Genomic DNA, 50,328 nt, shown 5'->3' with positions numbered 1-50,328 from the left:
ATTCACTTTATCAACAACTGTGATTTTTCACAACTCATTTAGGATTGCTATATATATGAACAATAATTTATGAGTAACGTTATTATAGGACAATAAACAAACTAATTTTATTTCGTTTGATAGAGTTAATTAAAATATAAAAGAGCAAAATAGAATATATAGAGATAGCTAAAAAGGAAATTATCAAGTGTTAGTTTTACCCAAAAAACTATGGTAATGTTTTAAGTATTAAAGCTAGTAAAATAAAACAATTTAAACGGCTTATTGAGCAAAAGCAATCAGCACATAGATTCATTTCGCCAGAGTTTGTCTAAGCCTTAACTGCAATTAGTAAATAAATTTATCACCCTATTTGTTGTTATAAGCTAATCGGTGTGGGTAAATTATCCGAATTGCTGTGGTCACACCAAGCCAAACTCCAATTACACTAGTTATATCAACAACAGCATCCACAAGGAGATGCAGTTTCAAAGGAGGGCTAAATGAATTCAAAATATAACTTTCAATACTTTCAAGGGAGTTCTCTTTCTGATCTGTTTGCTCAAGATATCACAGATGCATCTTATGGGTTTATCCTAAATTATCCTGCAACTGCCAGTTGGGCTGTTTATCCCAACCATAAAAAATATTTTATTCAAGATGGCAGTAGTGAAGCCACTAAAACATCCTTTGACAAGATTTGCCAAAAGGAACCTTGGAAAATTCTGGCTGTGTTAGGCGATCGCATTCCACCAATTGTGATTATTCCGCCGCCAAAGTCCCTGCTTGAATACTGGCAAGAGCATTTCGGCTTCAGCTACTCCAATATTGACATGATGGATCGCTTGACTTATCTGGATGACCTCAGTCACAGCGAACGCTTTGACAAACTCATCACTCTATTTCCCTTTGATCACCTCAAAAGAGAAAAACACGCTATTGATTCAGATACCCATTACCGTTTACTCAGCAAAGTAACATTAGCCGAATTGGGGGTGCAATGTCCAAAATATGAGAGCTACAATCTGCACACCTGTAATTTGGAAGATATTCAGTTACCACAATTTCCCTATTTAATTAAAACGTCCCATGGACTCTCAGGAGAAGGCACTTATATCATCAAAAGCCTCAGCGATTTGAACTACTGCCTTGAAGAAATCAGGAAATATCTCAATATTAAGTTGCTCGATAAAATTATTGTCTCGGAGTTCGTCAAGAATGAGGTGCAGAATTACTGCGTACAGTTCTATGTCAACAAGGCGGGAGAGATAACCCTGATCGGCACTACCAGGCAACTCGTCACTCCAGAAGGCAATTATTTAGGGGGACTGATTGACTACTGCAACACTGACATGAGCAAGTTCTTTGAGATGATTGCCGCCATTGGTCAGTATGCTCACAAACAAGGTTATTTCGGCGTGATTGGCTTCGATGTGTTAGAAGATCAAGACGGACAATTTTATGCGATCGATGCCAATTTCCGAGTCAATGGATCAACTCCGTTGTGCTTGCAGCGCCATACCTTACTGGGGCTAGGAAAGGAAGTAGCTAAATATTCTAGTGACTACCGCATGGAAGGAACGTTGGATTCAATTTTAGTGACCTTAAAACCAGAACTAGATCGCAAAGACTTGATTATTCTGTCGGCTTTAGAGAAGGTCAAATACGGAAAAATCTACACCGAAATTTATGCGATAATTACTGGAGAAACTATCGAAGAAATGCAGTATATCGAATATAAATTACACAATAAAGGATTACAATGGCTCAATTAATTGGACGTTTTAGAGGATATTGACGATTGGAAAAAACTTATTTTTTAAGCTTATAGGTATTTCACAGAAATAGATTATTTTTGTTTGACACAACTAATATAAATTTTAAATTTAAATTTATTATAATTTGGTTTTTAGAAGATACCCTAAAGCATTTACCACCTAGACTTCACGCCTGTAATTAAGTTTATAAAACCTCAAGAAATGATAGTTTAAATAGATACAGCAGATTTCAAGGAAGGTGAAGTACACAACGATTCGTCTCAAAGATAGGTATAAAGCCTGTTTTACTTCTGTAGGACTTACGCATTGACAAGAAATGCCAAATATGGAGAAGTTTAAAAACCACATCTTTCGTAAGGGCAGAGCATTGTTGTGCCCCTATAGCACGGTCTATTTGCGATCGCAGTATTAAGTAATCAAAATTTTTTATGGCACAGACGGAAATCAACGATATATCGGTAGATAGCTCTTTAGTTGATCCAGAAAAAGACCTGCTAGGACATGCGAACTTTGCCAAGTATCTAGCAGACAGCATTTGCAAAATGCCTTTTCCTGAAGGTTTCGTTATTGCAGTTTATGGTTCTTGGAACTCTGGCAAATCCACATTATTAAACTTTGTAGTTCACTATCTTCAGCAAAAACCAGACGAGGAGCAACCAATAATCGTTCCTTTTAATCCTTGGTTATTGTCTGGACACGAAAATATCACAAGACGCTTTTTCGAGCAATTGCAAAACGTTTTAAGCCAAGAGTCATCTGTGTCGAAAGGTTTGAAAGAGAGACTAGCTGATTTTGCTGCCATTATTTCAGACATTCCTCTACCTTATGCTCAAACTGGCAAAGCATTAGCAGCATTATTGGACGAGAAGGACAAGGAAGCTGCCCAATTAAAAGAAGAAGTAGAAGACACGCTAGTACAGCAGCAGCGGCGAATAGTCGTAACAATTGACGATATTGATCGGTTGGCTGCTGAAGATATCAAGCAGTTATTTCGTATTTTCAAAGCAATGCGGAATTTTACTAATGTTGTCTATTTGATAGTTTTTGACAAAGAAGAAATTGTCAGGAAAACAATTGCCGATATCAAAGAAATATCAGGTGAAACATACTTAGAAAAGTTTATTCAAGTTAGTTTTGAGTTACCTATTCCTGATAAAACCTCACTTCGCAGGCTGCTTTTTGCAAAGCTTGATAATATATTTGCTGAAACTCCAAAACCAAAAATTAACCAAACTCGCTGGGGTGATATTTACTTTCAAGGAATAGATCACTTTATTACTAGCATCCGCAATATTGTTCGTTTTATTAACACTTTAACAGTAACGTATCCAGCAGTAAAAGATGAAGTAAACCCAGTAGATTACATTGCTATTGAGTCTTTGCGAGTCTTTAGTCCAAAGATATATAATATAATCCATCAAAATCCTCATATTTTTGTAGGAGAGGCAAACCCTTCAATAGACGAACTCAACAGTCTTCTGAATACCTGGATTGCTCAACTGCCAGATGAGGACAAGCAGCCCATTAAAAATCTGCTCATGTACCTTTTTCCGAAGTTAAAATTCATTTTGGGTAATACCTATTTAGATGAAAAATATGAGTTGGAATGGCGCGAACAACTACGTGTGTGTAGTTTAGAAATATTTCCTATTTACTTTCGTTTGTCGTTATCAGCAGGGGAATTATCTAATATCCAGAGAAAAATTATCCTTGGTTTGGTTGGAGATAAAGACAAATTTAGAAATCATTTGATAGAACTTGCTAAACAAAAACTTCCAGGCGGTACAACACAAGCTAGAGTATTTATAGAACAGCTAGAAAATTCCACTGAACAGGAAATTCCTGTAAATTATATTCCCTCAGTTGTGGAAGCTTTGTTTGATGTAAGCGAGCAACTCTCATTATGTCAAGATGATGAATCTAATGGCATTCTGGATTTTGGAGATGAAGTTATCATCAGTCGTTTTATATTACGGCTGTTGCGTCAGGTTGACGAAACCTCACGGTTTGAGTTGCTAAAAAAAGCAATTACTCAAGGTAAAGCATTAGCAATAGTTAATCATCATATTGCAACATTAAAAGAGCAACAAAGTCAATATGGTGGAGATAAATCTAATTGTGAAGAAGAATGGCTTGTGAACGCACAACACCTCAAAGAACTGGAAGAATTGACTACCAGACTCCAAGTCAAAAGTGATACCAGCTATAAATAATATAAAATCTGCAATTATTTATATTGATATGACCTTAGAACGAATGCTTTGCTTCCGTCCCTTGCCGGAATTAGCTAACTACAGAACACCAATTGATAACTTGTATCTTACTGGTGCTGGAACTCATCCGGGTGGTTCAATTTCCGGTTTGCCGGGACGCAACTGTGCGCGTGTGTTTTTGCATAGTGAGCAACCCATCGCCCAGAAAATCAAGGAAGCGGGAGGTTCAATTAAATCTGCTTTCGCATCTGTCTTGAGGAGTGAATCAGGCTAAGGGGCTGTTTGTAAAAAAAGTAAATAGCATCAGGAGATTGCGTCATTTGAAAGTTGAGTCTGAAGTAGGTAAACGGCTACAGATGAGATTTTCTAAACTTTGTCGGGTAAGTTCCTGATGCTTCTTAGTCGAAAATATCAAAAGTCTAGATAAATACTTACAGATACTTCCTGTGACGCTTTCAGATTCCCCAATAGACAGAGAACTGCAACCTTAATAATAATTAACATATATATGTATAGTAGAGTTATTAAGAAATATTTTTAATAGCAACTGATACTAAGATAGCGACTGAATTACCTAGTGAAGCTAAAGTCTTTAACGCTGTCGAAGCCAATTCCCAATCCCTAATTTATTTTAAGAAGTAACACTTATGCAATTAAAGCCAATCAATCAGCAAGTTGTTTCCGTCGTTGGAGCCTCCAGTGGGATCGGACGTGTCACAGCTCTTGAGTTTGCTAGACGGGGGGCAAAAGTAGTAGTCTCCGCTCGCGGTGAGTCGAAGCTAAAGTCTTTAGTGGAAGAGATTCGCAGCTTTGGCGGCGAGGCAACTTATTGCGTAGCTGATGTGGAAGTATTTGAGCAAGTTAAGGCGATCGCAGATAAAACTGTGGAAGTATACGGGCGACTCGATACATGGGTACATGTCGCCGCGATCGGCATCTTTGCCACTGTTGACAACACAACACCGGAAGAGTTTAAGCATGTGATTGATGTCGATCTCATGGGACAGGTGTATGGTGCAATGGCGGCCCTACCCCATCTGAAGCGTGAGGGACGGGGGGCACTGATCCACGTCTCTTCAATGGAAGGTAGGCGAGCGCTCCCCTACCAAAGTGCTTACTCGACAGCCAAGCACGGGGTTGAGGGCTTTATCGAAGCTATGCGCGTTGAGTTGCAATATGAAAAATGGCCGATCAGCGTCACGAGTGTGAAGCCAGCGGTGATCAACACCCCCTTCTGGAACAATGGTTTGACGAAATTAGGCGTAAAACCTACCGGGATACCACCTTACTACGACCCTAAACTTGTAGCTGATGCTATCCTCTATGTAGCCGAACATCCAACTCGTGACTACTTGGTTGGGGATGTAGCGAAAATATTAGATGTGGTACAGCGCCTCTCACCATCATTAGTAGATTCACTCTTAGTGCTCGTCGGCTTAAATTTACAGCGTACTTCTGAACCGAAGTCTGAAGATGCACCAAATAATTTTTACCAACCTGTTGCCGAAGACGACAGAGTTAACGGGGATTATGGTAACTTAGTTGTACCTAGCGTTTCCGACTGGCTAGAAAAAAATCCGCTTCTCCAGTGGGGTGCGATCGCTGGTACATTAGCATTAGCGTTTCTAGCAGTTCAAGTATTCAAAAAGGAAGCATAAATAGACCTGCCCGAAAATTTGTAATCCAGTTTTTACAAGGATTTGTCTCAAATCCTTGTATACTTTTTGGCAACGTAGTGATCAGGTTTTGAGATGGTTCCTAATAGTTTAGGGCAGAAAAATAGATAACTATTGATTCAGGCGATGCCAACTCTTGGAGACGCTACGCGTAGCTTGCTTCCCCGTAGGGGGTACGGCGGGCTTCTCTACGAGACGCTACGCGAACGCCTACGCTATTTTTTCTCAAATTGAATCAAGCAATACTCTGGGCAGTTTTTAATTTAGTCAATCGACAGATCAAGATACAAAAATGTGTTTGGATAATTTTCTCATCCTCTCTAATACTAGGGGGATTCTTAAGACTACTTCTGTATTTAGATGCGTTTACCTTGTCAGTTTGATATAGCAGTCCTAAATCATTTGTAAAAATAAATTAACCGCAGAGGCGCAGAGGAGAGGAGTTGCATGGGCGGGTTTCCCGACTTGAGCAAACTGCCCGTAGCGCAGAGAGAGGAATTGGAGATTTTCAAAACTCATTTAGGATTGCTATAGGTTAATTTTTACATCAACTAATAACGAATTAATATAGCTAAATTCGTAGTGAACACCAATAAAATAATTTAGGTTGTATCAGTGCATCACTACAGGGAGATGAGTATAAAGTTATTTTTGAGGATGATTAATTGAGTAAATCTCAGCAGTCAAATTGTCTGATCCAGGAGTATTCCAGCCAATGAGAGACTATCAACGCACCCTACCGCCTGTATGGATTGGGGAGGCGATCGCCTTCTATGCCTTTATTGCCATTGGTATCGCTGAAGCCGGATTAGGAGTTCTTCTGCCCTCGATTCTGTCTACCTATAACCTGACTCCAGCAACCGTCACCCTGCTGTTTGTCAGTCAAATTAGCGGCTACATTCTGGCAGCATTCACCAGCAGTCTTGTGAGTAGTCGGCTGGGATTAGCCCGAATGCTGTTGATTGCTGCGGGTGCGCTGACGATGGCACTGATGATCTATGCCATCTCACCCTTCTGGTTTCTCATGGTTGCCGCTGGATCGGGGTTGGGATTGGGCATTGGGTTGATTGATGCAGGTATTAACACTTACATTGTGCAAGATTCCCGCAGTGCCAGTTTGATTGGTTTGCTCCATGCTTTCTATGGTATTGGCGCACTCTTAGGTCCGGCGATCGCTACTACTTTGTTAGCAATTGGCATGAACTGGCGACAGGTTTATGGGGTATTAGCCGGGATTGTCAGCCTATTAATTGTGAGCGTGCTGGGCGTAATCATCTTCAACTACACACCAATGACACTACGGGTATTGCCATCGAATACAACTGCGTTAGAAAATCTGGGCAAAGCGCTCCAAACTCCGATAGTACTACTAACTGGGCTACTTTTGCTGGTTTATGTTGGCACTGAAGCCTGCATCGGCAACTGGGCATACACTGTGCAGTCCGTCGCTCGTCACACTCCCACGCTGATTGCTGGTTATAGCGTTAGTGCCTACTGGCTGGGATTAACATTGGGACGTTTCATCTTAGGTTATTTCTTGCAGTGGCTTGGGGCAGTCCGCACAATCAGTATGTCGCTCAGTCTGGTGATCATTGGATTGCTTGCTTGGTGGCAACTGCCAGATCAATGGATTAGCTTACCGTTAATTGGCTTTGGGTTGGCAGCCATCTTTCCTGCGACCATTTGGTTAATCCCTCAACGATTGCCAGACGCCCATGTTCCTGCGGCTGTTAGCATCGCCACTAGTGCCGCCAGTTTGGGGGCAGCGATTATACCCACTGGAGCAGGCTGGATTGCAAGTTGGGCAAATTTAGAAATCATCCCAATGTTGATGCTGCCATTGGCGCTCTTAATGGTGGGCTTACATTGCTGGCTGGTGCAACATTCGGTAAGAGGCTAGTACCGCAAGGCGGAAGTCACGCATTCAAAAGTCAAAAGTATTACGGAATGGGCTTTTTAAGGTTTTTAAATGGTTGCTCTATTTCCGCCGTGACGTAGTAGGGTGTTTTCGCACTGAATGGCACTAATAAAAGCTGAAACACTTGTGGTTAAACAGTTTACAATTGCTTGCTCCTATTGATGCCGAGGTTTTTTCATTAAGAGGTAAGCTTTTAGGCGGCGTTTTTGGACTCGTGCTTCACTTCTGCCAGGGCGATCGGTAGGGCGGCAGATCAAGCATTCAAAAAAGAAGGATAAATAGACCTGTCCGAAAATTTGCAATCAAGTTTTTACAAGGGTTTAAGAGAAATCCTTGTAGATTTTTTGGCAATATTTTTACAAGAGGTTCATCTAGCCAGTGCTTCACACAAATTTTGTCCATCTGGGGCTAATTACGCTCTTTTGAAAAAGTAAGATAACAATAGTATTTTAAAATACTTTATTTCTCATAATCTCAGTAGATTTCTATTAAATGTCATAGCAAAAATCTTGTAGAGCAGTAACTGATTGTGGTAGTCCCTGCCTTAAAAGCGATTCCAAGTACTCTTCAGATGTCTTAGGGGGATTCTTAAGACTACTTCTGTGCCTCTTTACCACTTTGCAAATTTCTGTTGGGTTAAGGTCAATCAGATGCAGAATGAAATCATCTGGATGCTGGGACTCAATACCATATAGTGAAAGAGCTTGAGCCGGAAAATCTTTAAGGTTAAAAGTGACTATAATACTTGCATTACAACGAATCGCTGCTGCGAGGACATGGCGATCATCTGGATCTAGAAGTTGTAAACCTGCGATCAGTGCTTCATAACCTGTAACGAGACAATCTCGGACATGGCTATTCATCAGATTTTTAGTTCTGGTAAGCTTCTCAAGCGTAAGATCAGGACGATTTTTTAAAACGTTTCTAATCCATTCTGAGTCCATACGAAAATATGGATTGCAATTATCATTCACCTCATAATAGCTCTTATTCAAAATGAACGCAATGTACGAAATGAGCGAAACAAACCTTGACAGCAAGTATCCTACCAAAAGTCCTTCAACTGGGGTTGAAGGACTTTTGGTGAAAGAAAAATCAATTTTTATCTTCAAATCCAGCAATAGACCAGTAAAAAGTCATTTTTTGCTGGCTGGAGGTAGTAGAAAAAGGCTTGGCATCGGTGCAGGTACTGTAATGTAGTGATGTGCGCTCAGGCGATCACTACGTTTAAAACCGTGACGATTTTATGCAAAGTTGTACTTAGTGACACAATTGTGCTTTCACATGGTCTGCCAATCGAATTGCCAAAGCAACAATGGTGAGCGTCGGATTAGCATAGCCTCCTGTAGGGAAAACAGAGCTACCTGCGATGAATAAATTAGAGATGCCGTGAACTTGACAATTTGCATCTACTACTCCCTGTTTTGGGTCATGATGCATACGCGTTGTTCCCATATTGTGATGGGTACTCAGCGAAGCAACTGGACGATCTCCATCTAATTCAATCTGTAACTCACCCAGACCTGCACTAGCAAACTCTTGTGCAAATATTAGCTGCGATCGCTTTACACTGCAAATATCTATTTCGCCCCAATGATTAATTAATTTTGCTTGAGGACAACCAAGCTTATCTACTTGAGTACTAAGTGTCACCCGATTATCTGGATTTGGGGTTTGTTCAGTTTGGCTGAGAACTTCAAACTTTGTATATTTCTGTTCATTACTTTCATGGTCAGACCATCCACCATGACTCAAATCAGGGAACAAATATTCTTTTTTGACATTATACTTATACCAATCAGCGACAAGCTCATCAAGGTTTGTAATCACATTTTGCAAATGTTGAAGAACATTCTTAGGTAACTGCTTGTGCCGAACTGAAGAGAACAAAATTCTCGCAGAAGCCTTTGCTGCTGATCTAAATTTTTCATCTCTAGGATATAACAACGCGGTCATATTTAGTAATTTTTCGCGGTGCATAATTTCTTGCGTCAGGGCAAATTTTCCCATCACTGTGACATTATTCACCCGGCGTAAGTCATACAAAGCCATCGAATTGAAGATTTTGCGATTTTGCGGAACAAGCATACCACAATGGATAAAAGGATGATCCATAAAGAACCTACCCACTAAATCGTTTTGATTCCCCAATCCATTCTTGTGAATCCGGTTCGATAGCAAAAGTAAACGTGCATTTTCAATACCACCTGTGGCTAAAATAAAGATTTTTGCAGTAACCCAAAATTTCTTACCTGATAAACAAGCTACTTGTACGCGTTTCACTGTTTGGGCTGTTTCATCTGCCTCAATTTCTACCACGTTGGCGTTCAGGAATGTGCTGATATTAAGAGATTGATTGATTTGGTGGCGATATTCATTGGTGAAAATATCACGGGGACCAAACTGAAACATACTGGTAGTAACTCGGTCACTTGTGAAATGTGTCCGAGGAGATTGAGCATTTTCCCAAGCCTCAGCTTCATAAGCAAAAGAACCGAGTTTACAGACTGCTTGAGCACGCTCATAAAATGGATTCAGGTGAGATTTACTAAAAGGCCAGCCACTGTATGGAACCCAATCTCGTTTTTCAAAATCTATTTCGTCTAATGGTACATGTCTCAGACCAAGTTGATTTTTATTGATTTCAATATTCCAGACATTAGCTAGTCCACCAAATTGACGATGACGCATATCTTGCAGTGGTGGAAAAGGATCTCCAACAGTTTCACCCTGACCAAGAGATGCAGTCTCTTGATTAAATTCCAGATCACCGCTTTCTAGTAAGCAAACGCGAAAGTCTTGCCCAATTAGTTCTCGTGCCAGTGTAATTCCGGCTGGGCCAGCGCCAACTATACAAACTTCGGTATTTATAACTTCATTTATTGGCAATTTTTGGCTATCAATCAACATTAATTTAATTCCTTTTAATCTGATTTATTATTTTTAACCACAGATGCACATATATGATGTAAATCTGTGGTTTCATTTTCATAAAATTGACTTTTGCAATAAGTTTACTGTTTCATTCAGCCTATGAAACACTCGGTATCGCAGAACGAATTGCACTAATAAAGTTTTGGGCATAATTCTGCGTTGAGAAATCGAGGGCGCGTTGCCTGGCAGCTATTCCCGCACTCTGGGCAAATTCTTGCTCGTCAAGATAGCGGAGAATTGCGATCGCTAATTTCTCCGCATCGCCATAAGGTGTTAATAGTCCATTCATCCCATCGGTAATAATCTCTGTCGGGCCGCCTGCATTGCCAGCAATCACAGGTTTACCCAGCGCCATCGCCTCAATAATCACAATTCCAAACGGCTCTTTATCTGATGCATGAACAAATACATCCATCGCCTGCACCCACTCCGGGATATTACGCTGTAGCCCAGCCATAATTACTTGCTCTTTCAAGTCCAAGGCGGCAATTTCTGCTTTTAAAAAGTCCTCATAATCTGGTTCTAAATCGTGCTTACCGCCAATTACTACACAATGGGCATCAGGATACTTCTGTAAAATTTTGGGCATTGCTTGCACCAATACGTGCATTCCTTTCCATCGTTGCAATCGGCCAACAATTCCAATCAACGGCCCGTTTAAAGGTAAGCCTAGCTTCCGCCGTGCTTCTTCAGGAGAAGGCAAAGCATCAGGCTCAAATCGGTCTAATGCGACACCAGGATAAACCAAGGGTGTTGGTCTGTGGGGCCAAATTTCTGCCTGTGCTTGCTTGCCATCTTGGGAGAGGGTGATAATTGCCTGGGCTGGGATTAAAGTAGCGATTCGCACCAACCAAGTCTTGTCACTAGGCACTTCTAGTTGATACCACACAGCAGGCAACCCCGCCAGTATTGCTGCCAAACCTCCAGATATATGCGTAATCCACATCCAATTGACAATTATATCTGCACGTTCGCGGCGGGCGATCGCAGCTATCCGCAAAACAGCGCCAATAAAACGGTGGATTTGGCGTAAACGTCCACTTTCTACAACTCGCGCATCAATACCGAGGGACTTTACTTCTTCTACCATCGGGCCGTCTTCTAAAAATATTACTAGCCACTCGACACCAGCATTACGTCCTTGTTGCACTAAATCCCAAAGCATCATTTCACCACCGCCTCGTTGCTCGGCTAGTGGCATTACAATAATTGCTTTCATAATTTATATCAGTCTGATTTAAGTTGTAAGATTTTGTTTTTTAACAAACTTGAAAAGCTCAGAACCCCGACTTATTAGAGAAGTTGGGGTTCTTGGGATTGCTATAGTATTTATGTCCTGCCATAGCCATAGCTAAAAATCCCCAAAGAATCATCCCTGCCACGCTTAACATACCGCTACCGATAACTAACTGGGTAGCAGAACTGATACCAATGGCGCGGGCAGCACTGATAAAACTATCAAAACGACCTTCACCATAGCTACTGACACTAATAATTAACAAGATTAATCCACCCATATAAAAGATGGCTCCAAACCAACCAAGGGTGAAAAACATATCTAAAATGCCACTATCAATCACCACCACTTCAATTTGACCAGTTTTTTCGTTGACCTTCCAGATATTTCCTAATCCGTTACCTAGACCATTAGAAAGAGCTAGACCAAGGTTTTTGTCATAAGTTCCCGATCTATCTTTAAAGCTGCCATCTTCTTGAAGATTAGAAAAAGTTTCCAAACGCGCTGCTAAAACCCCAGAAATTGGCTCGATAGTTGTCAATGGCACAACACAAATTGCCATCACTACAATTATGGTAACTAAGCGCATTTGAATCCGCGCCTTGACTGAACCCATAATCATAATTACTCCAAATAACCAGCCTCCCCAATTAGTACGCGCTTGTGTCAATAAAAAGGATAAATAACCAACAGCTGAAGCCGGAAAAATTAAATTCCCCGAACTTGTAAATAACAACAGTAAACCAGCTTGCATGACTGAACCAAAGGGGCCAACTGAGTGCAACGTACTCCAGACCCGCATCCCAAAAGGTACAGGATTTCCAGCACTCATGAATAGTTTTGATTGGATGAGCCAATACCTGTCCCACTCAGGAGCTACCACAAATTGATATACGCCATAAGTTCCTAAAATCAACACACACCAGAGAAATGTTCGCTGAATGTTCTGGCGATAGCTGGGATAATCTCGCCAGTTAATAAATAAGTGAAAAGCGAAGATGATCGGACTGAGCCAATCCATCAATCCGCGTGCAACAGGGATAGGTGGATTGTAAATCAGACCGACTAGAAAGCCATAGAACACTCCGATAAAAGCCAAAACAAACGGCAAGCCCCCTTGACCAGAGGCGCGGGGAAAGTGGCGGAAGAATGTTGCTATAGTTACAAAAACCACTAAGTAGGGTGCTATGAGCATTTGCCGAGTAGAGTCCCAGCCCACCCGATAGTCAACTAAGCGGGTAGCTAAAGGCGTGAGAAACCAGATCCACCATGTAAAGCTGATGTAGAGAATGGGATGCCGCAAGTATAAAAACACAGCTACTACTAAAGCTGTCACCGGATAAATTAGGCGCAATGCGGCAGTAGCACCAGCAAAATAGCAAACTACAGTCAGTAATACAAAACCTGCGATCGCCATCCAACCCTGTAGCGATCGCTCTTCGGGAGAATAGTTTTCTTGTAAAAAACTATTGAAAAGTATCTGCTTAGAATTCATTCAATTTTACATGTAAACATAAATAAATTTGGCAGATCAACTCGTTCCCTGGCTCCAGCCAGGGAATGCATTTATTGAGGCTCTGACTCAATGTCTGACTGGAGGCAGAGCCTCTAATCAGCCATTCCCATGCGGAGCATGGGAACGAGAGATACTTTACAAACATCCTCTTAATTGCCAAGTCAAAGCTGGCAACTAGAGCTAAGAAGAAATAGAATTCATTTTGAATTACGAATTATGAATTACAAATTGTTTATATCCTTGCCAACGCCCACGCCAGGATGCAAGCAATTTTTTACCCGCCAACTGCCCTTGGCTAGGTAAAAATCTCAGCCATTGGACGAAACCCAAACTATCGCATGTACCCACGAATACTGCCCAAAACAAAAATACAATCCGGCGGATAAATGGCAGATGCTCTAATAAAACTAAGGTTTCATTATGGACTAAATTAATAAAGGCAATTTCATTAAAGTTATTTCGCTGATCTTCATCAAAACGTTGTGCCGGATAGTGATCTACAGCAACGTTAGGATCATAAATTATCTTCCAACCAGCCCGCTTTAATGCCAGAGTGAATGCCATTTCAAAGTGTACTTGCGCTCCTGTACCGCGCATCCGCTCGTCAAAGCGCAATTGTCCGATTGCCTCTTGACGAAAACTCATGTTTACGCCCTTGAGAACATCGACTTCACGGGGTTCTCCCACTCCCAGATGATGGTTGCCAATCACTCGCCCAAACCACTGCAACTGTCCTACTACTAAGCGGGATTCGTTTTCGAGTTTGCTGCCGTGGTGTATCCAATCACGCCCTCCCAGACCGCCGAGGCGACTATCACAGGTAAAGTAAGCGGCGATGCGCTCTAACCAATCTGGATGGGGTGCAGCATCATCATCAGTAATGGAAACAATATCGCCCTCGACTGCTGCTAGTCCGGCGTTGAGGGCTGCTACTACCCCCGATTGTGTCACTTTCACAGTATGCAGTGGCAAGTTGTCCGCTTTGAATTGGGTGAAAAATTGCCAAGTTTCTGCATCCGTATCGCGCACAACTACTATCACCTGATCAACTGGTTTAGTTTGCTCCTGTAGCGCCAAAAGGCAGCGTGAGAGGTCTTGTGGACGGCGATAAGTCGGTATGAGAACGGTGTTCCGCATTCTTGCTTAACTCCTCAAATAGATCCACATAAGTTTGTGCCATAGTAGTCCAGCTATGTTGTTCTGCCACAGAACGAGCAGCTTTGCCCATCTGTTGTATAAGGGCGCGATTGCTCACCAAGGACATCAGCGCCACAGCCAAAGCATCAATATCATCTGAGTCGGATAAGACGATGCCACATTCTGGTGTCACCAACTCTCCGCCCCCGGTGGCTGTGGCAGTAATTACTGGCAGTCCTGAAGAAAGTGCTTCTAACAATACGAGGCTGCAAGCTTCGTATCGGGAAGGAAAAACAAATAAATCTACTGCTCGCATAATTTCGGGGATATCACGGCGATATCCCACAAAATGCACGCGTTCATTTAACCCCAAAGAGGCTGCTAACTGCGGGAAGGGGCTACCTTCTAAATGACCCACCACCGCCAGATGTAAATCGGGAACTTTTACCAAGGCGTGCAGTATTGTATCTAAGTTCTTTCTGGGTGTGCGAATATCTCCAGCGAACAGTGCTAGGGTGACATTCTCCGGTAAACCTAACTTTTGGCGATTGCTTTGGCCAGGGGCAAATTCTTCTAAGTCAACGCCATTGACAATTACACGAATCCGAGAACGGGGCACACCAATATTCACTAATTCCTGGGCTACCTTTTCTGATACCGCTACAACAACCTGCGCTTTTTGGAAAGCCTGTTTTTCCCAACGAGCATTAAAAGCCGTAAACAGCCATTGGTAAAAACCATATAAATCTCGGCGATTACGGGAAATATGAACAGGCGATCGCAACCATGAACTGTGGACAAAATGTACAGCATTTACATCAGCCGCAGCCATATTAATTGCTCCGTTGACTTTAACTAAATCAATGCTAGAGCGATGTTGACGTAACCAATCTGCACTTTTTTGGGCAAATATGAAATTACGTACAAATTCGGTGGGATAACCTTTGACTGGAATTCTAATCCAATTAACTTGGTTATTGTCTTCTAGTTCAGGTGCGACTTCACTAGCTAATAATGTCAGTTGATGACCACGACGAATTGCTTCATTAGCAACCTCATAGTTTACCCGCCCCTGACCATCACCTTTTTTTATTTTATGAGTAACAATACAAAGTTTCATAAACTATCTTCCTGAGTAAGATAAACTCACGCAAAATTTTAAAAAAAGAGTTGAAAATAATCTTATTTTTATTCTCTCTGTGTCCTCTGCATCTCTGTGGTTCGTTAAAAAATAAACTCAAAAATTTAGATACGATTGCTCTAGTATTTCGATATTTTAATTAACTTGCTTGCTAAAAATTGGGGAGTAAAACTAAGAGTAAGTGCTGCGATAGTTCGAGCATTAAATTTTTGTTTATTCAATACCTGCCAAAAATAAGGACGTGCTGCTGCTATCTGTTCACTTCGTAGCAAACCAATTCCCAAAGTTGTATTAGCTTCTAACCATTTCTGTTGAAAGTACGTCTTAAATTGCTGTAAACGAGTATCTTCCATAAAGACTTGATAACAAAATATTTCGCTTTTAGCTTTGCGAATTTTTGCCTGCATATCTCGACTACCACTGAGCATGGTATCAGTTTGCTCATGGGCACGATATCGCGTCAGCCTTTCTGGATAGTAGTAAGCCCCACAACCAGATACACAACAGAGGTAAGTTAAATATAAATCCCACATGCCGCTAACTTCTGGGGGAATACTATCCCAATCCACAAAATTATTGCGAATCACACAAGCTGCCGCAGTGGGTATACTTTTATCTATTAACCCAATTTTATAGAAAGGTTGATGAATCCCTTGTGTTAATTTATCTCGCTTGTAACCACGTGTGTTTTCTTCAGTTCCAACATGATTAATTATGCCATTAGCATCTATAATATATTGGTCGCAAAAAGCGATAATTAACTCGGAATTTGCTTCTAGTATTGGTACAAGCTTTGCTAAAAAATCTTCATTCCAGATGTCATCGTCATGGAGACTAGCAACATATTTACCTCGTGCCATCTTGAAACCATGCTGCTGATTAGCTAGCATACCGACATTTTGCTGATGTCGCCAAAATCTGATGCGTGAATCACCAAAAGATGCGGCAATAGCTTGAGGATTTTCTGAACTAAAATTATCAGAAACAATGATTTCAATATTTTGATAAGTCTGGTTAATAGCACTAGCGATCGCTTGCTTCAGATATTCTGGTCGATTATAGGTAGGGATAATAATGCTGACTAAAGGTTGTTGGTCTTCTTGATGCAATAACATATTTTTTACCTTCATATTTATATTTCATAAATTAAAGATGTACCCTTGAATTCTTTGACTAATCTAAGGTTATTTTGCTTGAGATATACTATATATTTTTTCACCTTTTGAATCGAATTCAGCTATTGTTTTCGCATAAATTTTTCGCAGATTTTTTAGATGAGCATCTATTGTAAATTCCTTCATCAAGAAAGCATGGCCTTGTTCGCCCATGTGTCGGCTTTTTTGATAATCTGTATACAACTCATGAATGGCATCAGCTAGCTTTTGGATATTATTACCTGCAACAAGAATACCCGTTTTTCCATCTCGTAAATGCTCTGGAATACCTCCGACTGCACTACCAATTACAGGTCGATAATTAGCATAGGCTTCCAGAGTTACAAGACCGGCAGGTTCAGGCCAAACACTAGGGAAGATGACTGCAAAAGACTGTTGATAAAGTTTATTTATTTTGTCAGGATCGCACCAGCCATGCCAAGTAATTCGGTTACTTAATCTGAGTGTGTTTGCTAACTTTTCTAACTGTGGTCGTTCCCATCCTTCACCTGCAATATCAAGTTTAATTTGTGGATCTGTATGTATTAAAGTTTTGAGCAACCATTCCAGACCTTTATCAGAAACAATCCGTCCCACAAACAAAATTCTATGATTTTGGTGGACTTCTAAACTTAGAGGTGCAGTTGCTGTTTTTGGTACGGATATACCACAGTGTAGCGTTACAGTCTGTTCCGGGGGTACACCGTTTTGAATCAACTCTTGTCGCACATATTCGCTATTAGCAATAAAAGTAATTTTTACCTTTTTTAATACATCTAAAAAATTCTGAGTTTTTTGAAGTTCTCTAACAGTTCTTAAAGGTCTACGGCTACCACATTTATCTATTAGTTTACCCCAGGTACATCCCAAGTAAGAGAAGTTGCGATCGCAGACCGTGCGCTGCCCTGCTAAATACTTTGTGCCACTAGGACAGTAGAATGAGTGATTATGAACGCTGAAGATGGTAGGACATTCGCCTGTAAGCTGCAAGAGTAAATCTGGGCTGTGGATATGCAGCAGTTTAAACTGGCTTTGATCAACATTGTTCAGCGATTTTATCACGCGATCGCTAATATCAGGTGGTCGATGTTCAAACAGAGAAGCTAAATAAGTTTCGACACCTCCGCCCCCACCTACTTCAAAATTGGAGCATTGATAAATCAGGTCTTTGTCAAATATTTTTTGGTACATATTTTCTGTTATTGTTCAGTATATAGCACTATTTTTAATAGTTTTTAACAAATTATTTTTATAGATAACGAGTATGATAATACTATTTTTTTGCAATGTAATCTCACCAAATTACTGATATAGATACATAGTACACTACGGCGTAAATAGAGCAACTATTTAAAATCCCTAAAGAGCTTATTCAATAATACTTTTGACTTTTGACTTTTGACTTTTGACTTCCGCCTTGCGGTAATAGGTAGGGGCTTGCGGCTGTAGGGATATACAGCCGATTTATATGTTGCAAGTATTTTGGTAATTGGATATTCTTTCTAATCTGATTGCCTTACTTCATACTGCATTTGATGATATTTCCAAAGCTTGCCTTTGAGTTCCAGCAGTTCTTGATACTTCCCTTGCTCTACTATCCGTCCCTGTTCTAAAACTACAACTTTATCTGCTTTAGAAATAGTAGAAAGACGGTGAGCGATCGCAATTACTGTTTTCCCAACAGATAGCTTTTCTAATGAATCTTGAATTAAGCGCTCAGATACAGAATCTAAGGCGCTAGTTGCTTCATCCAAAATCAAAATTTCTGGGTTCCGCAGTAAAGCACGCGCAATAGCAATTCGCTGCCTTTGTCCTCCAGATAACCTAACACCTCTATCTCCAAGCTGGGTATTAAAACCTTCGGGCATTTCCAAAATAAATTCTAGTGCATTCGCTTGTCTAGCAGCTTCTTGAATTTCATCATTAGTGGCTTCTGGAGTTCCGTAAGAAATATTCTGCCAAACATTAGTATTGAAGATAAAAGTATCCTGACTGACGACAGCTATTTTCCGACGTAGGGAGTGAATTTCAAACTGCCGGACATCAATTTCATCAATGTAAAGATATCCATCTGTAGCATTATAAAATCGGGGAATTAAATCAGCAAGGGTTGTTTTACCAGCACCAGATGCTCCGACTAATGCTGTCATTTTTCCCTTTTCAAGAGTAAGGGTAATATTATGTAGCACTAGATTATCATCATCGTAGCCAAAATCTACAGATACTAAATCTATTGACCTTTTTAACCCTTTGAACTCAATTCTGCCATTTTTAAAGTAATATTTATCATTACTTTTCAACATATTTTTAATGTTGTCTGCCGAGCCATGTAAAGTGCTGAGATATGCTCTCGTACCATTAATATCTTGAACAAACGGGATAAAGCGAAATAGCACAAAGAAAAAGGTTAGCAAAGAAGCAACTTGTAGGGTTCCATTGGTAACAAGGCTAGTGAACGCCAAAATAATCATTCCGATCAATACGGTAGTCGCTACACCTTCGGCAATTGGCTTAACAAGTGTCCAGGTGAATACAACTTTAGTTGTACTACTTATTACCTTGTCGCTAGCTTTGTAGTAACGCTGACGTTCAAATTCTTGAGTACCACAGGAGTGAACAGTGCGAATGCCATTAATAAATTCTATGGCTGTTGATGTAAAATTAGCATTAGCAGTTGTCATGCCAAAACTTGATTCTCTGACTCTAGCGTTCAGATTGGACAACCCTACACCTAAAAGTGTAAATAGTAATGCTGAAATCAGGGTCAGTTGCCATGATATCAAAAACATTGATATTAAGTAGACAAAGGTTGTTAGTCCTCTAGTTACTAAAAAGGCTACGCCACTGAAACCCTGTCTGATTTTTTCAATTTCTGTGGTAATTGTGTTAATTAGTTCACCAGAACGAGTTTTGGCAAAGTAACTTAGTGACAAGGATTGTAACTCTTCAAAAATTTGCTTACGTAAGCGATCGGCAAGATGTAGTTGAGATAATTCAGTGTAGACTTGGGAAAAGTAATTAAAGATTGCACGTAACCAAGTACTCAATAAAATTAACAGAGATACGCGGTACAAACGATTAATTGCCGATGTCTTGGCTCCCAAAATCCAAATGTCAAACCAGTGTATTCCTGTCTGGACAGGTTGAGCATTGGGACTAGTTAAGCTTTGCAAAAAGGAAAGTAAAAACCCAATACTCACACCTTCAAAAGTTGCTGCCAAAATCGAGAATATCAGAGCTAGAGTTGCAATTTTGCGAAAGTGTTTAAATTCTTGCAATATCAAATAGTTGTCCTGCCAAAAGCTGCTAGCTTTGAGCAGACTACGAAGTTGTTGAGGAAGTTGGAAATGCATGGATTTTTCTAACAATAATTTGGTATGTAATACCGATTATCTGTGAGGTCGCATAGAACAAAAGGATTTTGCCCCAAGTCTTACTAAGCCTGATTTTGTACAGTTTCACAAAGAATTCAGGAGTTAGGAGTCAGAATTGTGACTTCTGAATTCTCAAAGTGTTTGGTTATCCAGATGTAACAAGTGGGGCTGTGCTTCTACTTCCCATGAAGCCGTAACTTCTGGTAGTTTATTTAGCTGTACTGCATCTTCTAAAGTCCAACAACGAGATCCGAGCAAACTCATGTCACCCCGTAGCACGTTAAATAACTGGGGCAGATTGTCCAGACTGGATTTACCCATCCAACGCCCTAGCGGTGTGATGTTGTGTGTGCAAAACCTGATTGCTTGAAAGAGTTTACCGCGTTCTCCAACACGCCACTCACGGCAAAAAAGTGATCCTGGCGAGTAAACCTGCATTAACACAATCAATCCCAACATGACTGGACTTACTAATAGCAACAACACCAAAGCAGCAATCCAATCAATTAGTCGCTGCAATTGTCTCAAGGGTTGGTTAGGCACTTTATTGCCAGCGGGTATGCTTAGGAATATTGGTTTTTTAGCTTCTTCACATGCATCTGCCCAAAACCTGAGCAAAGTCTCACCCAGCTTTGGATCTATGCTTACCAAACTTACAGGAGAATGTTGTAAGCATTCTACTAACGATCGCTTACTATCTAATGAAGGCAGATATGGTTGTTTAACTCGTCCAGGCGGCTTCACCAACAGCTTACCCCGCCGCCACTGGAGTGTGCAGTACCCACGATTCTCTTGGTGTTCCTGGGTTACATCATATAAATTTTCTAGAGTTGGAATTATTGAAGTTGTCATATGTCTTTGGGTTTATACAGGAGTGAATTGCTGAGGCGTTATCAAAGGCTATCAATGCCTTTGACCCAAATCCGAATCTTGTTGTAAGTCCAAAAAGTTGGAGATAATTGAGGGCAAAATATGTTATTACTATTTGCCACTCAGCCAAGCACATATCGTCCAGAATTCTGCTGGTGTAGAGATATACAAATTAAACAGATACTAATTACATAGGTAGCAATCACCGCTACTATTAATATTCATGGGCAAATCATGATTTTCCGGTAACTACTGAAAGTAGAGAAATGTAGAGGGAAATTACCCATGAATCTATATCTACGTTTAATTGCACTGAGGTGTTGATTGGATCGAGATATTTAACAAAACCAGTCCACTCTTGTCTTCTAGCCTTTATGAAGGTGCTTTAATCTCTAGAATATAAGACTATATAGAAATAGCGATCGCTCAAATAAATTCTTTATTTACTCTTTAAAGAGCCAGTGATTTCTCTGAAAACTCATAAAGATAGTATAAATATACTGGAATTTTCCTGATCGCATCAAAATTAAATTTTGTTCATCAAAAAGTAGGGTAACAGCTGTGCCACCCTACCGTGTGTTGCATTTAAACTAATTAGATCCCCGACTTCTCTAAGAAGTCGGGGATCTGGGGATCTATCGTAGCCGTACTAGTACAGCGCGGCGGAAATAAACAACCCATTTCAAATCAACGAAACGTTTACGCTGTATTTCTTTTGACTTTTGACTTTTGACTTTTGAACGCCAGTTGCGTCTCCCCTTGGGAGAAGCAACTGGCGTTCAAGTCGGCAGAGCCGGACGCCAGTCGCTCATGGGGGAAACCCCCAAGACCGCGCTGGCTCCCCAACGCACTGGCTCCTTTTGACTTCCGCCTTGCGGTACTAGCTACTTTTCTACAGCTTGACGCAGAGCTAATTGTTGTTGTTTGATATAGGGTACGTAATTACTGCTAGAGTTTGATACCCCGTTAGCTACAACCCCAATCAGATTTAACTTACTTAACATGGCTGTCGCTTGAGTAAGCTGACTTCGCGTCACAATCCCAATGCTTGCCACCATGACCACGCTACGACAAGATGATGCGGTGAGCATAGCATCCACTAAACCGAGAACTGGGGGAGCATCTATGAGTACCAAATCATAGTTTTCCTCAAATGCTGCCATTAATTGCATCATCCGAGGGGAACTTAACAGATTAGCTGGGTCAGCAGGTTTGGGGCCAGCGGTCAAAATATCGATGTAGGCGGAACCTGAGTATTGAAAACTAATCTGGTTGGGTAAAGTTGCATCACTAGCCAATAGAGTTGAAAGCCCCTGTTCATTGGGAAGATTCAGTTGTTGGTGCAGGCTGGGATCACGTAAGTTGGCATCAATCAGTAACACCCTTTTGTGTAAACGGGCAGCACTCATCGCCAGACCCAAGGCCAAAGCTGATTTACCCTCATCGGCTAAAGCCGAGGTAATCATCAAAGATTTCAAGTTAGCAACAGTATTTAAAAGTTCAATATTCTTGTAAATCAGATCCAGCGATTCCCAACGCGGTGGAGATTGTAATACCTGAATTGTCCAGGGGGCGAGAACTTCTGGCTTACCAAAAGGTAACTTGATCATTGATTCTCTGGGTTTGGCTGGCGGTAACTTGGGAGTTGTTCCCAACAACGGCATAGCCATTTGCTTTTCTAACTCAGCAGTGGTGTGAACTGCATCATCAGCCGATTCCCGAATAAAGGCAGCAATCCCTCCTAACATAAACCCAACGACAGCACCTAACAGCAAATTCTGTTGGAGATTGGGGCCTAATTGTGCGCCTTTTTGAGGATCTTCTACCACTTCCCAATTAAATCCACCCTTGGAAAGTTCTTGCCGCAATTGCTGTTCTGCTCTTAAAAGCTGCTCTAACCTTTCACGACTAAATTGCAATTGGGGTAGCATCCGATTGTAATAAGCCAACAGAGGCGGGAAGCGTTTAATTTCCATACGCAACTCGTTTTCTTTCTGGGCCAAAGTTTGATCGCGAGCAGTTAAAGCAACTATATTGGTCTGTGTTTCCACTAGCTGACCAGCAAGGCTGAGATCAATTTCACCGAGCTGTCCTTTTTCGAGGAGAGAGTCTCCAGAACTGAATGCACCAGCAGATTGTGGGCCTAAAGTCCTTCCTACTTCTTGTTGCAATAATTCCTTCTGGCTTTGAAGCTGTTCTTTGAACTTTTGCACACTCGGAGTCTGATCTGTAAAGCGTAAGCGTTCTTGTGCTAGTGCCAGTTCTGTTTTTTGGATTTCGTTCAGTAAGCCTTGATAGCGAGTAGACTGACTCAGGCGGGAAGCAACTAGAGCATTTTGGGGAGAACGGTTAAGTTGTTCTTCCAAAGATTTTTGGCGTGCCAAAGCTTCCCCATACTGAGAACGAGTTGTCTGTCGCTCTTGGGCAATATTGTTCAAAGCTGTCTCAATAGCTTTGGCCTGTGACTCTGGATCAATTAAGTTCTGATTTCTCCGAAACCTTTGTAAATTTGTCTCGGCCGCGTTTACTTCTTCACTGGCTTTACTTAACTGTTCCCTGATAATTTGCAGACCTTTTTGTAAACGCGAATTCTGTTGTTCTTTGTTATATTCCACATAAACTTGTCGAATTGCACCTAGAACTTTTTGTGTTTTTTCTGGATCTCCAGCAGTGTATTCAACTTGAAAGATTTTAGTAGCGACATTATCTTCTTTGCTCCTTATTTGAGTTAAGACCAAAGAAGTTTTAATTTCTGCTGAAGTTATATCAGGATAATTAGACTGAAGTTTATCAACTGCTTTTTGGATGAGTCCTGAACTCTGCATCAAGTTAAGCTGAGTTGCAGTATCTATCACAACATTAGAGTCGGTAAACTGGTTGTCTAACCCTGCTCCTTCTGTCTTACCTTGATAGTTAGGTTCTACTAGCAGTTGCATCGAACTTTTATAAGTTGGTTTTGTCTTAAAAGTTACTATACCTGCAAGTGCAATACAACTAATTAATACTGCTAAGAACCAAGGAAATCTTCGCACAAATACGGCAAACATTTGTCCGTAACTTGGTTCAGTTTCAGAAGCTGGAGTTATATGAGGATTTAGACTACTTTGAACCACTTTTATTATCCTTGTCTTTTCTACGAAAGGCTACACCAACAAGACTTACGCTAAGAGATACTCCGAAGAATACCTATTTTTTAACAAACCGCCAAAGACGAGAGAGAAAATAAATAGGTAATTTTATAGTAATCAGAGATTCAGAAATCAAATGAATAATTGGTGCCCACCACAAGCTTGGTTAATAATTTGCTCAACTTTACTAAAGAAAGCATTCTCTGAAAAGTTTGCTACTGCATGATTACGGATGCGATCGTAATCCCAAGAAATGCTATTGGCTTCTAGTAATGCAATTTGTAGAGATTCGGGTGTTTGTCTTTTGAAAAAGACTCCTGTTTCACCTGGTATTTGAGTATCTAATACTCCACCTGCTCCGTAGGCGATGACTGGTGTGCCACTAGCATTAGCCTCTACTGGAACTAATCCGTAGTCTTCTAGGGCTGCGACAATAATAGACTTGGCTTTGGAAAACAAGTCTTTGCGGGTTCTATCACTTACGTGTCCCAAGAACACAATATTTTGTAATGCTTTGGATTTTAACCGTGCTTGTTCTGGGCCGTCACCTGATATTAATAACCGCCACCCCAGCCAATTAAAAGCTTCGACTATTATATCAAGACGCTTATAGCTGATCATCCGGGCTGAGGCCAGATAATATTCATCTTTTATATCTGAAAAAAGAAATTTACTAGTATCAATTGGATAGTTAACGATTATTGCCTGTTTGCCATAAACATTTTTTATCCGGCGGGCAACAACACTAGAATTAGCAATGTAAAGGTCAGGTTCCTGTGCATATTTCAGGTCTACCTTTCTCATTACTTGAAATACTTGTTCGATTAAAGGAGCAAAATATCTATAGTCTCCGTACTCTCTTAAATAAGTTGCTGTATCCCATAAGAAACGGGTGACGTTATGGCAAAAGCAAATGTGGCGGGCATTGGGATTTTTTTGGACTGCTTTAGCGAAGCTAGTGCTACTGCTAATAATTAGATCGTAGTCTTGCAGATTCAAAGCACGAAAGGCAGGAAAATATAGAGGAGCCATTGACCTGAAATATTTTGCTGCATAGGGAATCTTTTGTAAGAAGGTTGTGTTGACTATGCGATCGCCTAGATCAATAGTTTTTTGTGGATCGTATAGAGATGTGAAAATATCTGCTTCAGGATAGCGTTTACAAAGCAGTTCAAACACACGCTCTGCCCCACCTCGCTGGGTTAAATAATCATGGACTAGAGCAATTTTCATGAATTTGACCTAAAGTTTCGATCAGGTTTGTTTCAACGCTCCCCAGCAAGTTACTATCAACAACTTTAGTGTTCAGCAGTATAACTTCCTATCCTCTTCACGAAATTCTTCCTACAAATATGTAGTTAAATCGGCGGTTAGAAACCGCGTCTACACGAGGCTTTACCCACCTGCGTGGGTTAAGAACCCTTAATTTTGTATTAGTCCACGCAGGTGGACTTTGTTTGTGTAGCCGCGAATTCTATTCGCCAGGGCTGTACGCCCCTACAGCCAATTAATTTGTTGTGAATATTTTTGGAACCGATATTACCCAACTGCTACTAAGATTTTTTCTGCGGCGAAATAAGTGTTTTGCTCAGTTCTTAATTGGTCGCAGAGTCTGCCTTCAGGCAATTCTACATCCTCGTATGTGAGGACTTGATCCTTAGTAATATCTCGTTTCAGGCGACATCCTTCGGCTAAACCAATTGGTAAGAGATTTTGCTGTTGGACGATGGGGGAATTTTCACATTGTCCATAGGTCATGTAGTAACCGATGCCATCTAGAGTTTGTCCTGCTTTCAGGTCAATTTTGGCAGTGGTAACAACATCTACTAGCGGGCCTGCGAGTGGAGACATAACGGCATCACCGAATAGGACAGCACGCGCTACGGACAGGGGAACTTCAAAATGACAGAGGTGATAAGGAGTATAGAAGCTGTAAAGAGGGCCTTCGCCTAATTTGTATAAGTTGAGATAGTGGCGTTGCTTGGGGTCATCGTGAGTGGCAAATACATATACGCCTGGGCCAGGTTTTGCTCCAACTACATAATCGACAATACCGCCCAGTTCCTTGAGTTGTTCAACATCATATATCTGGGCCATTTCATCGACATAACCATTGAAGTCATATCCCAACATTCCCCGTTTGGCAACTTTCATGCCTGTGGCATTGGCAACGATCGCTTGCTCAAAGGAAATTTTGGTTCCGTCGGCGAAGCTAGCCACCATGTGAGGCTTTTGACCCCAACGTTTTGCAAATCCTTCCTGGGTGGTGGGATTGCGATAGGGGTCTTGAAGTCCTTTTATGTTACCGCACAATAAGGGAGTTAAACCAATGCTTTTCACAAAGCGGTAAAGGTTCATTTGTACCCCTGGCTGATCGCCATCACAAGCGCTGAGGATGACGCCTGCTTTGTCGGCATACACTTTCAGGATGGGGCCAATAGTGCCGTCGAGTTCGGCATTCATCATAATCACATGTTTGCAATGGGCGATCGCTTCCATGACGATGTGAGCGCCAAATTCCACTGCACCTGTGACTTCGATTATGGTCTCGATGCCCTCAGCCCGACACAGTAACTTAGCATCTTCTGTGACTGCATACTTACCGTTAGCGATCGCATCTTCTAACTCGCTGACAGTTGCAACAACTTGAATATCCTCAATTCCTGCTTCCGAATAAGCTTGTTTAGCTGCATCAATCTGACGATTGGAGATAGCAACTAACTCCATTCCTGGCACTGAATTGACAATTTGGTTGGCAATTCCTCGACCCATAAAACCAGCACCAATCATTCCCACTTTGATAGGATTTCCTGCTGCTGCACGAGCTTGTAAGGCGCGATCGATAATAATCATGAACTAAACTCCTTTTTGGAACTGTTGGTTGTGATACAAATTCTCTATAAACTTGCACTTAATAATTGGTCACAACTAAATATTAAGTACATTTTCATGGGAATTAGGATTAGCTGGCACTAAGCGACTATAAGTCACGGCTATACAGGCAAAACCCGCCTGCGCGAGTTTTAACAAGGGGATTTTGCCCCTTGTTAATTTTCATCAGTCCGCAGCGACAGACTTAGTTTGTATGGTTTTGCGATTTCTAATCACCTGAGCTAAGTACTAACTAGTACAGCACGGTGGAAATAAGCAGACCATTAAAAAGCCCTAAAAAGCTTATTCCATAATACTTTTGACTTTTGACTTTTGACTTTTGACTTCCGCCTTGCGGTACTAGCTGTTTGCTAGATGCTATGGAATCAGTCTGTTTTTTCTGGTTGTGATTTTCAATAATTTGCTCCACAGCATTTTTGTAAGCTTGAGCAAACTTTTCTTTGGTATGATTTGTTCTTGCATATTCCCATGCCTGATGAGACATCAGCTTTAGGTCTTCTATAGGCAAATTGGAAATACTTCTAATTTTCGCCTTAATTTCTTCAAGGGAAAGGTTATCAAAAATCACACCAAAATCGTGAACATCCACACCAGACTCGTAGCTTAAAATCGGAATTAACCCAGCTTGTAAGCTGGTTATGACTGCTCCTGCCTGTCCCTCAGAAACGGAAGGATAAACAAGTCCCAAACAATTATTTGTAACCTTTAAAAAGTCAGGACTGCTAACATCAATCCAACCATAAGTATGAATGTTAGGTGTTTCATACAGTTCTTTATAGAAAGCTTGCTCAAATTCTTTGTCGTTACTTACCGGTCCACAAACTGTTAAATGGTATTCCGGCATTTGGGCAAAGGCATCTAAAACTAAGTCTAATCCTTTGAGAACTAAAGCATTACCACCAAACCACAGAAAACGTTTTCTTATCGCTTCAAAGTTTTTCTCATCAGGAGAGGGATAAACGAGTGACGAAGAAATCGGAATACGGTACATTGCTTTGTTAGCATATTTGAATGTATCAACTGTGAAATTGTTGCCCAATATGGTAGCGTAATCGGCATATTCAATTCCCAAGTTGGGTGTTTCAAATCGCTGTGGCCGTAAGGTAATTCCTCGGCGCTGTTGGAGTTCTAGAAGTCTATTGCATTCAGCTGCATTGCGAAACACCATATTAGCAATGTCAACGTGGAAAATCTTGATACAATCTTTATTCAGTTTTGGTGCAAGTGCTTCCAGACGATGACGGATATCAATGAAAAATGCGTAGTGTTTTTGAGGAACGAATTTATCATTATGGAACTGGATAACATCAACGTTATAGCCCATGTCTAAAAAAGTTTGTGCGATTAGTAGACATTCCCAGTTCCAACTCTGGTCATTGGGGATAGGCTGACCTGGTTTTATCAGGAATGGCTCAATCCGATAAGAAAGAAGTACATTTCCTTTGGAAGGCTGTTTGGGCTTCAGGGAAACAACTTGTAAGGTTTTGGCATAATTGATCCGAGCTTGGACTTTTTTGGATACAAAAGAGATAGTATCACCGACACGAGATAGAATACTATTTGGCATTTTTTTCTACCTAATTTGATTAAGTTAATATCTCAGATGTTAATTAGCACTTGACAGTTGTATATACATCAATCCTAATTCACTCGTGAAATAGTTTTTTTTGAAATTACACTATTTGCGTACTTTTAATTTGCTTAAAAAAGTAATTTCACGAATTATTTAATATTGCTATATTTATCTGGAAGTTGTACCGCCAACAGCCATCATTCTCAACAAAGTCCAATTTAAATCTTTCTCAGATATTTCAGTCACATCTAGAGGCCAATCAATGTTAAAAAATGGGTCATCATAGCGTAAACCTCTCTCATACCCTGGCGTGTAAAATTCACTTACTTGATATACGACTTCAGTCTCATCTGTGAGTGCTTGATAGCCGTGAGCAAACATTTCTGGAACATACAAAGCACGGCGGTTTTCTGGAGTTAATTCTACACCGATGTGTGATAAAAAGCTAGGAGATTCAGGACGCATATCAATAATTACGTCATAGATAGCGCCTTTAGTACAGCGAATTAGTTTCGTTTCTGCTGCTGGTAGAACTTGATAGTGCATTCCCCGAATAGTGCCTTTTTTGTAGTTAAAAGACAGGTTACATTGGGCAACTGTTGGCTTTAAGCCATGTGCTTCAAATTCTTGAGCGCAGAAAGAGCGAGCAAAAAAACCACGGTGGTCTGGTTTTTCTTCTAAATCAATAATGAGTGCATCTTTGAGTGCGGTTTCAGTGAAAATCATATGATTCCTTAATGTTGAGTACAGAAAATACTTGCTAACTGCTTAGTATTTGCACTAAAAGATAACAGTAATGAATATGGATTTAATCACCTACAACTTCGTAGGCGTCGTTAGGAACGTAACGCACCTTAGAGGATGTTTGCAAAATATCAAGATCCCCCTAAATCCGCCTTAAAAAGGCTACAGTGTACACACAAGTACTAAGATACAAGCCGTATATTGGCAAGGTTTTGAGTTGAGCAAACTGATTGTCAATAGCGTCAAATTATTGATAAAAACTTCACAGAAAATCAAAAGATTTAAAAATAATTTTCCGTTCTTTTTCGTCCATTTGATTACCAATTCGACTTGTGTGTACACGGTAGCCAGGGGGATCTAAAAGTACATCACTAACAACTTTTAAAACATCCTTTTATGAAAGGGTACTAAGTCGAAATTTTAACTACATCTGATGAAGAATGTAACTCTACTCTGGGATAAGTATCATCCCAATATTGGGTGCAGAGGTCTGGTCGTTCGGGAGGGTTGGTGGTGTAACATAAGAATAATGTTGTTCGGTCTTCTGTGCGGACTGTGCCGTGATGCAAAGTATTCTTCGTATCTACAAGAATAACTGTACCTGCTGGCCCTGGGCAAGATTTCCAAGCAGATTTGGGGATGACTGGTTTTACTTCTTCATCATCGATACCCATATAGCCTGACTTCCAAAGTTTGTAGTAAAACTGAAAATAATTCCAACTAAATAAGGGAGTTAAAGACCGGGGAATGTATTCAAAAGGCCCAGTTTTTTCTTCTACATCATTCAAGTAAATAATGATTTTGATAATCCGACGGTCTTCTGCATCACTATGCCATAGCAACGTCCCAAACTGATGTTTATTATTGAAATCTTTGCGTAAATGTACACCATGAAAAGCAATTGGAAGACCGATATAATTTTCGATGATGTTGAGTAGCCTTTTCTCAATTCCCCAGGCATAAAATTCTGGTAAACCTGTAACTGTGTAAATTTGTGGCAACTTTTGCTCTAGATGGTCGTTGTTTAGATTTTCCATCTGAGACAATTGATGGTAAGCAGCTTTGAGCAGTTCGGAGCTAGAGTTGAACCCTAAATTTGCCAGTGTTGTGACGCAAACGCCATCTTTCTTGAGAGCATTAAGGATATGGCGATCGCTTCTTTCCAATGCTGGCAGATTTCTGCTATGCTTCCAACGGGCTATGTGGTATTGAAAGTCAGAAGACAGTGTAGCTATTTTGCGCTTAATGGCGATAAACATGTCGTAAATACCTTCTAATTTTGATGTTTATTTATCAATAATTTAGTAGCTTATGGCTTATAGCTTTGCACTTCTTGAGTAGATACCTCACTTGATTCTGCTAACCTAAACTCTTTAGAAACCATCACGTCAAAAGCACACAAGCTGACTAAAGCCAAAAATGGAACTACTGTTTTGATAGCGGACATCGGCCATCTTCTTAAAGCACCCAAGAAAACTTTCAAGTTGACTTCTTTGCCGTTCTGCAAAAGCATCCGCCGACAAAACTGCTTAGAATATCCACTCTGCTCCAATTTCAAAATCACTTCAGGGATGTGTTTGTATTGCATTAACAGTGCCGACTTTGGTTCTTTCTGCCAATAACTCACACCAACAACACATTCTAAATAAATCTCTTTAGTGACAATTACAATGCCATTAGCAGCACAATATCCGGCTAAATATGCTAAAGATATCCAGTTATTCTCAGCGTCTGGCCAATTTTGGAGAGCGCGTTTTACTAGGTCAGTGCGGTAGACTGTAGCAGTCAGAAAAATTACTGCACCAACACTTTTTGAAAAACAATGTTCAAATATGGCTTTACCATCACCATCTCCATCTTCACTATCAATATCAAACCAGCGATTACCAACAATTGTTGGTGGATGAACTGGTTCTCCAGTAATTTGGTTCCGACCGGAAAAGTTGAGGAACAATAATGATAAATTTTCATGTTGTCTGAGTTTGCTGATCACATAAGCAATGGCCTTATCTTGAATGGGGTCATCATCACCGATTGTCCAAACATATTTTGTTGTAGCAGAATTTAGGCAATACATAATATTTTTGACTACGCCTAAATTTTTAGAGTTTTTGTTTGATTTAAATGTAATATTGCTAAGTGTTGCTTGCCATTTTTGGATCACCTCCTGAGTATTGTCTGTTGAACAATTATCAGAAACTAAAATTTCACATTCATCTTCAAAAGCTTTGATAGCTTGAGCCAACCATGCTAACTGTTTATCAAGTAACTCAGCACGATTATAAGTCGGTATAGCAATGGTCAGTAATTTTTGCATGGGAACAAATAGTAATTAATTAAATTCGTATATGAGTGGTCATTGTCAAGAGTTAGGATTAACAAGAAATTTCTTGACAATTAACACACTAAATTACAGGCTAGTAGACTGTGGTGGAAGTTTACCTACCTTTAACAAGGAGCAAAATCCCCTTGTTAAGCCCCAAGTCTTGTTAATTGAAATGCTAGGTGGATTTAAGCCGTGCTGTACTACTTTCTAGCTGCTTGGGTGGAAAAAGAATTGCCCAAGCTGAGATACTTAGCAAACGGAGGTAAGGAATAAATATCTTTATTGTCAAGAAAGGCCAACGTTTTAAAGCACCTAATAAGATTTTCCAGTCAGTTTTTTGTTGGAAATTCTGCCAAATCATTTCCTGACAAAATTTATGAGGATATCCTACCCTTAGTAGTTTTATATAAATTTCAGGTATGTAAGCATATCGCATTCTGAAATTCCATGTTGGATCTTGATCCAAAAGACTAGCGCCCATAGTACATTCTAAATAAATGTCTTTAGTGACAATCACACTTCCATGAGCAGCGCAAAACCCAGTCCAATATGCTTGAGATGCCCAATTACTAGTAGCAGATGGCCATTTTTGTACAGCGCGTTGCACTAAATCCGTTCGATAAATTGCTGCTGATATAAAAAGTACACCACCAAAATTTTCGTTCAGATAACCTTGAAATACAGCTTTCCCATCAACTCTTGGCTCGTCATTATCACTATTCAACCAGCGTTCTACAACAAGTTGACCTGTTCGTTTTTGGCGACCGGAGAAGTTTAAAAACATTAGTGATAAATCTGAATATTTTTTTAGTGTTGTTAACACATAATTTAGGGTTTTCTCTTGAATTGGATCATCATCACCAATTGTCCAAACATATTCGCTAGTTGCAGCTTTTAAGCAATTAGCAATATTACCCATTACGCCTATATTTTCACTGTTTTTGTTTGATGTAAATGTAACATTGCTGAGAATTATCTGCCACTTTTTAATTATTTCTTGGGTATTATCTGTAGAACAGTTATCAGAAATAAATATTTCGCAGTCAGACTCAAACCCTTTAATAGCTTTAGCTAACCAAGTAAGTTGTTTATCTAAAAGCTGGGCACGATTGAATGTAGGAATACCGATGGTAAGCAATTTATTCATATTAAGCTCAAATCTTTAGTTAAGAAGGTACTAGCAGCAGCTGATACCGATTATCTGTGAGGTTACTAACAAAGGGCTTAAGCACCTTGTCTCACCAAGCTTGATTTTGTGCAGTTTCACAAAGAATTGGTATTAGTAATTAATCAGCTACTTTCCAGTCTAATTTTTGTAGTTAGGCAGCAAAATTATAGTAGATGCACCTTTTAATTACTCTTTAGGGATTTCTGAAAAATAAATTATCCAATCTTGTAGGATGAGGATTTTGCCCACCTTTGGGTATGGTCTTTAATTCCCTACTTCAAAAGGAGGGTTAGGAGAATTAAGTCTTAACTGAACCATATTGCCGATTATCATAGTGACAATCTAAAAACAGTAGCAATAGGCAACTTTGTTGCTTATAATTAGTAATTACGATGCTATTAAAAGCCGATCCGGAATAGGACAAGGATAAATTTTTACTTCAGGAATCGGCACAACAAACTGTCCACCCCACTCGCCAATAAATGCCATTTGTTCCATAATTTCCTCCTTGAGGTTCCAAGGTAAAATTAGGACATAATCTGGTTTAGTTTCGCGGATTTTGTCTGGTTCAAAGATGGGAATATGAGTCCCAGGTAAAAATAAGCCTTGTTTGTAAGGACTGCAATCTACTGTGTAATCGATAAAATCTTTAGCAATCCCACAATAATTAAGCAAGGTGTTGCCTTTGGCTGGTGCGCCATAACCCACGATTGATTTACCTTCTGCTTTAGCCGTCAAGAGAAAATTTAATAGCTTGTACTTTGTTTCTTTGACTTTTTCAGCAAATGTAATGTAAGTTTCTATGCGATGCAATCTGGCGGCAATTTCTTTCTCTTTGAGATGGCTTATTCGGTCGCTGATGCTGTGATTATCAGCGTGGTTATGTTTGACATAAATTCTTAAAGAACCACCGTGAGTTGGTAATTCCTCTACATCAAAAAGTTGCAAGTTGTGGGCTGCAAAAATTTTTTCGACAGTGAGGAGTGAGAAATAAGAAAAATGTTCGTGATAAATAGTATCAAACTGATTTTGTTGAATAAGTCGCAAAATATGAGGAAACTCCATCGTCAAGATGCCATTGGGTTTGAGGATGAGTTTCATTCCAGCTATGAAATCATTTAGATCCGGTACATGAGCTAAAACATTGTTGCCTATCAAAAGGTCAGCGAGTTTTCCTTGGATCACAAATTCTTTAGCAGTTTCAACTCCAAAAAACTTGTTGATACTAGGAATGCCTCTGGCTTCAGCAACCTTAGCTATATTTGTGGCTGGTTCTATTCCTAAAACTGGGATTCCCTTTTCTAAAAAATATTGCAGTAAGTAGCCGTCGTTGCTGGCAATTTCAATAACTTGATTATGATGATTAAAACCAAACCTTTCTACCATCATCTCGGTGTAAGCTTTAGCATGTTTTAGCCAACTAGTTGAGTAAGAAGAAAAGTAAGCATAGTCACTGAAAATCTGATCTGGAGTTTCAAACTGTTCTAATTGAACTAAAAGAGTGTCTTCAGAGACATAAGCGTGCAGAGGATAAAATTTTTCTGCATGATTTAGCTGTTCTGCTGTCAGATAAGCATTGGCTAAGGGTGACATTCCTAGATCAATAAAAGTTTTGTGTAGAGGTTGACCACTGAATCGACATTTTGCGATCGCCATAAACTTCAACTCACTAATTGCAAATAATTCGATAGGGGAAATAAGTCCGAATCAACAATATTTGATTCGGAGGCTTAGATTATTTGTTCGCTGCTGCCAGGCTACTCTAGCTACTTTTTATTCCAGAAGAAATCTTTGTCAATTTGCTCAGTACGAATCAGATATTCTAGCTGTTTTAAGCGGGTAAATCCTCTAAATAAGAAAGTATCTTCAGCCATATGTATTTGACTGAACAAATCAAATAGCTGCTGGGCACCAAGTTGGGCATTCCAATCACACTTAAATCCGGGGAGGATTGTGTTGATTTTCTCGAAGGATACCCGATAGCTGCGGTTATCTGCACCGTTGTCACCAAAGGACAATTTACAATCTGGGAAAATATCAGCAATAATTTCAGCGATTTCTTTAACGCGATAGTTGTTCGCTGTATCTCCCACGTTGAAGATTTGGTTATGTACAATGTCCCGTGGTGCTTCTAAGGTGCAAACTATTGCTTTGCAAATATCCAATGCGTGGACTAATGGACGCCAAGGTGTACCATCACTAATCATTTTGATTTCTTTGCTAGTCCATGCCAACCCTGCTAAGTTGTTTAAAACAATATCAAAGCGCATTCTGGGAGAAGCACCAAAGGCAGTGGCATTCCGCATAAAGGTGGGAGAAAAGTCATCGTCAGCGAGTGGTCTGACATCTCGTTCTACCAGAGTTTTGCATTCTGCATAGGCTGTTTGAGGATTAATTGGGGATTTTTCGGTGACATCACCTGCGGTAGCAACACCGTAGACACTGCACGAAGACATATATACAAAGCGACGCACACCCATAGCCTTAGCCAGGCTAGCTAGACGAATTGAACCTACATGATTAATTTCGTAGGTAATATTGGGTGCTAATTGTCCGGCTGGGTCGTTGGAGAGTTCCGCCATGTGAACTATTGCTTCGATACCTTCCAAATCCTCAGGGGTAATGTTGCGAATATCTTTGTTGAGGGTTTTGGGTGTCACCCCATTAGCGTTGTACAGCCAACCAACTTTATAGAAACCTGTATCTAGACCGATAACTTCATGTCCCCGTTCAATTAACAGAGGTGGTAATAACGAACCTAGATAGCCTTCTGTTCCAGTTACTAATATTTTCATTGTGGTTAATGCCTTTGTATTGATGAGTTAAATTCTTCGTTTAGTTAGGGCGCACAGATGTGCACCAGCGTGCTGCATCCAAAAGGGAACCGCTATATGACTCGGCTAACAGTCATTGAAGATGACGATTCCAACTACTAAAATCTAAAATTACCGATTGGGCAGTAGCACTCTATGTGTAGCGGCTTTATACGTATGCTCAGAGTAACCCTGTCAAGGTGGGTAAATTTTCCAAAAAATAATTCTTCTTTCCTCTGTGTTCTCTACGCCTATGTGGTTAAAAAGTAATTTATTTAACTACACAGGCACAGAGAGTGTAAGTTACCTTGACACAGGTAATCCTGAAAGTGCAAGCAACTATGCTATCTATGCAGTTACTACACTGTCTAGATGCGAGAGTTGGGGAATTTGGGTGACAAGGGCTTTACCGATTTCTAGAGAAGATGTGGCCGCAGGAGAAGGAGCATTGCAAACATGGATGGAGTTTTGACCGGAAACGATCAAAAAGTCCTCTACAAGCTTGCCATCGTTCATTAAGGCTTGAGCGCGGACTCCTGCGTGGGTGGGAACTAAGTCTTCTGCTTGAACTTCAGGAATTAGTTTTTGCAAACTTCTGGTGAAGGCTGCTTTGCTAAAGGAACGAATGATTTCTTGGATGCCTTCATCAGCGTGTTTGGCTGCTAACTTCCAGAAACCAGGATAGGTGATGACCTCAACAAAATCCCGCAGATCAAAGTCGGTTTTTTTGTAACCTTCGCGTTTGAGCGATAGAACCGCGTTTGGCCCTGCATGGACGCTACCATCAATCATCCGAGTAAAGTGAACACCCAGGAAGGGAAAATCTGGATTGGGAACTGGGTAAATTAGTGTCTTGACCAGATAGCGTTTTTCTGGTGTGAGTTCGTAGTATTCTCCCCGGAATGGGATGATTTTTGCTTGGGGTTCAACTTGACCTAATTTAGCAGTGCGATCGCTATGCAATCCAGTACAATTAATTACAAAGCGTGTTTCAAAGCTACCGTTGTTTGTTTCCAGTACCTGATTTTTACCACTTGGGGAGATTTTCAGAACTTTTCTATTGAGGTGTAAATCCCCACCCTGCTGTTGAATTAGCTCGACATATTTCAAACAAACTTGCGTGTAATTAACAATACCAGTTGAGAATACCCGAAGTCCACCTACACATCTTACATGAGGTTCAATTTCCTTGACTTCTTCGGGGCTGATTTTCTGGACTTCTATGCCATTTTCTAAGCCGCGTTTGTAGAGATTTTCTAGCCGTGGTAGCTCTTGTTCTTCAGTTGCAACAATTACCTTACCACAAACTTCATGCTCAATTCCATACTCTTGACAGAATTCTACCATTGAGCGAGAACCGTCACGACAAAATTTAGCTTTGAAACTCCCTGGCTGATAGTAAATACCAGAATGAATCACCCCGCTATTATTGCCTGTTTGGTGAAATGCCCATTGGCTCTCTTTTTCTAGTACTAAAATACGCGCATTAGAATAGCGTTTTCCTAAAGCCAACGCTGTCGAGAGTCCAACTATTCCCCCACCTATAATCGCAAAATCATACATTAGTATTATCGCACTTTAAATTACAAAAAAGTGAGGAGTCAGAAGTTAGAAGTTAAAACTCATAACTCTGCCAATTTTAGATTTTGAATTTTGGATTTTGGATTAAAAAAAATTTAAAATCTAAAATCTAAAATCTAAAATCCAAAATTGAATGACTCATAACTCTCCCTTACCATACCTTCCAAGGAGCTTGACTGTTCTTCCATAGCCCCTCTAGGTAGTTTTTATCACGTAAAGTATCCATCGGTTGCCAAAAACCATCATGTTTAAAAGCTGCTAGCTGTTCCATATCAGCTAGCTTTTCTAATGGCTCTTGCTCCCATACCGTAGAATCATCGGTGATTAAGTTAATTACTTCTGGTTCTAGCACAAAAAAACCACCATTAATCCAAGCTCCATCACCTTCAGGTTTTTCCCGAAAGCTGGTAATTTTAGTTTGCTCATATCCTAAAGAAATGGCACCAAAACGTCCTGCTGGTTGAACGGCTGTGAGTGTTCCTAAGGTCTTTTGTTCTTTATGAAAGTTAACTAGCTCGGTGATATTAATATTACTTACACCATCACCATAAGTAAAGCAAAAAGTCTCATTACCAAGATGTTCACTAATTCGCTTTAAGCGTCCGCCTGTCATGGTATTATCACCCGTATTTACTAAGGTAACACGCCAGGGTTCAGCATAACCAGAATGCACGTTCATTTGATTAAATCGCATGTCAAAGGTAACATCTGACATGTGTAAGAAGTAGTTAGCAAAATACTCTTTAATTATGTAACCTTTGTAACCGCAACAAATGATGAAATCATTAATGCCGTGGGCGGAGTATGTCTTCATTATGTGCCAGAGAATTGGCTTACCACCAATCTCAACCATCGGCTTGGGTCTGATACTAGTTTCTTCACTGAGGCGTGTACCAAGCCCTCCAGCCAAAATCACCGCTTTCATGCAATTACCTCGGAGATTTGTAGGGGTATTATTATTTGACCGTGCCGTGCCAATTTTAGATTTTGGATTTTGGATTTTTGATTAAAAGAGTTTTTTGATATATGCCCCGCTCTGAAAGTGGGCGGAACAAATCTACTCATCCGCTCATGGGATTTAATGACTAACCCCAAAGACGCTCGTTCGCAAGTAGCGTGTTGCAGACAAGACTCGCTAACGCAAATCTAAAATCCAAAATTGTTTGATTTTCTCGACATGAAGAGGATGCACTTAGATGGAGAAAAATTTGTTTTTGATTTCTTTTTCTCCGTCAATAATCTAACTATAATTTTTGGCAAAATTATGAAGGTGATATGAAATAAAATCTTTTCTATATAAAAGCTCTATGAATACCTATAAAGATGAAAATAACTTACTGAATTAAATAAATAATGTTACCCAATAAATAACTAGGGTTAGCGTAAGCTAACCCTAGTCAGGCTTGATATCATGTCCGTTGAATTACTTATAATAAAAAAACCTTAAAAAACCTATAGCTAAAGCTACAAGCTCCCTGCCCCTAATCCCCACTTCGTGGGGGCTAGGAGTTCCCCTATTAAGAGCTACGGTGTATACACAAGTCTGAAATAGTTTACTCACCTGGTTTTTCGCGTCAGTTTTACCCCACCCTAACCCTCCCCTTAGAAAGGGGAGGGAACTAGATTCCTGTTTCCCCCCTTAGAAAGGGGGGATTAAGGGGGTAATTTGACTTGTGTATACACCGTAGCTATTAAGAGAGGGGCTGCTCTTGAGAGGGGGAGCATCCCAATGCAAGCAAATTTACCAAAATCATTAGAAGTCAATTGCGAATGAAGCCTACTCCAACTCTACAAGACGCTCCGCGAACCCAGAACCGGTAGGGTAACCCAAATGAAATGTTGCAATTCGCTTCATCTGTACAAAGCGATTGCTTTGATTGACTGCGTTCCGTACCTTACGGGAAGGCTCCGCCTACGCAATGACAAATTATGTTTTTACACATTTGGGATGCTCCCCTGTTGAGAGGTCACGCAGAAATCACAAGTAATTTACCAGACATGATATGATTTATTAAATCAAAACCAATAATATGCCAGTAAAAAAACTTACTTGTTTTTAGTTAGTTTTTTGGAGATTACTTGAGCCTTGGAATAAAGGGTCACATTGATTTTCTACAACTACGCATACGTTATTGAGTGCTTGCTGATAATTTTCCATATCATCTTGCTCAAGAAAGATTTTGGCAGATGTCTGTACATCTTGGATAGCTTTCGTCTGGTTTTTGTTAGATTCACTACCGCCATATTGTGCCAGTTCATAACGAACCATACCTCGTTTGAGGTACGCTTTTGCTAGTCTGGGGCTAATAGTTAGTGCTTGGTTAAAGTCAGCGATCGCTAGATTATATTCTTGCTCATAATTGCTGCTATATTGGGCAATTTGATAATAGACAAAACCTCGCTGAAAGTAAGCTTCTGCTTTGGATACATTAAGTTTTATCGCTTGAGTAAAATCTGCGATCGCTCTTTTGTAAGCTTGTTGAGATTCACCGCTGTATTTAGCCATTTGGGTGCGGACAATCCCCCGTCTGATATAAGCTTCAACTTCATTATTATCCAGTCCGATGGCCCGATTATAGTCGGTGATCGCTAGATTATATTCTTGATCAGGATCGTTGCTATATTCGGAAAGCATAAAGCGGGCATTACCCCGATTCACAAGAGCTTTGATTTGATTGGGGTTGATTTTGAGAGCTTGACTATAATCTACAACTGCTCCTTCGTAGTCTTTCAGGTTATAGCGGGCATTGCCACGATTCACAATAGTTCTGGCATGTGTAGGTTGTTGTTTAATTGCTTCGCTAAAGTTGACAATTGCTTTTTCATAGTCTCGGTCTTTGTAAGCAGCGTCACCCTGCTGATAGTAATCAGCGAAGCTAAGTTTGTTATTTGTCTGGCGAGAATTCAATGTTTGTTGGGTGTAAGCATTTTGGGTAACCAACGGCTGAGTAAATTTAATCATTACGTCTGCATATCCCAATAAACCAAAACCCATCAAACAAAAAATAATCGGGTACAATTTTGACTTCTTGGAACGTTTATAAGATGAACCGCTTGGGGTAATTACTGGCTGCCAAGAATTAGCTAAATGCGGTGACATCGCTCGCTGTGGCAAATACGGTGTCTGAGTGTAGCGCTTTTTCGGTTTGATTCGCGGTTGTAAATGTTCTCTTGCTTCTATAGCCCGATGTGATGGGAAGGGGTCACGTCCGCCTAATCGCACAGTCCGTTCACACCACGGACAGCTACGCATATGGTTGTTGTAGCGATGCTGGGGATTTGTAGTGCAGGTAATCAGAGAATCTTCGGCTTCAGCTATTACTGAGAGCCAAGTCTGGGCACTGGGGCGCAGCTGTGGGTTGTTGTGACCCTCTTCAAAACAACGGACAAATAGTTCCTGTAAGCTGGGATGGAGAATTTCCCAAGGGGGTGCAATGGGTGTAGGAAGGTAGGGTACGTACCGCTTTTGGCTGTAAGTAAAATGACCCGATGCAATTCGGGCTTCGTAGGATGGTGGCTCAATAGCGCCTTGAAAAATCCCAGAAAATGGGTGGGTGCCTTCCATTAAAAGTTGAAATACCAGCACCGATAGCCCAAACAAGTCGTGAGAAATTTCGCGATCGTGCTGGGCAAAAGTTTTATTCTGTAGTTCTGGTGGGGTAAACTCTGGTTTACCTACTGGGCAGCGATAAACAACATTGTTGTTTGGGTCGAGTACTTGGAAAGAGTCTGTGTCTATCAAAGTCACCAGTGCTGTGTCACTGACGAGGATATTTGACTCATTCACATCGCCAATGCAATATCCACTAGCGTGCAAAGCTGCAAAAGCCGCCGCCAAGTTGCGAGCCGTGCGGAGCAGGTACTGATAGTTAAATAGGGGGCAGTGTTGGCGACGGGTTCTGGGGTTGTAAAAGTCGATGATTGGACGCATCCCTTGAATCCGTGGCATCAAAAATCCCACGATGCTATTTTTGCCATCTGCTGCCCGTAATAAATCCTCTGGCCAAGCGATAGAGATATGCCCCAAACTAGCCGTAGGGTTTTCTGGCGGGTTGGCAAGCATCGCCTGGAGTTTTGCAGCATAGGCAGTCGTTGGCTTGTGGTAAATCTTCGCCACCAAGTTGTTATCGGATGGCACTGCATAAACACAAGCTTCACCGCCACGCCCCAAACTGACATTGAGGCTGAGGATTTCTTTTCTAGGGGAACAACGTAGTACCTGCATAATGAAATTACCGCTAACGGAAGTTATTGTAAGATGTCAAACCTGTAGATTTATTGCTCATGAGTCGTTGAATGCAGCTATAATGAGTGTCAAATCATCATCAGTGCGTTGGGTAATCCGCTCTGAGCGTAAAAATTTTATCAACTGCTCCTTGGCTACTGTCTTATCGTCAGTATTGGCTACAAATTCAAACAACGGAAAAAAGAAGGGTTTGTGAGGTTCGCCAACAACCATATTCAAAGCCAGCATTTGTAGTCCGTCAGTGATGATGCCAACATTTACTATGTCTGTGCGCCAGACTCTCATCTGCGCTGCATCTAAGGCAGTAGGCGAAGTTAAAAAAGTGGTTTCGTTAATGTATTCGCCACTGTCAGGCATGGTAAGTGCCAGGAGGTTGCCCATCCGATCTTTTGCCACTGCCAAACCATCACCTATCTGTGCCACAGCTACAACTTCTGGTGTAGCGACCATCATAATTAAGGTAGTTGCTAAATCTTGAGGCTGTTTGTCACAAGTAGCCGCCTCATCCTCCACAGCTTTTTTGGCGGCTAGTATGGCACCATTTAAGAGCGATTGCACATAGGCATCATCAGTCAGAATTTTCCGGGTGAGTCCTTTAGTGGAAATGTTTTCGATCGCTGTTTCCACAGCAACCATCGCTCCCACTTTCCCAAGGCTAGCAGAACCTGCGCCATCTGCTGCGGCCGCCACTAAAACATTATCTGACAATATCTGCCAGTGATGAGCATCCTGACATAACTGATTGTTTTTTAAGTGACTTGTACCACATACAGACGCAGCCACAATTCGCCATTGAGCAATCTGTTTTGATATATTCATAGATTTTTTTCCAGCAGCTAGCTGTGTAAACATCAAGCTGCAATCTTTAATTAAACAGTCCCCCAACCAATCGGCGGTAATGCTACCTGTTCGTCCACCTGCGAATGAGAAACAGATGACATACTAGTTGATAGCCAGACAAACATCTCGATAAAATTTAATCCTTTGAGTTTCAGCGGGGTACGCACAGCTATTTGATTTAAACGCGTCATATTCGCATTTTCTACACCTACTGTAAAAAATGCTACACGTTTATTTTCTTCATCTCGCTGTAGACGCTGGGCTGCTTGCTCTACCACATGCTCTAACTCGCCTTGGGGTTCTCCATCGGTAATCATGAATACCCAAGGACGATAGTAAGCAATCCCATTGGCACGATACTGAGATTTACGCTCTTGAATTATGTCTAAAGCTTTATGAATTCCTGCACCCATCGTAGTCAAGCCTTGAGCTGTCAAAATCGGCGGATTGAATTGATCGGCAGTCACAAAGTCTTGTACTACATTGATATTACTATCAAAAGTTACGATCGCCACTTCCACCCGTCTTGCGGCTAAGGAATTTTTGACTAATTCATCCTTTAAACTTAGTAAACCCTGATTTAAAGCCTCAATCGGATCTCCTTGCATCGAGCCAGATGTGTCTAGCAAGAGCACACAAGGACAACGTGGTTCTGGATTCTCGGCAAATTCTACTACTTCATCAAGTCTTAATGTATCATGCATAACTTTTTGTGTTATGTTAAAGTCCAATGCTTTATTTCCCTTTTCTCAGAGTATATAATTCCAGTCGCCGAGACGACTACAGAATATAATATTTAGTGGTAGATGCTCTAATCTTTATTAAACAAATTATTTTCATGAAGTTCACTATATATTTAAGAAGAACTTGAGTACAGCTTAGTTTAGCAAAAAATAGTTTATCAAAACCCAGAATTACCTGTTGTAATGTATCTACCAAAAATTTATATCCCTTAAACATACATTACAATAAATACCTAAACTTTCCTAGATATATTTTTAAAGATTCTATATAGGAGAAATTGTTCCTTTATAGGAAAGTCATTAACCACAATCAAGATCATTAACTCTAGAAGTATACCAGTGTAACTGCGTGAATTTGGATTCAAATTTGCCTCTTTCAGTAAGCGGGTATAAATAAACGTCGTTATTCAGGTCTTCAGCCAAGAGTTGTCGCTAGTGAGTAAAATCTAGAAATAACTAGCATTTACTGATAGTTTAGCTATGATATGTGTTTACCTTTATTCATACTCACCTACTAATTTTTTGAGATAAATTAAGTAGAACGTGCCAAAGACAACAAAAAAGTTATAAAAATTATAACTTTTAATATATATACATATTTTAAAAGAAATAATTTTTGCATAGAGAAAAATTACAAACAAGAGAATACTTCATAGCTGATATTTTCCATTTACAAATGTTCGGTTGTTGATTCCGCAAAAAAAACTGAAAGAATATGAATAATTCCGGTGCATTCACTAAACTACGTCCTCTAAGTTTGTTAAGACAGTTATCTAATTGCTCGGATAGTACTTGTTTACAAGCATTGAGTAATTCAGTTAGTTGGTCGATTTACCTAGAACAAGGCAAAATAACCTACGCTACCCATTCAGTGGAACCGTTTGATCGACTAGAACGTCATTTGCGTCGCCTCAGCCACCAAATTCCACTATTGACTACTGAGGTTCGTGTTCAATTACGTTTGATGTTTGAACCTGACTCACACAGTCAGTTAATCGAACATGACAGCAATTCGAGAAACCACCCTCCTGAGTATCAGGCTATATCCTGGCTTGTTAGTGAACAACATCTACATTCTACACAAGCAGGAGTGCTGATTCAAGAATTGGTTAAAGAGGTGATTGAATCATTTTTGCTAATCAAAGAAGGGACTTATGAATTAACAGAATCACTGAATAGAATGCCAAAAATTTGCAGGCTAGATGTAGAAAAAATTCTCGAACGTTGCCAAGTAAGATTACAGAATTGGCAGGCTTTTGTTCCCCAAATTTCTTCTCCATATCAACGTCCATATCTGTTGATTAACAGCAAAATCGAGGAAAAAGATTTACCAACACTCCAGCCAGATTTAATTAATTGGATGAAGGGTTTTAGCCTGTGTCATCTGGCGGTAATTTTGAATCAAGATGAAATTCAACTGGCTCGTAATTTATACCCTTACATACTTCAGGGCGGGATTATTTTGCATGAACCCGATCCACCATTTGATAAATTACCAAAGATATTTGAAGAGCGTTCGCTTTTCTCAAAATTAATTACATTAGTTGATACCAAAGAAAAACTAAATACCACCGTCAAGTCTTACCCAGATATTTCTGAAGAGAATGTAGCTGCTGTTCACCAATTACCACAAATTTCTGCTCCTCCAAAAGAAAACTTTCAGGAACCAACGATATCAAATAACATAAATCCTGCTTACCAAAGAGTAACGGCTGCTACTGTAACGGCACAAAAAGTCCACAAAATCGTTTCTGTAGATGATAGCCCCACAATTCTCAAAGAAATTAGCCATTTCTTAGAAAATGAAAATTTTTCTGTAGTGACTATTAACGATCCACTAAAAGCTGTTTTGTCAATTATAAGGCACAAACCGGACTTAATTTTGCTGGATTTAAATATGGTAGGAATCGATGGTTATGAGTTGTGTCGGATTATACGAAATAATTCAACTTTTCAAAATACTCCGATCATTTTTGTCACTGGGAATAAAGGAATTGTAGACAAAGTAAAAGCGAAACTGGTAGGGGCATCTGGATATCTCACCAAACCGTTTTCACGCGCAGAATTGCTGAAAACAGTCTTCATGCATTTGACTTAAATTAACCACAAAATCTAATGAATTTGAGCTAGTGAGAATCAATCAATATGGCGACAGTTTTAGTTGTTGAAGATGCTCCTTCTCAGTTGGAGTTAATCAATAGTTTTTTAAGAGAGAATGGACACACGGTAATTAAAGCTTATGATGCCAAAGATGGGATGAGTAAGGCAATAACTCATCGTTTGGATGCGATTATTACTGATGTGGTAATGCCAGAAATTAGTGGTTTTGAATTCTGTCGTCAACTCAAAAAAAATCCAGTGACTCAAAAAGTACCAATTATTATTTGTAGTTCTAAAAATCAGCTAATTGACCGAATTTGGGGAATGCGACAAGGTGCAGATGTTTATTTAACTAAGCCTTTTACTAAACAGCAATTACTACATGCGCTCAAATCTCTTGTAGAGTGAAAAGGGAATATAGGGATTCTCATTTTACTGAGGTACATGGGTTAGGTGTGCGAGTATCTGTGTTCATCTGCGGTTAATTATTTTTTCTGTACCTTACCCATGCGGTAACCGCTATACTGTCCGTGAGTATCATTGGAACAGGAATGTACCTTAGCTTAACCGAGAAGTATTATATTCAAAATGTAATCAACTCAAGTTGGCAAAAGGCCCATTGCCACAATAGACAGGCTTGCCGATGCAAAAACTGGCTCCTGTCTGCTACAAAGTTTTAAGATATGGCAGAGAAATTATAATTCGGGTTGTTGTAGCCTGGATTTGATATGGCGGATGTTACAAGGTCAGGACTGCTGAGTAAACTGCTGACATCAGTGCCGATAGCTTGGCTGGGCGTAGTACTACCTAGCGATATCAGTTCGCCACTAACAGAGAAATTCCAGCCTTCATTACCAACGAGTGTTTTGCCATCACCACTGGTTTCAATCCGATTTCCAAGGAGATTGCTATTACTTACACTGGCAGTGTTGCCATTACCAAGGATGTCATTGTTACTACTAGTCTGTGTATTAGCATTACCAAAGATGTCGTTGTTATTGCCTAAGTTCCAGTTACCATTACCGGAGGTTGTGTTATCTTTACCAAAGCTCCAGTTGCCATTACCTTTGGTTTTGCCGCCATCATTGTAGTTCCAGTTACCGTTACCGTTGGTTGTATTGCTACTACCAAAATTCCAGTTCCCATTACCGTCGGTTGTGTTGTTACTACCATATAACCAGTTACCGTTACCTTGACCACTGTTACCAGTAGCATTTGCACCATCTAAGTTTTGAATATCAAATACCCAGTTGTCGCTGTTATAAGGTACAGGTAGACCGTTACCTGTTTCAGGTAGGTTGCTACCACTCTCCTTGGAGGGGGGAGTGCTGCCAAATGGTAAGTTACCAGGGAGGTTGCCGCTAGCGGCGGTATTGTTACCACTAGAGGCACTACCACCAGATGCGTTACCACCAGCAAGGGGGTTGCTACCACCACCAGATGTGCTACCACCAGTAAAGGGGTTGCTACCACCTAATGCGCTGGTATCACCGCCAAGAACTTCAATCAGTTGATTGAACGGATTATTAGTATCAGTTAAAGCCCGCTTGTCAAGTGGTCGCTCGTAATTGTAGGCGTACTTTCCATCTTTACTGATTGTGGATGAGTTGCCACCACCAATGAAGGAAGCGAAGATATTACTACCACTAGCAGCGCTACCAAAGCTACCGCCACCATCTAAACTGCTGCCATCGGTGGACTGCCATTTGCCATCACTGAAAGAAAAATTGCCATTACCAGTTGAAGTGTTGCTACTACTTTGTGACCCGGCAGTTGTTTGATTGCTATTGTCAGAAGTTGCCATTAGAATTAAATTCCTATTACTTATTACTCAAACTTAAATTCCTCCAACAAGAGGAAGAATCAACGACATGAATGAAAGCATTTTTTGACTTTCATCTTCAAAAAAGAAATACGAATAAATACAGCAAGTACCACACTTGTTAAAACTATACAAAATCAGATTTACATTTAAAATGAACAAAATTTAGATTGGACTGGCCATTGTTTTGGTATTGTTCAGGCAAATTTCAGAAAAATTGCTCAATAATCCTTCCAGTGAATGCTTTAGAGGCAGTTTTAGCAGTAATTTTTCGGCTGAAACAGGGCAAATTTACCTCTATTGAGTACTACAATAGAATGCAATTACACTACAAAAAAGAGTGAAGCCTGATTTTTGTAGTTTGTGGAGTGACAAAATATTACTTGTGAGGTTTTATCGAGTTTTAAAAATTCAAGTTCTGCGATCGCTAATGCTGTTAACTTCTTTATTTCCAGGATTTAAAAACTCGTAGCGAATAAGTGGGCTAATATATATAGTTAGCTCAAACATATCTCCCACTTTGATAGAAGCCAAGACGCCAAGAAAAGATTAGGAAGAGACGTTGTTCTGCCAGTCTAACGTAGTAGGATTGTTCAAGTGAAAGGGTAAGCCTTGCAGGACGAGTAGCCATCGATCGCTAGTAGGCACCCTAAAATGAGAACAAAAGACGATTCCAAAAATAATCACACTCCATGCGTATTTCTCTAAATTGGCTGCGCGAACTAGTAGAGATAAAACTTAGTCCAGAAGAATTAGCCGAAACCTTGACAATGGCAGGGTTTGAGGTAGAAGAGATTGAAGACCGCCGCACTTGGGCAAATGGTGTGGTAATCGGGAAAGTGCTTGAGCGTCAACCCCACCCCAACGCCGATAAATTGAGTGTTTGCCAAGTAGATATCGGTGCAGATGAGACTTTAAATATTGTCTGTGGTGCTGCCAATGTGAAGGCAGATATTTATGTGCCAGTGGCAACTACGGGTACTTACTTACCCAACATCGATTTAAAAATTAAACCTGCGAAACTGCGTGGTGTTGCATCTCAGGGGATGATTTGTTCTTTAAAGGAACTCGGTTTGCCCACTGATGTAGACGGAATTCATATTTTCACCCAGGAAAATTTACCATTGGGTAGTGATGTGCGTCCGTTGTTGGGTTTAGATGATGTAATTTTAGACCTTACCGCAACTGCTAATCGTGCTGATGCTTTGAGTATGGTAGGCGTAGCACGGGAAGTAGCAGCTTTAACTGGTGGAAAGTTGAGCATTCCTGAACCTGGCGAAGTCTCTATTCCTAAAAATGCCGGAAATTTAGCTTTAAAAATTGCCGACACCCAAGCTTGTCCTGCATACATTGGTACGGTAATTGAACAGGTCAAAATTGCTCCATCTCCCGAATGGCTGCAACAGCGTTTGCGGGCTGCTGGAGTCCGTCCCATAAGTAATGTCGTGGATATTACTAACTACGTTTTGTTGGAATGGGGACAACCACTGCACGCCTTTGACTTGAGTCGCTTACAATCTGTTGTAAGTAGTGGAAATTTAACCATTGGCGTCCGCTTCGCCAATAATGGAGAATCCCTCAAAACCCTGGATGGACAAACTCGCACCCTAACATCCCAAAATTTGTTAATTACCGCTAACGACAAACCCGTTGCACTGGCGGGAGTCATGGGTGGAGAAGAAACAGAAGTCCATCAAGGGACTCAAAGTCTAGTTTTAGAAGCAGCTTTATTTGATTCCGTGGCAATTCGCCGTTCTTCCCGGAGTGCAGGCTTAAGAAGTGAGGCTTCTGGCAGATATGAACGCGGAGTTAACCGGGCTGAGTTGGAAATAGCTAATCGCCGCGCCTTATCCTTAATTAGCGAATTAGCTAGTGGAATTCTTGTCCAGCAGGAAATTGCCGACACCCGCCCCCATCCGTCTACCTGGCGTCGTTCTATCGCACTGCGTTTAGACAGAGTTAATCAGATACTGGGGCCAATCGAGTTGGGAGAGGATACAGGTGAACTCCAAGAACAGGATGTTGAGCGCATCCTGACTGCATTAGGATGTCAGTTGACTCCTTCAGACAATGTTCCAGGAGAAGATACCACCCATCAACCCACATGGTCAGTTTCTGTGCCACCCTATCGTTACCGCGACTTAGAGCGAGAAATTGATTTAATTGAAGAAATTGCCCGTCTCTATGGCTATAACAAATTCTGCGATACTTTACCAGAAAAAGCGGAAGCTGGTTATCTGCCTTTAGATGAGGAACTGATTCGCAAGTTACGAGCTTTCCTCCGGGCTGAAGGGTTGACAGAATTAATCCACTATTCTTTAGTCAAACCAGGAGAAGACAGACAGATAGTATTGTCAAACCCGTTATTTGTCGAATATTCAGCGCTGCGAAACGATTTGATATCTGGGTTGATTGACGCCTTTCAATACAATTTAGAGCAGGGTAATGGTGCCCTTAACGGCTTTGAAATCGGGCAAATTTTCTGGCGAGAAGAAGACGGTTTGCAAGAAACAGAAGCCCTTGCTGGGATTGTGGGAGGGGATATTTCCCTTGGCAAATGGTCAAAAAGTGGACGCGAAGAACCCATCACCTGGTTTGAAGCCAAAGGCATTTTAGAAAGTGTATTTCGGCAACTTGGCTTGCAGGTAGAATATCAACCTGATCGCCGCGACGATCGCTTACATCCAGGACGCACTGCTTCTTTGTGGATTCAGGGTAACAGCCTGGGTATTTTTGGGCAACTCCATCCCCAATTGCGACGAGAAAAAGGTTTACCAAATTCCGTTTATGTTTTCCAGTTGGATCTAAATGTACTTTTAGATTCTCTAGGACAAGATGAAATCCTGGTTTCAACATTCCAGCCCTATTCTACCTATCCAGCTAGCGATCGCGACATCGCCTTTTTCGCACCCGTGAAAATCTCAGTTGCCGAAATTCAAAAAGTAATTACCAAAGCGGGTAAAGATTTGCTCGAATCGGTGGAATTATTTGATGAATATCGTGGCGAAAATGTCCCCCAAGGACAGCGGAGTTTAGCATTCCGCTTAGTTTATCGGGCTAGCGATCGCACTCTCACTGAGGCTGAAGTTGAACCAGTACACAATAAAGTCCGCGAAGCCTTGGTGGAAAAATTCGGCGTCAACTTGAGAAGTTAGATTTTAATTAAATTCTTACCCCCCTTAATCCCCCCGATGTATTGGGGGGAAACCGGAAAATTTAGTTCCCTCCCTTTGGAAAGCTGTACCTATGCTAAGAGTAGGCACAATGGATACGGAAACCGGAAAATTTAGTTCCCTCCCCTTGGAAAGCTGTACCTATGCTAAGAGTAGGCACAATGGATACGGAAACCGGAAAATTTAGTTCCCTCCCCTTGGAAAGCTGTACCTATGCTAAGAGTAGGCACAATGGATACGGAAACCGGAAAA

Annotated in this window: 36 protein-coding genes and 1 pseudogene; 10 read left to right on the top strand and 27 right to left on the bottom strand. The window is 40.6% G+C overall.

The annotated features are described in order from the left end of the window. The first annotated feature begins 482 nt into the window (after nt 1-482). The 5 genes and pseudogenes from Q0541_RS23045 (at nt 483) to Q0541_RS23025 (ending at nt 7,546) form a co-directional block, all read left to right on the top strand. Nucleotides 483-1,754: a carbamoylphosphate synthase large subunit gene (locus Q0541_RS23045; RefSeq protein WP_298915926.1), complete on the top strand. Its 1,272-nt coding sequence runs from the start codon at nt 483-485 to the stop codon at nt 1,752-1,754. A gap of 431 nt (nt 1,755-2,185) precedes the next feature. Further along, on the top strand, nt 2,186-3,970 hold the full coding sequence (locus Q0541_RS23040) for a P-loop NTPase fold protein (protein WP_298915923.1): 1,785 nt from the start codon (nt 2,186-2,188) through the stop codon (nt 3,968-3,970). A 19-nt stretch (nt 3,971-3,989) separates the two neighbouring features. Further along, nucleotides 3,990-4,244, top strand: a pseudogene (locus Q0541_RS23035) (NAD(P)/FAD-dependent oxidoreductase); the annotation flags it as partial. A 373-nt stretch (nt 4,245-4,617) separates the two neighbouring features. Continuing rightward, complete coding sequence (locus tag Q0541_RS23030) at nt 4,618-5,628, top strand: SDR family oxidoreductase (protein ID WP_298915920.1); 1,011 nt, start codon at nt 4,618-4,620, stop codon at nt 5,626-5,628. 733 nt (nt 5,629-6,361) lie between these two features. Next, on the top strand, nt 6,362-7,546 hold the full coding sequence (locus tag Q0541_RS23025) for a sugar MFS transporter (protein ID WP_298915918.1): 1,185 nt from the start codon (nt 6,362-6,364) through the stop codon (nt 7,544-7,546). A 506-nt stretch (nt 7,547-8,052) separates the two neighbouring features. Here Q0541_RS23025 and Q0541_RS23020 read toward each other — a convergent pair. Then, nucleotides 8,053-8,427 carry a hypothetical protein gene (locus Q0541_RS23020; RefSeq protein WP_298915916.1) on the bottom strand — a complete coding sequence of 125 codons (375 nt, stop codon included), beginning with the start codon at nt 8,425-8,427 and terminating at the stop codon, nt 8,053-8,055. A 151-nt stretch (nt 8,428-8,578) separates the two neighbouring features. Between Q0541_RS23020 and Q0541_RS23015 the strand changes: the two genes are divergently transcribed. Next, complete coding sequence (locus tag Q0541_RS23015) at nt 8,579-8,764, top strand: hypothetical protein (protein WP_298915911.1); 186 nt, start codon at nt 8,579-8,581, stop codon at nt 8,762-8,764. A gap of 60 nt (nt 8,765-8,824) precedes the next feature. Here the strand turns inward: Q0541_RS23015 and Q0541_RS23010 are convergent, their stop codons facing one another. The 9 genes from Q0541_RS23010 to hepC form a co-directional block, all read right to left on the bottom strand. Then, complete coding sequence (locus tag Q0541_RS23010; protein WP_298915908.1) at nt 8,825-10,474, bottom strand: GMC family oxidoreductase; 1,650 nt, start codon at nt 10,472-10,474, stop codon at nt 8,825-8,827. 121 nt (nt 10,475-10,595) lie between these two features. Further along, entirely contained in the window at nt 10,596-11,717 is a 1,122-nt protein-coding gene (locus tag Q0541_RS23005) for a glycosyltransferase (RefSeq protein WP_298915905.1), read from the bottom strand. Between the two features lie 58 nt (nt 11,718-11,775). Further along, nucleotides 11,776-13,230 (bottom strand): O-antigen ligase domain-containing protein, encoded by a 1,455-nt coding sequence (locus Q0541_RS23000; RefSeq protein ID WP_298915902.1) that lies wholly within the window; start codon nt 13,228-13,230, stop codon nt 11,776-11,778. Between the two features lie 228 nt (nt 13,231-13,458). After that, complete coding sequence (locus Q0541_RS22995) at nt 13,459-14,388, bottom strand: glycosyltransferase family 2 protein (protein WP_298915899.1); 930 nt, start codon at nt 14,386-14,388, stop codon at nt 13,459-13,461. After that, nucleotides 14,306-15,508 carry a glycosyltransferase family 4 protein gene (locus Q0541_RS22990; RefSeq protein ID WP_298915896.1) on the bottom strand — a complete coding sequence of 401 codons (1,203 nt, stop codon included), beginning with the start codon at nt 15,506-15,508 and terminating at the stop codon, nt 14,306-14,308. Before Q0541_RS22990 ends, Q0541_RS22995 begins: the two co-directional genes overlap by 83 nt. A gap of 140 nt (nt 15,509-15,648) precedes the next feature. After that, complete coding sequence (locus Q0541_RS22985; RefSeq protein ID WP_298915935.1) at nt 15,649-16,644, bottom strand: glycosyltransferase family 2 protein; 996 nt, start codon at nt 16,642-16,644, stop codon at nt 15,649-15,651. A gap of 69 nt (nt 16,645-16,713) precedes the next feature. Continuing rightward, on the bottom strand, nt 16,714-17,874 hold the full coding sequence (locus tag Q0541_RS22980) for a glycosyltransferase family 4 protein (RefSeq protein WP_298915893.1): 1,161 nt from the start codon (nt 17,872-17,874) through the stop codon (nt 16,714-16,716). 311 nt (nt 17,875-18,185) lie between these two features. Further along, entirely contained in the window at nt 18,186-20,036 is a 1,851-nt protein-coding gene (gene hepA, locus Q0541_RS22975; RefSeq protein WP_298915890.1) for a heterocyst formation ABC transporter subunit HepA, read from the bottom strand. A 153-nt stretch (nt 20,037-20,189) separates the two neighbouring features. Next, nucleotides 20,190-20,909 (bottom strand): heterocyst development glycosyltransferase HepC, encoded by a 720-nt coding sequence (gene hepC, locus Q0541_RS22970; protein ID WP_298915886.1) that lies wholly within the window; start codon nt 20,907-20,909, stop codon nt 20,190-20,192. Between the two features lie 747 nt (nt 20,910-21,656). On the opposite strand from hepC, the gene Q0541_RS22965 reads away from it, so the two are divergent. Continuing rightward, the gene (locus Q0541_RS22965) at nt 21,657-21,791 is read left to right on the top strand and encodes a hypothetical protein (protein WP_298915883.1); all 135 of its coding nucleotides are present in this window, start codon (nt 21,657-21,659) and stop codon (nt 21,789-21,791) included. Nucleotides 21,792-21,811: 20 nt separating this feature from the next. Here the strand turns inward: Q0541_RS22965 and Q0541_RS22960 are convergent, their stop codons facing one another. The 15 genes from Q0541_RS22960 to Q0541_RS22890 form a co-directional block, all read right to left on the bottom strand. Then, nucleotides 21,812-24,040 (bottom strand): polysaccharide biosynthesis tyrosine autokinase, encoded by a 2,229-nt coding sequence (locus Q0541_RS22960; RefSeq protein ID WP_298915880.1) that lies wholly within the window; start codon nt 24,038-24,040, stop codon nt 21,812-21,814. A 147-nt stretch (nt 24,041-24,187) separates the two neighbouring features. Then, a complete protein-coding gene (locus Q0541_RS22955; RefSeq protein ID WP_298915877.1) occupies nt 24,188-25,288 on the bottom strand; it encodes a glycosyltransferase in 1,101 nt (366 codons plus the stop codon). A gap of 306 nt (nt 25,289-25,594) precedes the next feature. Then, complete coding sequence (locus tag Q0541_RS22950; protein ID WP_298915874.1) at nt 25,595-26,908, bottom strand: Gfo/Idh/MocA family oxidoreductase; 1,314 nt, start codon at nt 26,906-26,908, stop codon at nt 25,595-25,597. A gap of 271 nt (nt 26,909-27,179) precedes the next feature. Next, on the bottom strand, nt 27,180-28,514 hold the full coding sequence (locus Q0541_RS22945) for a glycosyltransferase (RefSeq protein WP_298915871.1): 1,335 nt from the start codon (nt 28,512-28,514) through the stop codon (nt 27,180-27,182). Between the two features lie 174 nt (nt 28,515-28,688). After that, nucleotides 28,689-29,246, bottom strand: coding sequence for a dTDP-4-dehydrorhamnose 3,5-epimerase (gene rfbC, locus Q0541_RS22940; protein WP_298915869.1), 558 nt, complete (start codon nt 29,244-29,246; stop codon nt 28,689-28,691). Between the two features lie 425 nt (nt 29,247-29,671). Continuing rightward, on the bottom strand, nt 29,672-30,523 hold the full coding sequence (locus tag Q0541_RS22935; protein ID WP_298915866.1) for a phytanoyl-CoA dioxygenase: 852 nt from the start codon (nt 30,521-30,523) through the stop codon (nt 29,672-29,674). 50 nt (nt 30,524-30,573) lie between these two features. Beyond that, nucleotides 30,574-31,581 carry a glycosyltransferase family 2 protein gene (locus Q0541_RS22930; RefSeq protein ID WP_298915863.1) on the bottom strand — a complete coding sequence of 336 codons (1,008 nt, stop codon included), beginning with the start codon at nt 31,579-31,581 and terminating at the stop codon, nt 30,574-30,576. 184 nt (nt 31,582-31,765) lie between these two features. Continuing rightward, a complete protein-coding gene (locus tag Q0541_RS22925; protein WP_298915860.1) occupies nt 31,766-32,737 on the bottom strand; it encodes a glycosyltransferase family 2 protein in 972 nt (323 codons plus the stop codon). A 408-nt stretch (nt 32,738-33,145) separates the two neighbouring features. Continuing rightward, nucleotides 33,146-34,414 carry a class I SAM-dependent methyltransferase gene (locus Q0541_RS22920; RefSeq protein ID WP_298915857.1) on the bottom strand — a complete coding sequence of 423 codons (1,269 nt, stop codon included), beginning with the start codon at nt 34,412-34,414 and terminating at the stop codon, nt 33,146-33,148. Nucleotides 34,415-34,524: 110 nt separating this feature from the next. Beyond that, nucleotides 34,525-35,553 carry an NAD(P)-dependent oxidoreductase gene (locus Q0541_RS22915; protein WP_298915854.1) on the bottom strand — a complete coding sequence of 343 codons (1,029 nt, stop codon included), beginning with the start codon at nt 35,551-35,553 and terminating at the stop codon, nt 34,525-34,527. A gap of 366 nt (nt 35,554-35,919) precedes the next feature. Continuing rightward, entirely contained in the window at nt 35,920-37,134 is a 1,215-nt protein-coding gene (lhgO, locus tag Q0541_RS22910; RefSeq protein WP_298915851.1) for an L-2-hydroxyglutarate oxidase, read from the bottom strand. A gap of 169 nt (nt 37,135-37,303) precedes the next feature. Next, a complete protein-coding gene (rfbF, locus tag Q0541_RS22905; RefSeq protein ID WP_298915848.1) occupies nt 37,304-38,077 on the bottom strand; it encodes a glucose-1-phosphate cytidylyltransferase in 774 nt (257 codons plus the stop codon). 1,131 nt (nt 38,078-39,208) lie between these two features. Next, entirely contained in the window at nt 39,209-41,377 is a 2,169-nt protein-coding gene (locus Q0541_RS22900; RefSeq protein WP_298915845.1) for a tetratricopeptide repeat protein, read from the bottom strand. Between the two features lie 57 nt (nt 41,378-41,434). Further along, nucleotides 41,435-42,217, bottom strand: coding sequence for a PP2C family serine/threonine-protein phosphatase (locus Q0541_RS22895; protein WP_298915841.1), 783 nt, complete (start codon nt 42,215-42,217; stop codon nt 41,435-41,437). Between the two features lie 50 nt (nt 42,218-42,267). Continuing rightward, nucleotides 42,268-42,942 carry a VWA domain-containing protein gene (locus Q0541_RS22890; RefSeq protein WP_273765413.1) on the bottom strand — a complete coding sequence of 225 codons (675 nt, stop codon included), beginning with the start codon at nt 42,940-42,942 and terminating at the stop codon, nt 42,268-42,270. A gap of 754 nt (nt 42,943-43,696) precedes the next feature. Between Q0541_RS22890 and Q0541_RS22885 the strand changes: the two genes are divergently transcribed. Further along, nucleotides 43,697-45,079, top strand: a complete 1,383-nt coding sequence (locus Q0541_RS22885; protein WP_298915829.1) for a response regulator — start codon at nt 43,697-43,699, stop codon at nt 45,077-45,079. Between the two features lie 47 nt (nt 45,080-45,126). After that, nucleotides 45,127-45,489 (top strand): response regulator, encoded by a 363-nt coding sequence (locus Q0541_RS22880; RefSeq protein ID WP_298915826.1) that lies wholly within the window; start codon nt 45,127-45,129, stop codon nt 45,487-45,489. 268 nt (nt 45,490-45,757) lie between these two features. Here Q0541_RS22880 and Q0541_RS22875 read toward each other — a convergent pair whose 3' ends face one another. After that, a complete protein-coding gene (locus tag Q0541_RS22875; protein ID WP_298915823.1) occupies nt 45,758-46,885 on the bottom strand; it encodes a hypothetical protein in 1,128 nt (375 codons plus the stop codon). Nucleotides 46,886-47,314: 429 nt separating this feature from the next. After that, nucleotides 47,315-47,437 (bottom strand): hypothetical protein, encoded by a 123-nt coding sequence (locus Q0541_RS22870; RefSeq protein ID WP_298915820.1) that lies wholly within the window; start codon nt 47,435-47,437, stop codon nt 47,315-47,317. Nucleotides 47,438-47,595: 158 nt separating this feature from the next. Between Q0541_RS22870 and pheT the strand changes: the two genes are divergently transcribed. Continuing rightward, nucleotides 47,596-50,058, top strand: a complete 2,463-nt coding sequence (gene pheT, locus Q0541_RS22865) for a phenylalanine--tRNA ligase subunit beta (RefSeq protein ID WP_298915817.1) — start codon at nt 47,596-47,598, stop codon at nt 50,056-50,058. Nucleotides 50,059-50,328: the final 270 nt, after the last annotated feature.

This window comes from uncultured Nostoc sp., from assembly GCF_937863485.1.
In the GTDB taxonomy this organism is placed as follows: Bacteria; Cyanobacteriota; Cyanobacteriia; order Cyanobacteriales; family Nostocaceae; genus Nostoc.
The sequence above is the reverse complement of the archived record's forward strand: the minus strand, read 5'-3'. Positions and strand labels throughout refer to the sequence as shown.

Bases quoted from the DNA above. Each gene is read 5' to 3' on its own strand.
- Q0541_RS22990 (WP_298915896.1), bottom strand. From the start codon at position 15,508: ATGAAACTTTGTATTGTTACTCATAAAATAAAAAAAGGTGATGGTCAG.
- hepC (WP_298915886.1), bottom strand. From the start codon at position 20,909: ATGACAACTTCAATAATTCCAACTCTAGAAAATTTATATGATGTAACC.
- Q0541_RS22955 (WP_298915877.1), bottom strand. From the start codon at position 25,288: ATGAAAATTGCTCTAGTCCATGATTATTTAACCCAGCGAGGTGGGGCA.
- Q0541_RS23045 (WP_298915926.1), top strand. From the start codon at position 483: ATGAATTCAAAATATAACTTTCAATACTTTCAAGGGAGTTCTCTTTCT.
- Q0541_RS22935 (WP_298915866.1), bottom strand. From the start codon at position 30,523: ATGTTTATCGCCATTAAGCGCAAAATAGCTACACTGTCTTCTGACTTT.
- Q0541_RS23015 (WP_298915911.1), top strand. From the start codon at position 8,579: ATGAGCGAAACAAACCTTGACAGCAAGTATCCTACCAAAAGTCCTTCA.
- hepA (WP_298915890.1), bottom strand. From the start codon at position 20,036: ATGCATTTCCAACTTCCTCAACAACTTCGTAGTCTGCTCAAAGCTAGC.
- Q0541_RS23025 (WP_298915918.1), top strand. From the start codon at position 6,362: ATGAGAGACTATCAACGCACCCTACCGCCTGTATGGATTGGGGAGGCG.
- Q0541_RS23005 (WP_298915905.1), bottom strand. From the start codon at position 11,717: ATGAAAGCAATTATTGTAATGCCACTAGCCGAGCAACGAGGCGGTGGT.
- Q0541_RS22875 (WP_298915823.1), bottom strand. From the start codon at position 46,885: ATGGCAACTTCTGACAATAGCAATCAAACAACTGCCGGGTCACAAAGT.
- Q0541_RS22890 (WP_273765413.1), bottom strand. From the start codon at position 42,942: ATGCATGATACATTAAGACTTGATGAAGTAGTAGAATTTGCCGAGAAT.
- Q0541_RS22930 (WP_298915863.1), bottom strand. From the start codon at position 31,581: ATGCAAAAATTACTGACCATTGCTATACCGACTTATAATCGTGCTGAG.
- Q0541_RS23030 (WP_298915920.1), top strand. From the start codon at position 4,618: ATGCAATTAAAGCCAATCAATCAGCAAGTTGTTTCCGTCGTTGGAGCC.
- Q0541_RS22880 (WP_298915826.1), top strand. From the start codon at position 45,127: ATGGCGACAGTTTTAGTTGTTGAAGATGCTCCTTCTCAGTTGGAGTTA.
- Q0541_RS23010 (WP_298915908.1), bottom strand. From the start codon at position 10,474: ATGTTGATTGATAGCCAAAAATTGCCAATAAATGAAGTTATAAATACC.
- Q0541_RS22950 (WP_298915874.1), bottom strand. From the start codon at position 26,908: ATGATTATTATCGATCGCGCCTTACAAGCTCGTGCAGCAGCAGGAAAT.
- Q0541_RS22900 (WP_298915845.1), bottom strand. From the start codon at position 41,377: ATGCAGGTACTACGTTGTTCCCCTAGAAAAGAAATCCTCAGCCTCAAT.
- Q0541_RS22920 (WP_298915857.1), bottom strand. From the start codon at position 34,414: ATGGCGATCGCAAAATGTCGATTCAGTGGTCAACCTCTACACAAAACT.
- pheT (WP_298915817.1), top strand. From the start codon at position 47,596: ATGCGTATTTCTCTAAATTGGCTGCGCGAACTAGTAGAGATAAAACTT.
- Q0541_RS22995 (WP_298915899.1), bottom strand. From the start codon at position 14,388: ATGCGGAACACCGTTCTCATACCGACTTATCGCCGTCCACAAGACCTC.
- lhgO (WP_298915851.1), bottom strand. From the start codon at position 37,134: ATGTATGATTTTGCGATTATAGGTGGGGGAATAGTTGGACTCTCGACA.
- Q0541_RS22885 (WP_298915829.1), top strand. From the start codon at position 43,697: ATGAATAATTCCGGTGCATTCACTAAACTACGTCCTCTAAGTTTGTTA.
- rfbC (WP_298915869.1), bottom strand. From the start codon at position 29,246: ATGATTTTCACTGAAACCGCACTCAAAGATGCACTCATTATTGATTTA.
- Q0541_RS22945 (WP_298915871.1), bottom strand. From the start codon at position 28,514: ATGCCAAATAGTATTCTATCTCGTGTCGGTGATACTATCTCTTTTGTA.
- Q0541_RS23040 (WP_298915923.1), top strand. From the start codon at position 2,186: ATGGCACAGACGGAAATCAACGATATATCGGTAGATAGCTCTTTAGTT.
- Q0541_RS22895 (WP_298915841.1), bottom strand. From the start codon at position 42,217: ATGAATATATCAAAACAGATTGCTCAATGGCGAATTGTGGCTGCGTCT.
- Q0541_RS23020 (WP_298915916.1), bottom strand. From the start codon at position 8,427: ATGAATAGCCATGTCCGAGATTGTCTCGTTACAGGTTATGAAGCACTG.
- rfbF (WP_298915848.1), bottom strand. From the start codon at position 38,077: ATGAAAGCGGTGATTTTGGCTGGAGGGCTTGGTACACGCCTCAGTGAA.
- Q0541_RS22985 (WP_298915935.1), bottom strand. From the start codon at position 16,644: ATGTTATTGCATCAAGAAGACCAACAACCTTTAGTCAGCATTATTATC.
- Q0541_RS22925 (WP_298915860.1), bottom strand. From the start codon at position 32,737: ATGAATAAATTGCTTACCATCGGTATTCCTACATTCAATCGTGCCCAG.
- Q0541_RS22980 (WP_298915893.1), bottom strand. From the start codon at position 17,874: ATGTACCAAAAAATATTTGACAAAGACCTGATTTATCAATGCTCCAAT.
- Q0541_RS22915 (WP_298915854.1), bottom strand. From the start codon at position 35,553: ATGAAAATATTAGTAACTGGAACAGAAGGCTATCTAGGTTCGTTATTA.
- Q0541_RS23000 (WP_298915902.1), bottom strand. From the start codon at position 13,230: ATGAATTCTAAGCAGATACTTTTCAATAGTTTTTTACAAGAAAACTAT.